General features: G+C 70.9%; 41 protein-coding genes. 22 read left to right on the top strand and 19 right to left on the bottom strand.

Annotated elements, in window-relative coordinates; all coding sequences use genetic code 11:
- Positions 1–214 precede the first annotated feature (214 nt).
- The 3 genes from ygfZ to argF form a co-directional block, all read right to left on the bottom strand.
- Positions 215–1,177 carry a CAF17-like 4Fe-4S cluster assembly/insertion protein YgfZ gene (ygfZ, locus tag G555_RS0110565; RefSeq protein ID WP_051209145.1) on the bottom strand — a complete coding sequence of 321 codons (963 nt, stop codon included), beginning with the start codon at positions 1,175–1,177 and terminating at the stop codon, positions 215–217.
- Complete coding sequence (locus tag G555_RS0110560) at positions 1,174–1,617, bottom strand: heme-binding beta-barrel domain-containing protein (protein ID WP_051209142.1); 444 nt, start codon at positions 1,615–1,617, stop codon at positions 1,174–1,176. Before G555_RS0110560 ends, ygfZ begins: the two co-directional genes overlap by 4 nt.
- 190 nt (positions 1,618–1,807) lie before the next feature.
- Positions 1,808–2,803 carry an ornithine carbamoyltransferase gene (gene argF / locus G555_RS0110555; RefSeq protein ID WP_028708853.1) on the bottom strand — a complete coding sequence of 332 codons (996 nt, stop codon included), beginning with the start codon at positions 2,801–2,803 and terminating at the stop codon, positions 1,808–1,810.
- A 187-nt stretch (positions 2,804–2,990) separates the two neighbouring features.
- Here argF and dtd point away from each other — a divergent pair, with 187 nt between their 5' ends.
- Positions 2,991–3,416 carry a D-aminoacyl-tRNA deacylase gene (dtd, locus tag G555_RS0110550; protein ID WP_028708852.1) on the top strand — a complete coding sequence of 142 codons (426 nt, stop codon included), beginning with the start codon at positions 2,991–2,993 and terminating at the stop codon, positions 3,414–3,416.
- A gap of 60 nt (positions 3,417–3,476) precedes the next feature.
- Here dtd and G555_RS19290 read toward each other — a convergent pair whose 3' ends face one another.
- From G555_RS19290 to G555_RS19280, 4 genes are all read right to left on the bottom strand, one after another.
- Positions 3,477–4,445, bottom strand: a complete 969-nt coding sequence (locus G555_RS19290; protein WP_051208803.1) for a class C sortase — start codon at positions 4,443–4,445, stop codon at positions 3,477–3,479.
- A complete protein-coding gene (locus G555_RS19285) occupies positions 4,442–5,428 on the bottom strand; it encodes a class C sortase (RefSeq protein WP_051208800.1) in 987 nt (328 codons plus the stop codon). The genes G555_RS19290 and G555_RS19285 overlap by 4 nt, the downstream gene beginning before the upstream one ends.
- A 148-nt stretch (positions 5,429–5,576) precedes the next feature.
- Complete coding sequence (locus G555_RS0110535; protein ID WP_028708851.1) at positions 5,577–7,331, bottom strand: SpaH/EbpB family LPXTG-anchored major pilin; 1,755 nt, start codon at positions 7,329–7,331, stop codon at positions 5,577–5,579.
- Positions 7,332–7,407: 76 nt separating this feature from the next.
- Positions 7,408–10,905, bottom strand: coding sequence for a SpaA isopeptide-forming pilin-related protein (locus G555_RS19280; protein WP_051208798.1), 3,498 nt, complete (start codon positions 10,903–10,905; stop codon positions 7,408–7,410).
- A gap of 610 nt (positions 10,906–11,515) precedes the next feature.
- On the opposite strand from G555_RS19280, the gene G555_RS0110525 reads away from it, so the two are divergent.
- Complete coding sequence (locus G555_RS0110525; RefSeq protein ID WP_169337899.1) at positions 11,516–12,850, top strand: helix-turn-helix transcriptional regulator; 1,335 nt, start codon at positions 11,516–11,518, stop codon at positions 12,848–12,850.
- A gap of 22 nt (positions 12,851–12,872) precedes the next feature.
- Positions 12,873–14,336, top strand: a complete 1,464-nt coding sequence (locus G555_RS19275) for a helix-turn-helix transcriptional regulator (protein ID WP_036922425.1) — start codon at positions 12,873–12,875, stop codon at positions 14,334–14,336.
- A 42-nt stretch (positions 14,337–14,378) separates the two neighbouring features.
- Here the strand turns inward: G555_RS19275 and G555_RS21280 are convergent, their stop codons facing one another.
- Entirely contained in the window at positions 14,379–16,091 is a 1,713-nt protein-coding gene (locus tag G555_RS21280) for a L,D-transpeptidase family protein (RefSeq protein WP_156887514.1), read from the bottom strand.
- Positions 16,092–16,387: 296 nt separating this feature from the next.
- Here G555_RS21280 and G555_RS0110505 point away from each other — a divergent pair, with 296 nt between their 5' ends.
- The 13 genes from G555_RS0110505 to pstB all read left to right on the top strand — a co-directional run bounded on the left by G555_RS0110505 (position 16,388) and on the right by pstB (position 32,507).
- Complete coding sequence (locus tag G555_RS0110505; RefSeq protein ID WP_051208795.1) at positions 16,388–16,966, top strand: winged helix-turn-helix domain-containing protein; 579 nt, start codon at positions 16,388–16,390, stop codon at positions 16,964–16,966.
- The gene (locus G555_RS19265) at positions 16,963–18,258 is read left to right on the top strand and encodes an MFS transporter (RefSeq protein WP_051208793.1); all 1,296 of its coding nucleotides are present in this window, start codon (positions 16,963–16,965) and stop codon (positions 18,256–18,258) included. The genes G555_RS0110505 and G555_RS19265 overlap by 4 nt, the downstream gene beginning before the upstream one ends.
- A gap of 158 nt (positions 18,259–18,416) precedes the next feature.
- Entirely contained in the window at positions 18,417–19,079 is a 663-nt protein-coding gene (locus tag G555_RS19260) for a winged helix-turn-helix transcriptional regulator (protein WP_036922422.1), read from the top strand.
- A 49-nt stretch (positions 19,080–19,128) separates the two neighbouring features.
- Positions 19,129–19,647, top strand: a complete 519-nt coding sequence (locus tag G555_RS21880) for an NINE protein (RefSeq protein ID WP_084635179.1) — start codon at positions 19,129–19,131, stop codon at positions 19,645–19,647.
- 158 nt (positions 19,648–19,805) lie between these two features.
- On the top strand, positions 19,806–20,669 hold the full coding sequence (gene mshD / locus G555_RS19250; RefSeq protein ID WP_051208791.1) for a mycothiol synthase: 864 nt from the start codon (positions 19,806–19,808) through the stop codon (positions 20,667–20,669).
- Positions 20,666–22,759, top strand: a complete 2,094-nt coding sequence (locus G555_RS0110480) for an RNA degradosome polyphosphate kinase (protein WP_028708846.1) — start codon at positions 20,666–20,668, stop codon at positions 22,757–22,759. The genes mshD and G555_RS0110480 overlap by 4 nt, the downstream gene beginning before the upstream one ends.
- A complete protein-coding gene (locus G555_RS0110475) occupies positions 22,756–23,637 on the top strand; it encodes an NUDIX hydrolase (protein ID WP_028708845.1) in 882 nt (293 codons plus the stop codon). Before G555_RS0110480 ends, G555_RS0110475 begins: the two co-directional genes overlap by 4 nt.
- 263 nt (positions 23,638–23,900) lie before the next feature.
- Entirely contained in the window at positions 23,901–26,216 is a 2,316-nt protein-coding gene (locus G555_RS0110470; RefSeq protein ID WP_084635175.1) for a RecQ family ATP-dependent DNA helicase, read from the top strand.
- Positions 26,217–26,537: 321 nt separating this feature from the next.
- On the top strand, positions 26,538–28,181 hold the full coding sequence (locus tag G555_RS19245; protein WP_084635173.1) for an ABC-F family ATP-binding cassette domain-containing protein: 1,644 nt from the start codon (positions 26,538–26,540) through the stop codon (positions 28,179–28,181).
- A 286-nt stretch (positions 28,182–28,467) separates the two neighbouring features.
- Positions 28,468–29,556, top strand: coding sequence for a phosphate ABC transporter substrate-binding protein PstS (gene pstS, locus G555_RS0110460; protein ID WP_245581259.1), 1,089 nt, complete (start codon positions 28,468–28,470; stop codon positions 29,554–29,556).
- A 99-nt stretch (positions 29,557–29,655) separates the two neighbouring features.
- Complete coding sequence (gene pstC, locus G555_RS0110455) at positions 29,656–30,639, top strand: phosphate ABC transporter permease subunit PstC (protein WP_084635169.1); 984 nt, start codon at positions 29,656–29,658, stop codon at positions 30,637–30,639.
- The gene (pstA, locus tag G555_RS0110450) at positions 30,639–31,700 is read left to right on the top strand and encodes a phosphate ABC transporter permease PstA (RefSeq protein ID WP_028708841.1); all 1,062 of its coding nucleotides are present in this window, start codon (positions 30,639–30,641) and stop codon (positions 31,698–31,700) included. The genes pstC and pstA overlap by 1 nt, the downstream gene beginning before the upstream one ends.
- 27 nt (positions 31,701–31,727) lie before the next feature.
- Positions 31,728–32,507: a phosphate ABC transporter ATP-binding protein PstB gene (gene pstB / locus G555_RS0110445; protein ID WP_028708840.1), complete on the top strand. Its 780-nt coding sequence runs from the start codon at positions 31,728–31,730 to the stop codon at positions 32,505–32,507.
- Positions 32,508–32,899: 392 nt separating this feature from the next.
- Here the strand turns inward: pstB and G555_RS0110440 are convergent, their stop codons facing one another.
- Together G555_RS0110440 and G555_RS19240 are read right to left on the bottom strand one after the other, a co-directional pair.
- On the bottom strand, positions 32,900–33,772 hold the full coding sequence (locus G555_RS0110440; protein ID WP_028708839.1) for a MurR/RpiR family transcriptional regulator: 873 nt from the start codon (positions 33,770–33,772) through the stop codon (positions 32,900–32,902).
- Entirely contained in the window at positions 33,769–34,551 is a 783-nt protein-coding gene (locus tag G555_RS19240) for a class II glutamine amidotransferase (protein ID WP_169337898.1), read from the bottom strand. Before G555_RS19240 ends, G555_RS0110440 begins: the two co-directional genes overlap by 4 nt.
- A gap of 196 nt (positions 34,552–34,747) precedes the next feature.
- On the opposite strand from G555_RS19240, the gene G555_RS0110430 reads away from it, so the two are divergent.
- From G555_RS0110430 to G555_RS0110415, 4 genes are read left to right on the top strand one after another with little or no spacing between them, the layout of a single operon-like run.
- On the top strand, positions 34,748–36,085 hold the full coding sequence (locus G555_RS0110430) for a type I glutamate--ammonia ligase (RefSeq protein ID WP_051208787.1): 1,338 nt from the start codon (positions 34,748–34,750) through the stop codon (positions 36,083–36,085).
- 29 nt (positions 36,086–36,114) lie between these two features.
- Positions 36,115–37,545, top strand: coding sequence for an APC family permease (locus G555_RS0110425; protein WP_051208784.1), 1,431 nt, complete (start codon positions 36,115–36,117; stop codon positions 37,543–37,545).
- The gene (locus G555_RS0110420; RefSeq protein ID WP_028708836.1) at positions 37,538–38,839 is read left to right on the top strand and encodes an aspartate aminotransferase family protein; all 1,302 of its coding nucleotides are present in this window, start codon (positions 37,538–37,540) and stop codon (positions 38,837–38,839) included. Before G555_RS0110425 ends, G555_RS0110420 begins: the two co-directional genes overlap by 8 nt.
- Positions 38,840–38,841: 2 nt before the next feature.
- Complete coding sequence (locus G555_RS0110415) at positions 38,842–39,984, top strand: amidohydrolase family protein (protein WP_036922419.1); 1,143 nt, start codon at positions 38,842–38,844, stop codon at positions 39,982–39,984.
- Positions 39,985–40,099: 115 nt separating this feature from the next.
- Here G555_RS0110415 and G555_RS0110410 read toward each other — a convergent pair whose 3' ends face one another.
- Both G555_RS0110410 and G555_RS0110405 read right to left on the bottom strand, forming a co-directional pair.
- Positions 40,100–41,299, bottom strand: a complete 1,200-nt coding sequence (locus G555_RS0110410) for a glycoside hydrolase family 3 N-terminal domain-containing protein (RefSeq protein WP_051208780.1) — start codon at positions 41,297–41,299, stop codon at positions 40,100–40,102.
- Positions 41,300–41,303: 4 nt separating this feature from the next.
- Entirely contained in the window at positions 41,304–42,689 is a 1,386-nt protein-coding gene (locus G555_RS0110405) for a mycothione reductase (protein ID WP_028708833.1), read from the bottom strand.
- A 44-nt stretch (positions 42,690–42,733) separates the two neighbouring features.
- Here G555_RS0110405 and G555_RS0110400 point away from each other — a divergent pair, with 44 nt between their 5' ends.
- Positions 42,734–43,507, top strand: a complete 774-nt coding sequence (locus tag G555_RS0110400; RefSeq protein ID WP_028708832.1) for an SDR family NAD(P)-dependent oxidoreductase — start codon at positions 42,734–42,736, stop codon at positions 43,505–43,507.
- A 148-nt stretch (positions 43,508–43,655) separates the two neighbouring features.
- On the opposite strand, the gene ccsB is transcribed toward G555_RS0110400, so the two are convergent.
- From ccsB to G555_RS21875, 7 genes are all read right to left on the bottom strand, one after another.
- Positions 43,656–44,639 (bottom strand): c-type cytochrome biogenesis protein CcsB, encoded by a 984-nt coding sequence (ccsB, locus tag G555_RS0110395; protein WP_028708831.1) that lies wholly within the window; start codon positions 44,637–44,639, stop codon positions 43,656–43,658.
- Between the two features lie 150 nt (positions 44,640–44,789).
- Positions 44,790–46,421, bottom strand: coding sequence for a cytochrome c biogenesis protein ResB (resB, locus tag G555_RS19235; protein ID WP_156887512.1), 1,632 nt, complete (start codon positions 46,419–46,421; stop codon positions 44,790–44,792).
- On the bottom strand, positions 46,421–47,143 hold the full coding sequence (locus tag G555_RS0110385; protein ID WP_028708830.1) for a cytochrome c biogenesis CcdA family protein: 723 nt from the start codon (positions 47,141–47,143) through the stop codon (positions 46,421–46,423). Before G555_RS0110385 ends, resB begins: the two co-directional genes overlap by 1 nt.
- 50 nt (positions 47,144–47,193) lie before the next feature.
- Positions 47,194–47,769, bottom strand: coding sequence for a TlpA family protein disulfide reductase (locus tag G555_RS0110380; RefSeq protein ID WP_036922416.1), 576 nt, complete (start codon positions 47,767–47,769; stop codon positions 47,194–47,196).
- Positions 47,766–48,392 carry a histidine phosphatase family protein gene (locus G555_RS0110375; protein WP_051208778.1) on the bottom strand — a complete coding sequence of 209 codons (627 nt, stop codon included), beginning with the start codon at positions 48,390–48,392 and terminating at the stop codon, positions 47,766–47,768. The genes G555_RS0110380 and G555_RS0110375 overlap by 4 nt, the downstream gene beginning before the upstream one ends.
- 93 nt (positions 48,393–48,485) lie before the next feature.
- Positions 48,486–48,731: a glutaredoxin family protein gene (locus G555_RS0110370; protein WP_028708827.1), complete on the bottom strand. Its 246-nt coding sequence runs from the start codon at positions 48,729–48,731 to the stop codon at positions 48,486–48,488.
- Between the two features lie 9 nt (positions 48,732–48,740).
- Positions 48,741–48,842 carry a 30S ribosomal protein bS22 gene (locus tag G555_RS21875; RefSeq protein WP_042842924.1) on the bottom strand — a complete coding sequence of 34 codons (102 nt, stop codon included), beginning with the start codon at positions 48,840–48,842 and terminating at the stop codon, positions 48,741–48,743.
- A gap of 161 nt (positions 48,843–49,003) precedes the next feature.
- Between G555_RS21875 and G555_RS0110360 the strand changes: the two genes are divergently transcribed.
- The gene (locus tag G555_RS0110360; RefSeq protein ID WP_028708826.1) at positions 49,004–49,690 is read left to right on the top strand and encodes an LmeA family phospholipid-binding protein; all 687 of its coding nucleotides are present in this window, start codon (positions 49,004–49,006) and stop codon (positions 49,688–49,690) included.
- Positions 49,691–49,864 lie beyond the last annotated feature (174 nt).

Genomic DNA, 49,864 nt, shown 5'->3' with positions numbered 1-49,864 from the left:
TCGACAAGCTCAAGGACCAGATGGGTGCGGATCAAGAACCAGATGGGTGAGCCTGTCGAAACCACCGCACGGAATCACAAAGTCCTTTCGACAAGCTCAAGGACCAGGTCGGCGGTTCAAGGACCAGATGGGTGCGGCTCAAGGACCAGGTCGGCGGCTCAAGAGCCGGATCGGTGATTAGGGGCCCACGGGCCGGCGCGCCGGGAGGACGTCCTCAGCGGAGCTTCGGGCGGATGTGCAGCCCGACGTCGGGGTCGACGAGGACGTCCTGCGCCGCGGCGATGTCGTCGACCAGCACCTCGGCGTCGACGGGGACGCCCCGCTTGACGAGGGCGAACGCGATCGGGCCCTCCTCGTAGTGGCGTGCGGAACTGCCCACGAATCCGACCTCGCGCCCGTCGTGGACGACCGGGGTTCCGGCAGCCGGGAGCGCCTCCGCAGTGCCGTCGAGCTGCAGCCGAACGAGCCGGCGCGGCGGACGCCCGAGGTTCTGCACCTTCGCGACCGTCTCCTGCCCGCGGTAGCACCCCTTCTGCAGGTGGGTGGCGATGCCGAGGCGGTCCCCGTCCGGGACGGCGATCTCGTTGGGGATCGTCCGGGCATCGGTGTCGACGCCGATGCGGGGCACGCCCGCGGCGATCCGCAGTGCCTCGTACGCCCAGGTGCCTGCGCGGACGTCCCCCAGGACGGCGTCGAGGCGCTCCCGCGGCACGAGCGCCTCCCACCCCCCGAACGTGTCGGGGCCCCGGCGCACGACCGGCACGTCGGGCGGCATGTCGGCTCCCCAGACGAGGGCGAGGTCGGCGGTGCGATCGGCGACCTCGACCCGCATCATGAAGCGCATCCGGTCGAGCCAGTCCACGAGCGCGGGCAGGGTGTCCGCCGCGGTATGCGCCCAGAAGGTCTCGCCGTCGTCGTAGCCGGCGAGGGCGTGCTCGATGTGCCCGTGCGGGTCCAGCACGAATGTGGCCGTCGACGTCCGGGCGGGCAGGGCCTCCAGGTGCTGCGAGGTCAGCGAGTGCAGCCAGGTCAGCCGGTCGGGCCCGGTCACGGTGAGGACGCCGCGGTTCGACAGGTCGACGCGCCCGCGGCCGGCCACCAGTTCCCGCTGCTCGCGGAACGGATCGCCGTAGTGCCAGGGCAGGCCCGCGTCGAGGCCGGAGTCGGCGACGATCATGCCCGCACCAGCGTCGCCCACATCCACGACTGCAGCTCGTGCTGGGTCGTGGCACGGTCGAACGACCACAACAGCTTGCCGTCGACGTTGCCGTACAGACGCCGCCCGCCGGTGTACTCGACGGCGGCCTGCGGGGGTCGCACCACGGCGTCGGTCACCACCTCGATGCGTCCGGGCTGAACCTTTCCGTACAGCAGTTCGGCAACCCCGTCCTCGGTCGACAGGGACACCTCGATCACGCCGTCGGCGAGGGGACGCCAGAAGCCGCCCTCCATCCACAGCGGCTCGGCGGGTCGCAACTCGGCGTCGACGGTGAAGGTCTGGCACAGGTAGTGCAGGAACGGCCCGCCGTTGTCGTTGAACTCGACCTGGCAGAAGAACTCGCTCTTGTCCTGGCCCGGCCACTGGCGGTAGCCGGTGCCCTCCCAGCGCCCGCGCATCCAGGAGATCCCCGCGAGGGCGGGGTTGAGGTCGGCGGGAAGTTCGAACACGGCAGCCTCCACTCGGTGTGCCGCCCCAGCCTACCCGCCCGTCTCCGGCGCGATCCCGGTGGCTCCTGGCACAGTGTGGAGGGTTGATGTTGGTAGTCCAACATCAACCCTCCACACTGTGCCCCTTGTCCTTATGGCCTCACGTCAGCGTCGCGATGAGCAGGGCCTTGATCGAGTGCATCCGGTTCTCGGCCTGGTCGAACACGATCGACGCCGGCGATTCGAAGACCTCCTCGGTCACTTCCAGCTCCTCCAGCCCGAACCGCTGGTAGATCGCCTCCCCGACGGTCGTCTCGCGGTTGTGGTACGCGGGCAGGCAGTGCATGAACTTCACCTCGGGCACGCCGGTGCGCTCGAGGAGCGCCGTGTTCACCTGGTACCCCTGCAGCAGCAGGATGCGCTCGGTCCACACGCTCTCGGACTCGCCCATCGACACCCAGATGTCGGTGTGGATGAACCGGCATCCCTTGACCGCGTCGAGATCGTCGGTGAGCGTGATCCGCGCACCGGTGGCAGCGGCGATCTCCCGCGCCGTCCGCACGACGGAGTCGGGCGGGAGGAGCTTCCCGGGCGCGACGATCCGGACGTCCATGCCCAGCAGCGCACCGCCGATCAGCAGCGAACACCCGACGTTGAAGCGGGCGTCGCCGACGTAGGCGAACGCGATGTCGTGGTCGTCGAGCCCGCTCGACTCGCGCATCGTGAACATGTCGCACAGGCTCTGCGTGGGGTGCCACTCGTCGGTGAGTCCGTTCCACACGGGCACGGACGAATAGTGCGCGATCTTCTCGACGGTCGACTGGTGCGTGCCGCGGTACTCGATGCCGTCGAACAGCCGCGACAGCACGCGAGCCGTGTCGGCGGGCGACTCCTTGTGACCGAGCTGGGACGAGTTGCCGTCCATCTGGGTGACGTGCGCGCCTTGCTGGTGGGCCGCGACCTCGAATGCGCTGCGGGTTCGGGTGGACGTCTTCTCGAAGATCAGCGCCAGGTTCAGGCCGCCCAGCATCTGCTGCTCCCGGCCTGCCGCGCGAGCCGACTTCAACTCGCCCGTGAGCGCGAGCAGGTCACGCCACTCGGCGGGCGTGAAGTCCTGCTCCTTGAGGAAATGACGACCCTTCAGCGAACCGGCCACCACGTTGTTCCTTTCACCTTCGATGCGCCCGCCTGCGGCGGGGCACGGCCACCCCGGCACCTCGTCGGCCCGGTGGCGCCGTCGCCACGGCCCGCGGGACCCGTGCCCGACATCCTATGGTCACGGCGCGATGCGCCGTCGGGTTTCCCACCGTGCCGGATCAGCGGGCCGCACTAGTCTGCGTCCCATGCGGTTGGTGGTGCAGCGGACGAGCAGAGCAGAGGTCGCCGTCGACGGCGAGGTCGTCGGACGGCTGGAGAGGCCGGGACTGACCGTCCTGATCGGGATCACCCACACCGACTCCGTGGAGACCGCGCGCACGCTGGCAGCGAAGCTGTGGACGTTGCGGATCCTGCCCGGCGAGGTGTCCTGCGCCGACCTGGACGCGCCCATCCTGGTGGTGAGCCAGTTCACCCTCTACGGCGACGTCCGCAAGGGACGCCGTCCGTCGTGGAGCGGAGCGGCGCCCGGCGAGGTGTCCGAGCCGCTCGTCGACGAGTTCGTCGCCTCCCTGCGCGGGCTGGGCGCGACCGTGGCGACCGGGCGGTTCGGGGCGACGATGGACGTGTCGCTGACGAACTCGGGACCGTTCACCGTTCTTCTGGAGGGCTGAGCCGGCGGCGCTCCTTCGACCAGGCCGTGTCCCGCCGCCCGGGGTCGCCGAGGACGCGCCTCACGAAGGTCCCGGCCGATCAGCGGAGCCGTCCTCGAGAGGTTCCGCGGACGCGCGTGCGGCCGCCCGCCGAGGCAGGGACTGGGACCGCCTGCGGCGCTCCCGGCCGACGATGACGACAACCGCGAGGAGACCGGCGACCGCCCCGCCGATCAGCAGCCACATCCACGACTCGATCCCGGGCGCCGCCGGCTCCCGGGCCGCGCCGGCCATCTCCGGCGTGTAGGGAACGCGTTCCCCGCGCACCAGGAGCCGGTGGCTGTTGACCGCATAGGGCGTGCAGGTGAAGAGGGTGAGGTAGTCATGACCGGGCTCGGCGTCCAGGTCGCCGATCTCCGACGGCAGCACCACCTTGATCTGATCGACCTTGTACGCGAGCGTCTCGCCCATCACCTCGACGATCATCAGGTCACCCTCGGCGACCGAGGAGAGATGGTCGAAGAGGGTGGCGTTCGACAGGCCGGTGTGGCTGGTCAGCACCGCATGCGTCCCGTCGCCCCCGACAGGCAGAGAGGTTCCGTAGAGGTGTCCTGCTCCCTTGGCGAGCACCTCGTCGGAGGTGCCGTGGTACACGGGAAGGTCGATGCCCGCGCTCGGCACACGAATCCGCGCCATCGCGTCGAACCGGCTGAGCTGCGACTGATAGGTCTTGAACGCGTCCGACCCGGGGTCTGCCCCTGCCTTCTGCAGCCAGGGGTCGAGGATCGGGACGCCGCTCAGGGAGTCGTTGTACGTCTCGGCGTCCTTCAGGTCGCCGGCGAGGTCGTTCGGGGCGGCCTGCCCGACGGCGCTGTTGTACTTCTCCGCGAAGGCACGCTGCCGAGCGTTGTTGTACTGGGTGGCCGCCACGGGATAGAGCAGGACGGCGACACCCGCCAGCACGATCAGCAGCGGAACGAGGCGGCGCAGGAGCCCGCCGCGGGACCGGTCGACGTGGCGCGAGGCGGGACGGGCTGTGGTGGTGGTCATGAGGTGATCGTCCTTGTCGGGGCCCGGGCGCCGGTGAGCGTCGAGGATCGGGTGGGGTCGTTGTCGGCCGCGGAATCCGCCGCTGGTCTGCGTGCGCGGCGGCGGTCGCCGGCGATCCAGGCGACGATCATCGCCGTGAGGATTCCCAGCGCCGCGACGACCCCCGCGATGCGCGCCCACATCCAGTCCTGGACGCCGGCGTCGTAGCCGACCGCGACGCCGGCGCCGCTCACCGCGGCATCGCTCGGCGCGCGGATGCCCCGGACCAGCATGCGTTGGGTGTGCTCGCCGGGCGGGGTGTAACAGGTGACCAGCGTGACGTAGTCGCCGCCGGGAATCCGCTGCACGTCCTCCAGCTCCCACGGCTCGACGATCACGATCTGATCGATCCGGTACGTCAGGACCTCGCCGGCGACGGCGATCTCGAAGGAATGCCCGAGGCGCAGCTCGGGGAGCCGGTCGAACAGCGTGCGTCCCCTGTAGTCGGTGTGCCCCGCGAGCACCGCGTGGGTGCCGGGACCTCCGACGGGCAGCGACGAGCCGTACATATGGCCGACCCCGGCGGCCAGCGACGCCGCGCCGGCGTCGTGGAAGACGGGCAGGTCGACGTCGATCCGGGGGATGCGCAGCCGCGCGATCGCCGTGGCGAGGGAGAGCGTCCCGAGGTAGCGGGCGTGCTCGGCGTCGGCCTCACCGGAGTCGTCGCCCCACGGGTCGTTCAGCGCCTCGGTGGGCAGGTGCGCGTTGTAGGCGCCTGCGGCCCGCAGTTCCTCGCTGAGCGCCCGCGGGCTGCTGGACTCGATCGACGTGACGTACTCGGTGGTGAGCTCCGCGCCCCGCCGATTGTTGTCGAGGGTCTCGACGACCGGCCATCCGGTCACGACGACACCGACGAGGAGCAGCACGGTCACGACGAGCCGGTGCGGCCAGGCGCGACGCCGCGCCTGCGGCAGTGCGACGGAAGAAGGCGAGTGTCTCGGCATGTCCTGATCCCGGGTGCTGGTCGGAGCGGGGTCTCCTCGGGGAGGGGTCTGGGTGACAGGAAAGGGGAGCCCTGTCACCCAGACCGCGGGGGGATCCGGGTGGCACGAGGAGAGGTCCCGCCAGCCGGACGTGGGAGGGTCGGTCAGGTCACTGCTCGACCGTGGACTCGGCCTTGCGACGCCTGCGCGACGTGGCGGCGTAGTAGACCACGCCGCCGCCGACGAGCACCAGCCCTGCGACGCTCAGCGCGGCGACGCCGTCACCACCCGTGAGCGGCAGGTTGTTGCCGAGGTTGGACTTCTCGTTGTTCACCAGTTCGGTCGCCAGGGCCGGAGCGGTCGTGGAGCCGGTCTCCCAGTCGACCGTGATGTAGTGCGGCGTCGCGTCGAGGTTGTAGCCGGTCGGAGCCTTGGTCTCCACGAGGCAGTAGGACAGCCAGTCCGCCTCGTCGGCGACGTCCGCGCCGTCGTACCAGTTCGACGCCTGCAGACCGGCGAAGGTCAGCGTGTTGCCGGCGCCGATCGTGCCGGTGTCGATCGGAGTGCCGGTCACGTCGCCGGCCGAGCAGTTCCCGTCGCCCGGGGTCGGATCGGCGTAGATCGCGAACTCGGCTCCGCTCATGTCGGCGCCCGTGTCCGTCGGGTCCTGCTTGTTCACCACGAGGTTGCCGTACTTCGATTCGACCGGGTTGGTCGGGATGCCCGGCTCCCACGGATCGGTCGGATCGGACGGATCGCCAGGAGGCGTGGTCGGATCCTCCGGGTCCACCCCGGGCTTGCCGTTCTGGTCCCACCACGACTCGTTCGGGATGAACACGGCCTCGTTCTCGATCACGCCGTCCTCGTCCTGGACGCCCAGGATGGTGTTCAGCGTCGTGACCACGCTCTCGCTCCGGTTGGCCTCCAGGATCTCCAGACCGGCATCGGTGAACACGATGGTCACCAGCGGGCCGCCCGCGACCTCCCCGGAGCTGTACAGCGTGCCGGCCGTCTCCCAGTCGGCGGCGGTGTACACGTTGTAGTGGGTGCCGGCCGTGAACGTCGTCCCGTTCGACAGCGCCAGCGAGGCGCCGGCGAAGGTGAGCGACGGGTGCAGGTCGTCGTAGATCACATACAGGCCGAGCGGGTCGCTGCCGTCGGTGATCGAGGTCGTGATCGTGTAGTCGATCCCGTGCTCGCCCACGTTGCCGTTGTCGCTGGTGACGGTTCCCTTGTCCTCGACGCTCTTGGTCGCAGAATCGGTCTGGTTCTTCGGGTACACGTCGACGTCGTAGATCCACCGCGAGGTGTCGTCGGGGTTGGTCATCGGCAGCGTGACGAAGAACGGCGCGGCCGACGTGATCGACGCCTTGGCGACCTCGCTGTTCGAGGTGACGTTCGTGATCGTCCCGGAGCCGGCGAGGTTCTCGTTCACCAGGTAGAGGCCGACGCCGTCGGCCTGGGTGAACGTGGCTGTCCCTTCGCCGTCGGTGACGGGCGAGGACACCAGGGTCAGCGCGTAGCTGGTCCCGCCCACGGTGATCGATCCGCCGGCGATGTCCGCCGCCGTGATCTGGTATCCGCTGAGCGCGGTCGCGGCCGCCCAGCCCTGGTTCGTGGTCAGGTCGACACCGCCGACCCGGTACACGTCGAACCGCACGCCCTGCAGCGCATCGCGATCCGTGATGGTCTGCTCGGTGCCGTCACCGGCGCCCGTCGGGGCGCCGAGGTACTTGTGGATCTCCAACTGCACGTCGGCGCTGGGATTGATGAGCGCCGTGTTGCCGGGGTTCTCCTGGCTGGTGCCGTTGACCCGGTAGGGATCGCCGGGATCGGCGAACGCCGCAGGGGCGCCGGTGCACAACGTCGCCACGGCCAATGCGGACACTGCAGCCGCGGCAAGGCGGAACTGCCTGCGTGACATCAGATTGCTCCTTCGAAAAGGTGAACATGGACATGCGGTTTCGGGAGTTCGCGGCTGCGAGCCCCGTTCCTGGCTGTCAGGACGTCCTCGTACGAGAACGCCTGGAGCCAGAAGTCAGGTGGTGAATCAGGGCGGCCAGCCCGAACAGCAGCAGCCCGCCGGCGAGAGCCGGCCAGGGACCATCCCCGCCGGCCGTGGGCAACGGCGCCGCCGTGGCATCCAGCACCCGCACCGTGAAGGCGGAGCCGTCCACGACGGACACCAGCGGATCGGCCGGATCGGCCAGCACGATCCCCGACGCGGTCAGCGTGAACGGGACCGGCGTCGCCAGCAACGAGAAGCCGCTCGGTGCCCGCGTCTCGACCAGCCAGTAGGTGCCCGGGCTCAGACCGACCGAGGTGAACAGCGATCCGTCCGCCGCATCGGCGCTGATCCCGTTCTCGATCGGCTCCGCCCCGGCCTGCGACGGATCCGTGTCGTACAGGGCGAACTGCGCGCCCGCCAGAGCACATGTCGGCCGCCCGACATCGCAATTCCGACCCAGCTTCTCCACCCGGATCGGGAAGGTCTCGGTCACGACCACGTTCGCTTCGTCGGAGGGATCGGGCAGCTCGGACTGCGACGAATCGGGGGGAAGGGCCGCGTGGGCGGACGCCACGTTGCGGATCGGGCTGGTCACTGCGGACAGATCCGCCGTGAAGAGGAACTCGTGGGACTCGCCCGAGGCGAGGGCTGCGATGGTGTGGTTGCCCGCCGGGAACCGCGCATCCGTGACGGTGATGTCGTTCAGCGCGCCCTGACCGGTGTTCGTCACGACGATCCTGTAGTTCACCGCCGCGACGTCCCCGTCGGAGAACACCGGCCAGTCGGCCTCATTGGTGTCCTGCGCGTCGTGCCACTCACCGTCCGAGCCCTGCACGTACTTCTTCAGGTCATAGGCGTAGTACTGCGATATCGCGGTCGGCGCGGACGTTCGCGTCACGAGCTCGGTGTGGGACGCGCGCGCCTGGGCGCGGTTCACGTAGACGTCCCCGCCTCGTGCCCCGTCGGAGGTGATCACGACCTGGAACGACCTCGTGGCGGACGCCGCGAGCGGTCCGGCGATCACGCGGATGGCGGTGATCTGGGAGGCGTCGGGCTTGGTCGTGGTCCAGCCCGCGGAGTTGCCCGTCGGATCGCCGGCCGTCCCGTTCCTCGGGTCGGCGGGATCGTCGGACAACGCGGCGGGGTCGGTGGTCGTGTAGTAGACGGTCCCCCCGTCCGCGATCACGTCGGTGACCGCGTAGTCGCCGCTGAAGCTGGTACCCCGCTCGTCGCCGTTGTACGGGAGGATGTCGATCACATCGGTGAACTCCTGCCCGGACGGGTCGTTCGCGCGCAGCGAGATCGTCCACGAGCCCGTGCCGTCGCCGTCGCCGTCGAGGTTCGGGATCAGGTCCTGGTCCGCCGACTTGCCGATGACCGTCACCCCGGAGGTCGACACGGTGACCGATGCCTGCGCCGGGGACGAGGTCAGGCCGCCGACCTTCGTCACGACGCTGTTCTTCATGACCACGCCCGCCACCGTGCTGTCGTCGGTGGTCACCCGGTAGGTCAACGTGTTCGCGGTGTTGGTGGCGACTCCGTCCAGCGACCAGGTCAGGACCTGCTGCCCGTCGGCGTTTGTCGTGACCGCCGGAGCGGGCGTGGCCGACCCCTCGACGTAACTCAGGCCTCCGGGGAGAGTGTCGACGATCTGGTATCCGTCGACCACCGGCTCGATGTAGCTGCCGCCGTTGGCCGAATAGGTGAGCGTGAACGTGACCTCGTCGCCGAGTCGGATCGGACTCCTGCTGACGCTCTTGCCGACCGCGGGCGTCACCGCGACGACGCGCAGGATGTCCCGCGACTTCGTCGTGTACGGGTACCGCGCGTTGGGTGTGTCGGTCACGCGCCGCGTTGCCGCCGTCCCCGCGGGCGAGTACAGCGAGGTCCAGGTCGACCCTCGCTTGAGGGAGTGCCATACCCAGATGTCCTGGCCGGCGGGGACGTCCGGCTTGATCGTCGCCTCGACCACGAGCTTGATGCGCTCCGCCTGCTGCATGTCCTGGGCGTTGAAGTCGACGCGGACCGCCTTGACGGTGCTCAGGTCGGCGGGAGCCGTGGTGGTCCATCCGCCCGCGTCCAGAACGCCGCAGTTGCCGATGCTGTTGGGGTCGTAGAAGGGCGAGCCGGGGTCCAGGTAGGCGTTGCTGCCCGTGTAGTAGTACACCGTGTAGGGGCCCATGTCCGCGGCCTCCCCGACGGTCGGTGCCACGGTGACCCTGTTCGCGAACGTGACGTACTTGCTGTCCAGGATGGTGCACTGGCTGATCGCGGTGTTCGACCGCGGCAGGCCGGAGTCCATGTAGGTGCTCACGGTGGCGCCGGCGGACTTGCGCAGGGCGTCGTCCCACGATGTCGTGCCCGTGCCTCCGCGACCCCAGATGCCCGACCACCCGGACCAGTAGGTGATGACCTTCTGGACCGAGTTGTTGCTGGGGTCGTCCGTCGCCGACAGCCCCCCGACGGCGTACGCCGGTGCGGTCGCCGTCAGCTTCATCGTCACCGTGTCGATGCCGTCGGTGGGATTGATCTGGAAGTAGACCCGGCCGCTGGCGACCACCTTGCGGTCGGCCGGGAGAAGGTTGCCCGCGGAGTCTCGGCCGGGCGCGTTCAGGACGCTCCAGTCGATGCCGTTCAGCGTCAGGGTGTAGGTGTTGCCGCTGACCTGACTCAGCGTGCAGCTCGTGACGAAGCTGGCCATCTGGTCGGCGGGGTGGGTGCCACCCGACCAGGGGTGGCCGCTCGCGCCGAAGTCGCTGCGCGTGAAACGGTCGCATCCGGTCGTTCCCGTCGTGGTGCGCAGCGCGCCGCCGGTCACGGCGGCCGTGAACGTGTAGCTCAGGCTGCTGGGGCCTGCCACGCTCCCATCGCCCAGATAGAGGCTCCACGGGAACTCGATCCACTCGTAGTCGCTCACTCCCGTCGGCTGATGCCAGGCATCGGATTCGCTGAGTTTGAAGTCGATGTCCAGCCCCGCGACGACAGGGATCGGTGTGGTCTCCGCGGCGGACCCGGAGAAGTCGCCGACGAGACGGACCTCGTCGCCCACGTCTCCCGTGGCGACGACCGGGATCTGAACCGCGACGGCCGTGCCCTGGGTCTGGGCTCCGAGGTTGCAGGTCACGGTGGTGCCGTCGGCCGAGATGGCCGAGACCGGATCCACGCCGCTCACCAGGCAGGCGTCGGGGACACTCGTGAAGGTGCCGTTGACGGCGGTGATCGTCGCGAAGACGTTCTCGACCAGTTCATTGGCCGGCGCTTCCGCGGGGTCGTTGAGACTGAACCGCCACTCGGAGGTCAGCACCTCGCGCTGGCGAACCTCGCCGGCAGTGCCGCTCGCCCAGCTCGCGGTTGCCTCATAGGTCGTGTCGGCCATCGCCGCCGGAGGCGCCACGGCGACCAGGCTCAGGAGCGCGGCCAGAACGGTGGTCAGCGGTCTCCGCGGCGAGCCGCGGCGACGGCGACGGTCATCGGCGTTCCTCGAGAGCATCGAAGCCCCTCCCCACAGCGCCACAGACGACGCCCTTTGAAACGATTGATCAGCTCTTCCGACCCGGCACGGCGGCAGGTGCGGTCGCAGGGAGGGATCGGATGCCCGCGGCACTCTGACGCGGGGACCGCCCTCAGGCGGCGGTTTCACCCGCTGCTTCACCCTGCGACCCCATTGAGCCGCTGGGATTCCGGGCGCTTCGGGGTCTGCCCGCCGGCCCGGGGCCTCGTCGGCCGGTTCGTGCCCGCACGGCCGCGGTCGGGGCTACGCTCGGGTGGGAGGGTCCGGCGCTCGGGAGGCGGCACCCGCAGGCCGGCTCCGGCAGGATTCACCCACTCTTTCGCCCCGGACGCGTCATGAAGAGTGTCTGCATCAGTCTTTGGAGCAAAGGGGACACACCGCCACCGCGCACGCGGGAGACGCTGCCTGCCGCCGGTGAGGGGGATCGACGATGGGACAGGGGCGAACCAGGGACGATGCCCACGCCTCTGGGGACGATGCGGGCGCGAGACACCGGACGAAACTGGGAGATGCGACCGCTGCCTATCTGGGCTGGACCTTGCCGGGTGGCCGTCGCACGTCCCTTCGCACAGTAGAGACGCTTCTTGCTGTGAAGCCGGCGCATATCGCGGCGTTGCCTCACAACGAGCGACGGCTGACGTCAGCCGCGATGATCCTGGCCCGGACCAGGCACGGTCTCGCCGCCGAGGCGGCCGGGTTCGCCGAGGCCGAAGCCGGCTGGCAGCCGGAGCGGGACGCGAATCTCCCCGCCACAACGCTCGCGCTCTTCTCGGCGAACGTCTCCGAGGCGTACGCCACCGTCGGCTTCGCACGCCACGGCACACACGCCGCACGCCGTACCCACGAATACGCGGTCGAGGCCGGCAGCGACCCCCTGTTGTACCGTGCCTACGGCCTGCTCGCGGGCAACCGCGCCCTCGCCGGGGAGTTCGTCCTCGCCGAGGAGGCGATCGATCACGCGACCGCACTGGAGGAGGCCCACGGGTGGCAACAGTCCCCGGCCGCGTACATGCTCCTGGTTGGCCAGGTGCTGCTCGCATCGGCCCGGATGGACTCCGTCGCCCTGGCCCGCCACGCACGCGACCTGCGCGAGACCTTGCCCGGCGAGCCCACCTGGCAGGCGCACGCAGCGCTCGCCGATGCCGTCAGATACGGACTGCTCGGTCGGCACAGCGACGGCATCGCCGCGCTCGTGAGCGTCACCCACGGCGCCGATCAGCACGTGGTCGCCCCGCTGATCCGCAACATGATTCTGAGCTATCACTCGACGCTGCTCATCGGCAGGGGCGAGCCCCAACGGGCGCTCACGCTTCTGGAGGGCCGGGAGTCGTCCGTCGAGCACACCCTGTGCTTCGACCTGCAGCGGGCCTCGGCCCATCTCCAGCTCGGTGACGACCGCAAGGTCCTCACCACGACGGACGGCTGTATCCGGCTCGGTCCCCGGCACAACCTGCGCACCCTGACGCCGATCCTGCTACGCCGCGCTCTCGCCAACGAACGCCTGGGCCACCACACGGCGGCGGACATCTCGTTCTCCGACGCGTTCCACCTGCTGCACCGATCGGGTGCCGCCACACCCCTGCTCACGCTCCCGCGCGCCGAGATCGACGTCCTCCTGGACAGGCTCCACGCCAACCGACCCGACCTCCATGGCACGATCGACGAGCTTCGCCAGCGGGTTCTCACCGTGCCCTCGACCGCGCCTCCCTCGTTCGTGCCGCCGCTGCTGACGGAGCGCGAGGTCCTGATCGCCCGCCGGCTGCGCGAGGGTGCGACCCTCTCCGAGATCGCCACTGCCCTCTACGTCACCCGCAACACCGTGAAGACCCACACGGCGTCCTTGTACCGAAAGCTCGGGGCGTGCTCCCGTGACGAGGCGATCGCTCTGCTGGAGCGCACGGGCTTCTACGACAATCACACCTGACACGCGGACCGGAGCCAGCCTGATGACCGTTGACGACGCAGACAACAGCACGGGATCGAGGTCGCTCGCGCACGCGGTGACGGCCGTCGTGAGGTCGGGGCTGCCCACCCGACCGCGGGCACCGCGGGCGGCGGTGGACGTGGTGCTCGCCGCGGGCATCGACGCCGCCGGGCCGATGGCCCCCCGGGCCCGGGCAGCCTTCATCGCAGCACTGGTCTCCGCGCTGCTCCACTCCGGCCGAGCCCACGGCGCACTCCAGCTCGCCGAGCGCAGGGGGATGCCCGCGCTGACCGGCGCGGCCCCGGATGCCTCGGCCGTCCTTCAGTCCTCCGGGTACGCGGTGATGGCCGAGGCGTTCCTGCTGAACGGCCGCCTGGCCGACGCCGCGTCGTGCGCCGGCTTCGCGATCGACTACGCCGGCGACGACGAGGCGCACCGGTTCCGGGCGTTGTCGCTGCTCGCGGCGAGCCAGGCACTCAACGGGGAGCTCGCATCCGCCGCGGGCGTGATCGGGTCGGCCCGCGAACTCGACAACGGCAGGAGCTGGAGCGACGCCGCCTGGCCCCTGGTGATGGCAGACCTGCAGACCAGGTTTCGACGGAACGACGCCGAGGGCATGGAGCGGCTCCTGGACGGCTTCGGCCGGCTGGCACGACCTGCCGCGGTCGAGCGAGTCGTGGCAAAGGTCGGAACCACCTGGCTGCACATGGTCCACGAGGACTACCAGCGGGCAATAGCAGCGGCCGACGGCGTCGTCCACGGCATCGACGCGAAGATGTGCCCGCCATTCCTGGCAGACCTCGCCGTCAGCATGGAGTCGCTCGCGATGGTCCACCTGGGCGACCCGGGAGCCGCGCTCAAGCTCGTCGAACACCGGACCTCACCGCCGGGGCACACCATCTGCTTCGAACTGCAGCGGGCCAGCATCCACCTCCAGTTGAAACAGCCGCGCAAGGCCCTGGCCGCGACCGAGGCGTGCATAAGCGACTGCCCCGACCACAGCCTGCGAATATTCCCGTCGGTGCTGCTGCGCCGCGCCATCGCCCACGAACTCCTCGGACATGAGGCCCTGGCCGACGCGGCCTTCTCACGATCGACCCACCTGGCCGCCGAGTCCGCCGGGGTGCGCCCGGCGGTCGGCCTGCCCCTCGATGTGCTCGAACGGCTGCTGATGCGCCTCATCGCGAACGAGCCCGCGTTCGCGCCGGCCGTCACCCGGGACATCCCGCTCGACGGCGAGTACCCGGACCGGGAGACGCTCGGCTTCGACCCTGTGCCCCTGACCGAGCGAGAGGGCGTCCTCGCCGGCTGGCTCACCTCCGACCTGACCCTCGGCGCCATCGCCGCCGAGCTGTGCGTGTCCACGAACACTCTCAAGACCCAGGCCAAGTCGCTGTACCGCAAGCTGGGCGTCTCGTCCCGAAAGGACGCCGTGGAGAGGCTGGAACGCACCGGGGTGGTCCGGCCCGTCGGGGGCAACGCCTGACCGCCTCCATGCCCGTCGCCGCGGCGACCGCCCGGCGCCGGCTCAGGCGACGATCGTGATCTTGTCGCCCGGAATGATCTTCTGCACCGTGGTCCGCAGGTTGGTGCGGCCGATCGACACGCACCCGCCCGTGGCCTGCCCGTTCGACTCGTGGAACCGGATCCCGCCGCCTCGTGCACGGTCGACGACGGGCTTGCGGTTGAAGTCGATGACGAGCACGTAGGTGTACCACGAGGGGTAGTCCCACACGCGTTCCGACTTCGTCGCGTTGAACCCGCCCATGCGCTTGTCGCGCAGCGTGTTGAAGTACGCCGACGACTGATCCCACACCCAGTAGTCGTACCCGGACGTGCGCCAGTAGTCCATCGACGTCCCCGGGCTGGCCAACTGGCCGAACGCATCGGTGATGCCGTAGGTGCCGAGCGGAGTGCTGTTGTCGCCCGCCCGCCGCGCCGACGCCGCTTTCGTACCGGCCGAGCCGATCCGGCCCGTCTCCACGTACACGGTCGAGAACGCGCAGGCCTTCGTCCGGTCCCGGAAGTGGTAGCTCACGGTCGCATACGACCCCGATGTCTGATTCACGATGATCCGCGAGTGCTCGGTGCGCCCGATCGACACCTTCACCCCCTGCAACGTGGGGGAACAGGACGTCCACACGGCCGGGACCGACGTCGGGGCGGGCTTCACCCGCTTCAGGGTCCGCGCCGCGCTGCCGTAGTCGACGGTCCCGCGCTTCGTGACGACCCGCCAGGTGTAGCTGCCCGGGGTCGTCCAGCCGTAGGTGAGCGGGATCGAGACCTGGCCTGAGGAGTCCGTCGTCCGCGTCTGCGACCGTGACCAGCGCCCCGACACCCAGAACTCCGTCCATACCGACACACCGGCACCCACCCCGGCCACCCGGGCCGTCACCGAGCCGGTGACGTCGGTCGTGACGCTGCTCGGCGCCGACACGACCACGGGCGGCGCGGACAACCTGGTCAGCGTCTGCGACGCGGTGCTGGACGTCACGCCGTAGGCGTTGGTGGACGTCACCCGCCACGTGTAGGTGCCCGGCGTCGTCCAGCCGTAGGTGAGCGGGATCTCCGCCGCGCCGTCGGCGTCGGTGGTCCGCACCTGCGAACGGGACCAGCGTCCGGACAGCCAGAACTCCGTCCACACCGACACGCCGGCTCCCGTGTTCGCCACCGTCACCTGCGCGGCCCCCGTCGTGGACGTGTACACGCTGGTCGGCGCGGAGGTCAGCACGGGAGCCGTCGACAGTCGCGTCACGGTGAACGCGTCCGACCAGATCGTCCCGGCCGAGGTGACGACCCGCAGCCGCCAGGTCAGCGTGCCGGCGCTGGTCCGGCCGTAGGTCACCGGCAGGGAGAACTCGCCGCCCACGATGCTGGTCGTGAGTTGCGACCGGCTCCAGTGATCGGTGAGGTAGACCTCGGTCGCGGCCTCGATCACGTCCGTGGCGGTCGTCCTGCCCGACACCGTCAGCGGCGCCCCGACGACCGCCGTCAGCGGCGTCGCCGTCACGACGGCGACCGTCGCAGCAGCAGCCGCCTGCACCTGGGCCACCGGAGACGGCGTGCCGGTCGCGATGACCGCCGGCGACGCCGTGGTGCTCGTCGTCGGCGACGCCGTGGTGCTCGTCGGCGACGCAGAGGTGCTCGTCGGCGACGAGGACGACGGATCGGGCGACTCGGCCGGATCCGCCGACGCCAGGGGGGACACGACCCAACCCGTGACCAGCACCACCGCGAGCACCGGAGCGATCCTCCGCACACCCGGTCCCGTCCGGCCCGCGACGCGCTCGCCGAACCGGTGTCGCGTCGCCGTGGCGCGAGCAGTTCCGGCACGGTCACGACCGGGCCGGTGACGCGGCGTACCGAGGGGAGATCGCATGGTGATCACCAATCACACAAGGGGTGTGGAGCACCCGGGGGGGAAACGTCTGGTGTACATAGTGGACCACGTGGACCACCCCTGGGGCGATTCCCGCGCCCTGTGAGATTCACAAAGATAACTTTGCAAATAGATCTTTGCGATCTAGGCTGAGGGCTATGGAGCAGTCGATCACCGTCACCGGCGAGAACCTCAAGGCGCTCACGCACCCCCTGCGCGTCCGCATCCTCGGGATGCTCCGCACCCACGGGCCCGCGACCGCGACGATGCTCGCCGAACAGCTCGGCCTCACCAGCGGCGCCCTCTCCTACCACCTGCGCCGGCTGGAGCGATACGGGTTCATCGTCGAGGACGAAGCCCGCGGCAACGACCGGGACCGGTGGTGGCGGGCGGCGCACCGCCTCACCTTCTTCGACCCGCTCTCCCTCGACCCCGCCACAGCCGAGGCGGGCGAGACCTTCGAACGCAACATCGCGGCGTGGCTCGAGGCCCGCCTCGTGCGTGCCCTGGATGAGCGGCGGGACTGGCCCGAGGAGTGGCGTCCCGCGCTGACCGCGTCCGACGTCCTCCTCGATCTCACCGCCGACCAGGCGCGCGCCCTCGAGAACGAGATCCTGGCAGTGCTCGAGAGATACCCCACGCACGATCCCGCCGCGGCGCAGCCCGCCGGCACCCGGTGCGTCGGCGCCGCCTTCCAGATCGTCCCCATCACACCTGCCGCCGACCGGACGCCATGAGCCCGCGCCCGAAGGCGGCGCTCGGCGGAACCATCCTCACGGTCGGCATCGCGACGCTGGGAGTCCGGGTGGCGGCGGTCGCGGTCCCCTGGTTCGTCCTCGTCACCACGGGTTCGGCGGCCCAGACCGGCCTCGTCGTGGCCGCCGAGCTCGCGCCGTACGTCGTCTGCAAAGCACTCGCCGGGCCGCTCGTCGACCGGCTGGGACAGTACCGGGTGAGCATCGCGGCCGACATGGTGGTCGCCGTTCTGTTCGCCCTCGTCCCGATCCTGCACGCCGCGGGCGCGCTCGGCCTGCCGGCCCTGCTCGCCCTCGTCGCCGTGGCCGGCGCGTTCCGCGGCCCGGCGGACACCGCCAAGCACACCCTCGTGCCCCTTCTCGCGACCGCGACCGGCACCCCCCTCAGCCGCGCGACCGGCCTGCTCGGCGCCGGCGAGCGGACGGCAGGGCTCGTCGGCCCCGCCCTCGCGGCGGCCCTCACCGCCGTCGCGGGACCCACCGCAGCCGTCGCCGTCACGGCCGGGACCGCCGCGGCCTCCGCCGCAGTGCTGGCCATCACCCGGACTCCCCTCGCCGTCCACGACACGACGTCTCCGGCGTCCTCCTACCTCGCCGACCTGCGCGACGGCTGGACGTTCATCGGTCACGACCCGCTGCTGCGCGGCCTGGGAGTCATGATCCTGTTCACAAACCTGCTGGACGTGTCCTACTCGTCCGTCCTGCTCCCGCTGTGGGCCACGACGGGCGGTCACGGCGTCGAGGCCGTCGGGCTGCTGCTCACCTGCATGGCCGGCGCCTCGGTGCTCAGCTCGGCACTGGCGTCGGTGATCGGCGACCGACTGCCGCGCCGGACGACGTACTTCGTCGGCTTCCTCCTCGCCGGCCCGCTGCGCATCGCCGTCCTCGCCCTCGACCCGTCGGTTCCGGTGATCGTGGGCGTGATGGTCCTGTCCGGGCTCGGGTCGGGCGTCCTCAACCCCGTGCTCGGCGCGATCGTCTACGAACGCATTCCTGCCGCGAAGCTCGGCAGGGTGGCGGCGCCGCTCGACGCGCTGGCATGGGCCGGGATGCCGGTCGGCGGCATCTTCGCCGCCGCGCTCGTCGGACTGCTCGGACTGGGCTCCACGCTGCTGGGCGTGGCGGGGCTGTACCTGCTCGCCGTGATCGTCCCCGCCGCCACGTCACGGGCGACGTTCGACCCGGTCCGTGGGACGCCGGACCTCATGCCGGGTGAGGGAGCGCCGGCACCCATCCCGCGAGAACCCGCGCGCCGTCGGCCGCTCGGGGGCTAGCCTGAGGACACCGTTCGTTCCGGATGATCCGGTATTCTCCGCCCCCTCGGGTCGTCGGTCGAAACACAAGAAGATTCCGCAATGATGGCGAACGGGCGGGTGGGACGGCAAAATATGTGGACGTCCGGGTGTCCGACGACTGACGAGAGGGGTTGCCGATGGCGCACGTCCTTGTCGTGACATTCGGTTCCCTACCCCCCGAGGACGCGATGGCGAGTCTGCCCGCCCTCGGACTGCTCAGCCACGAGCTCGCCGCCGTGGCCGCCGACACCGAGGTGCTCACCGAGTCCGTCAGTGCCGACACGGTCGTCATCGACGCCCGCGAGGATCTGTCGGGCGCGCGGACGATGTGCCGGCTCTTCGCGGCGTCCGGCGTGACGATCCCCGTCCTCCTCGTCGTGGGCGAGACGGCGCTGGCGGTCGTCAACCACGAGTGGGGCATCAGCGATGTCATCCTCGAATCGGCGGGCCCGTCCGAGTGGGACTGCCGGATCCGCCTCCTCACGTCGAGCCGCACCCCGAACGGGCTCATCGTCGGTGGCGGGATCACGATCGACGAAGGCGCGTACTCGGCGGTTCTGATGGACCGGCATCTCGACCTCACGTACACCGAGTTCGAGCTTCTCAAGTACCTGGTCCAGCACCCGGGGCGCGTCTTCAGCCGTGAGCATCTGCTGGCCGAGGTCTGGGGCTACGACTACTTCGGAGGCACGCGCACGGTGGATGTCCACATCCGGCGCCTGCGCGCCAAGCTCGGACCCGAGTACGAGTCCCTCATCGGCACCGTCCGCAACGTGGGGTACCGCTTCAGCGCGGCCTGAGCGTCGCCCCCCGGTGGGCAGATTCCCGGCGATACGGCACGATGGGCGCATGAGCCAGGACGACATCCCGCAGTGGCGGAATCCCCAGCCTGCGCCGCGCGACCCGACCCTGCCGTACCCCACCGCGGGGCAGCCCCCGCTGCCCGCGCAGCACGACGGCTACCACTACGAGAACTACACGGCGCCCGCGAACCCGAGCGTCGGCTGGGCTCCGCCCGCACCGCTGCAGCCCCCGCCGCCGGTCGCCGTCCCCGTGCCGCTGGTCGCCGTCCCCGTGCCGCTGGTCGGACCGCCGTACGCCCCGACGTACGTCGCCGCCCCCTACGGCGTCGACCCCGCCACCGGACTGCCCTACTCGTCCAAGTCCAAGATCGCGGCCGGTCTGCTCGGCATCTTCCTCGGCGGGCTGGGCATCGGACGCTTCTACACCGGCCACGTCGGCCTGGGGATCGCCCAACTGCTGCTGACCGTGTTCGGCTTCGGCGCCGGGAGCATCTGGGGCTTCATCGACGGCATCGTCATGCTCGCGGGCAGCCCCCGCGACTCGAACGGCCTGCCGCTGCACTGACGGGCGCCGGTGCGTCCCGTCCTCGCTCACGACACCTCACCCTCCCGACCCCTCCTGGCGGATCGCCCCGGGACGGGTCGCGGCCACGCCGCATCCGGGAACGACGCGACCCTCGACACTCCCCACGCCGCACGCACCGGTTCGGGTAATCTGCGCAGATGCTGACCACGAGGGAACCCTCGCCCGATTTCGAGGCCTCGGTCCTCGAACTGGCACGCGCCGTCGCCGACCACGACGACATCGACCCCCTGAACGAGGCGGCACGTCTCGCCCTCCGCACCCCCGGCGCGGCCGTCCACTGGCTGGTCGAGGACGGAGCGAGCCCGGCCGGCTACGCGCAGTGGCACGTCGGCGACACGACCGGCCTGGTGGCCGTCCACCCCGCGCACCGACGGCAGGGGGTCGGGCGCACGCTGCTGGACCGGCTTGCCGCCCACGCGGGGACGGAACTGGCGGTGTGGGCGTTCGGCGACCTTCCCGCCGCCAGGGCGCTCGCCGCCGCAGCGGGCCTGACACCCGTCCGGGGGCTGCACCAGATGTCGCGGCCGCTGGCCGACCTGGAGACGCCTCGGTTCGCCGACGGCATCGTGGTGCGCTCCTACGACCCAGCCGACCTGGTCACCCTGCACGCCATGAACGCCGAGGCGTTCGCCGGGCACCCCGAGCAGGGGCGCCTCACCATCGGCGACCTGCGGCAGCGGATGGCCGAGCCCTGGTTCGACCCCGCCGGCCTCCTGCTCGCCTTCGCGGGCGACGAACCGCTCGGCTTCCACTGGACGAAACGCGAGACGGCCACCGTCGGCGAGGTGTACGTCCTGGGGGTCGTACCGGCCGCCGCCGGGCGCGGCCTCGGCACCGCCCTCCTGTGGGCCGGCCTGCACCGGCTGCGCGACGCCGGATGCCACGACGTCGAGCTCTTCGTGGACGCGGACAACGTCCCGGCGGTACAACTCTATGAGGGGACGGACTTCGCCATCGTGCGCACCGACACCTTGTACCGACCCCAGGGGAGAACCGCATGAGCGCCGAACCGGCCGTGGAGGAGCCGCTTCCCACCAACCGGTACCTGGATCGCGAGCTGTCGTGGCTCGACTTCAACAATCGGGTCCTCGACCTCGCGAAGGACTCGCAGCGCATTCCGCTGCTCGAACGGGCCCGCTTCCTGGCGATCTTCTCCTCGAACCTCGACGAGTTCTTCATGGTCCGGGTCGCCGGGCTGAAGCGGCGCATCGCCGCCGGGGTGGCCTCGCCGGGATCGAGCGGACTGCTGCCCCGCGATCTGCAGGAGGTCATGCTGCGGCGGGCGCGCGAGATGATGGCCGACCAGGCGCAGGCGTTCACGACCGACGTCCGGCCCGCGCTGGCGGCGTACGGCATCCACATCCTCTCCTGGGACCAGCTCGCCCCCGCCGAGGCCGAGGCGATGGGCACGCTGTTCACCGAGCGGATCTTCCCCATCCTCACGCCGCTGGCGGTCGACCCGTCGCATCCGTTCCCGTACATCTCGGGCCTGTCGGTGAACCTCGCCGTCCTGCTCAAGCATCCGCAGACCGGCTCGCGGCAGTTCGCCCGCGTCAAGGTGCCGACGATCCTGAGCCGGTTCGTGAAGGTCGGCGAAGGACGGTTCCTGCCGCTGGAGGACATCATCGCCCACCACCTCGACCGGCTGTTCACCGGCATGCAGGTCCTGCAGTACACGACCTTCCGCGTGACCCGCAACGAGGACGTCGAGGTCGAGGAGGACGACGCCGAGAACCTCCTGTTCGCCCTCGAGAAGGAGTTGCTGCGCCGCAAGGTCGGGCAGGCCCCGGTGCGCCTCGAGGTCGAGGAGGGCATCGACGAGACGATGCTCGGCCTCCTCATGCGCGAGCTCGACATCTCCGAGAAGGAGGTGTTCCAGCTTCCCGCCCCGCTCGACCTGCGCGGCCTGTTCTCGATCGCCGACGTCGACAGGGAGGAGCTGCAGTACCCGTCGTTCCTGCCCAAGACGCACCCCGACCTCGCCGAGCGCGAGAGCGCGCGCCCCGCCGACATGTTCGCCGCGCTGCGCCGCCACGAGGTCCTGCTGCAGCATCCCTACGACTCGTTCGCGACGTCCGTGCAGCGCTTCATCGAACAGGCCGCCGCCGACCCGCAGGTGCTGGCGATCAAGCAGACCCTGTACCGGACGTCCGGCGACTCCCCGATCATCGACGCACTCATCGAGGCGGCGCAGGCGGGCAAGCAGGTGCTCGCGCTGGTCGAGATCAAGGCCCGGTTCGACGAGCAGGCCAACATCGCCTGGGCACGGAAACTGGAGCGCAACGGCGTGCACGTCGTGTACGGGATGCTCGGGCTGAAGACGCACTGCAAGCTGGCTCTCGTGGTGCGTGACGAGCCGAACGGGCTGCGTCGCTACTGCCACATCGGCACGGGCAACTACAACCCGAAGACGGCCCGGCAGTACGAGGACATGGGCCTGCTCACGGCCAACCCGGTCGTCACCGAGGACGTCGCCCGGCTGTTCAACCACCTGTCGGGCATGACCCAGGAGACCTCCTACCGGCGGCTCCTCGTCGCACCCCACTCGATCCGCGCCGGACTGATCGACTTCATCCAGCACGAGATCGAGAACCACCGCGCCGGGTTGCCCGCGCGGATCCGCATCAAGGTGAACTCCCTCGTCGACGAAGCGATCAGCGATGCCCTGTACCGGGCGTCCCAGGCGGGGGTGCCCGTCGATCTGTGGATCCGCGGTATCTGCACGATCCGCGCGCAGGTCCCGGGCCTGTCGGAGAACATCCGGGTCCGCAGCATCCTCGGCCGGTTCCTCGAGCACAGCCGCATCTTCTGGTTCGAGAACGGCGGCGAGACGCCGCGTGTCGGCATCGGCTCGGCCGACCTCATGCACCGCAACCTCGACCGGCGCGTCGAGGCCCTCGTCGTGCTCACCAAACCCGATCACATCGCGCAGATCGACAGCCTGTTCGAGCTGGCGTTCAGTCCCGAGACGGCCTCGTGGTGGCTCGACGACGAGAGAGGGTGGACCATGCGCACCGCCGACGAGGACGGCCGGCCGCTGCGCGACATCCAGGACTTCCTCATCTCGAACGTGTCCACTCGTCGGAAGTGAGTGTCGTGCGCGCGACTCGTTCCATCGAGGCGGCCGGGGCCGTCACCTTCCGCCCCGACGGGAACGTCCTGCTCGTGCACCGGCCCACCTACGACGACTGGTCGCTGCCCAAGGGGAAGATGGAGCACGACGAGTACACGGCAGGCACCGCCGTGCGCGAGGTGGCCGAGGAGACGGCGGTGCGCGTCCGCCTCGGTGTGCCGCTCCGCACGATCGGGTACATGACCGACCGGGGTGCCAAGCGCGTTCACTTCTGGCGCGGGCGCGTGCTGCGGGAGGACGAGTTCACCGTCAACTCCGAGATCGACGAGATCGCCTGGCTGCCTCCGGCCGCCGCGCTGAGGCAGTTGTCGTACGCCGACGAGCGGCACGTGCTGGAGGAGGCGATCGGTGCTCCGGAGACGACCCCGTTCGTCATCGCCCGCCACGGAAAGGCGATGGAGCGCAAGAACTGGACGGGCAAGGACGCAGCGAGGCCGCTCACCTCGCGTGGCCGGAAGCAGTCCGCCGACCTCACCACGCTGCTGGAGGCCTTCGACGCGCAGTCGATCGTCAGCTCGTCGTCGGTGCGGTGCGTTCAGACGCTGCGCCCCTACGCGCGCCTGTTGCGCACCGAGGTCGAGACCTGGTCGGTGCTCAGCGAGGAACACGGCGTCGAGCACCCGAAGGACGTCCGCAAGCTCGTGCACCGGCTCGCGGCCGCGGCGGTGCGGCACGACCGGCCGGTCGTGGTGTGCGGGCATCGTCCCGTCCTGCCCTCCATGTTCGAGGCGCTCGGCGTCGAACCGCAGCACATCGTCCCGGGGGCAGTGGCCATCGCGCACCTCGACGGCGACGGGGCCCTGCGCGCCACGGAGTGGTACCGGCCGCTGCGCTGACGCGTCCGGCGCCGGGGATGGTCGTCACGGCTGCATGCGGATTTCTTCACCTTCAGGACGCCGGATCGGCGGCGGCGGTCGCTCAACGCGACTTTCTGTACCGAAAGAGCGGGCGTCGGCAGCGTATTCGGTTCAGAAACCCGCGGTCACGCTCCGCCTGAGGATGGCGGCCCACCATAAGGTACGAAAAGTGGCTCTTCGCAATCCGTCGACGCGTCCCGGCGCCGCCACGGTGTGTCGGACCGGCGTGAGAGCCTGGGCCCATGAACGCGGAACCCCCGTACTGGCAGGAGGAGCCTCCTCCCGACCCCGACGAGCTGCCGCCCGATCCCGCCGACGAGCTCGGGCGCGACCCGTCCGCAGGCTCTGCGCCCCGCCGGCCTGCAGGTTCGGCGCGTGCACCCCGGGACCCGTCCCCACCCGCGCGCGCTGTCCAGCGCGACGCGACCGGCCTGGCGGACGAGGCCCTGGTCGTCCTGCGTGCCCTGACGGGCAACCCGGCGGCCGGCTTCCACCCCGGGCAGCTCGAGGCGATCGAGGCCCTCGTCGCGCACCACCGCCGGGCGCTCGTGGTGCAGCGAACGGGCTGGGGGAAGTCGGCCGTCTATTTCATCGCCGCGCTGCTGCAGCGCCGCGCCGGATCCGGGCCGGCGCTCATCGTGTCGCCCCTGCTGGCCCTCATGCGCGACCAGGTGTCCGCGGCGGAGCGCGCAGGCGTCCGGGCCGCCGCGATCAACTCCGCCAACGTCACCGAGTGGCGCGACATCGAGCGCCTCCTGGACGACGACCGGCTCGATGTGCTGTTCGTCTCGCCCGAGCGCCTGGTCAATCCGCGCTTCCGGGCCGAGCAACTCCCCCGGCTGGTCCGTTCGGCGGGCCTGCTCGTCATCGACGAGGCGCATTGCATCAGCGACTGGGGCCACGACTTCCGACCCGACTACCGGCGCATCCGCGACCTGATCGCCGAGCTTCCGTCCGGCATCCCGGTGCTCGCCACCACCGCCACCGCGAACAGCCGTGTCGTCGCCGACGTGACCGAGCAGATGGCCGCCGGTGGCCACGAGGTCTTCGTCCTCCGTGGAGCCCTCGCCCGTGACTCGCTGCGCCTGGGCGTCCTGGATCTCGGGACGCCCTGGCGGCGGCTCGCCTGGCTGGCCGAGCACCTCGACGCACTCCCGGGCAGCGGCATCGTCTACGGTCTCACGGTCGCCGCCGCCGAGGACACGGCCGCTCTGCTGACCAAGGCCGGCCACCGTGTCCTGCCGTACACCGGTCGCACGGACCCCGCCGAACGACTCGTCGCCGAGGAGGCGCTCAAACGCAACGAGGTGAAGGCGCTGGTGGCCACGTCCGCGCTCGGCATGGGCTTCGACAAGCCCGACCTCGGTTTCGTCGTCCACCTCGGCGCGCCGAGCTCACCCGTCGCGTACTACCAGCAGGTGGGCCGCGCCGGTCGCGCCACCGACAACGCCGACGTGCTGCTGCTGCCCGGCGTCGAGGACCGCGCCATCTGGCACTACTTCGCGACCAACGCGATGCCCACCCAGCCCAAGGCGGATGCCGTCCTGGCCGCGCTCTCCGGGGAGTCCGGCGCGCTGTCGGTCGGCGCGCTGGAAGCCCGAGTCGACATCAGGCGTAGCCAACTGGAGCTTCTCCTCAAGGTGCTGGCGGTCGACGGCGCCGTCGAGGCGGTCCGGGGCGGGTGGGCGAGCACCGGGCGGCCGTGGGTCTACGACGCCGACCGCTACGAGCGGATCGCCCGGGCGCGGGCCGACGAGCAGGAGGCGATGCTCGCCTACGAGCGTCTCGGCACCTGCCGCATGGCCTACCTCACCGCACAGCTCGACGACCCGCACGCCGTCCCGTGCGGGCGCTGCGACGCCTGCGCGGGAGCGTGGTATCCCACCGAGGTCACGGTCGCGACCGGGGAACTCACGCGTGCGTCGCTCGACCGGGTGGGTGTCCCGATCGCGGCTCGGTCCCTGTGGCCGACAGGGCTCGACCGGCTCGGCGTGCGCGCCGACCAGCAGCCGGTCAAGGGGCGCATCGCCCCCGACGAGCAACTCGCCGAAGGACGCGTCGTGGCCCGGCTCAGCGACCTCGGCTGGGGCGGTCTGCTGCGTCGGCTGTTCGCGACGGACGGCGACGGCGTTCCGGCGGACGCCGACGTGCCCGCCGAGCTGGGGCGCGCGTGTCTGCGGGTGCTGAAGGAGTGGGACTGGGCCGAACGGCCCGTCGCCGTGGTGTGGATTCCCAGCCTGCGGCGTCCGCGGCTCGTGGAGTCGCTCGCCGCCGGCCTCGCCGGAGCCGGGCGGCTGGAACTGCTCGGGCCGCTCCGGCTCGCCCCCGACGCGTCGCCGCTGCCGGGTTCGACGAACAGCGCCTACCGCGTGCGCGATCTGTGGGAGCGCATGATCGTGCCGTCCGAGCTCGCCTCGCGCCTCGACGAGGTGGACGGGCCCGTGCTGCTCGTCGACGACCTGATCGACTCGCGCTGGACCATGACCGTCGCCGGAAGGCTGCTGAGACGCGCAGGCGCGGGGACGGTTCTCCCGTTCGCCCTGGCGTCCGTGGGCTGACGACCGCAACGGCGCGTAAGCAGTGGGGCCGGGCGAGGCGGCCCGCCCTCTTCGGATCGCTGTCGTCGCGCCCCGGGCCTCACGGCGCGGTGTGCCACGGGGACCGTCGCGGACGCGGGGCCTGACGCGGCCGGACCACGTGCATGAGCCCTGGGAGCAGGTGGAACTGGCCTCCGACCTGCCCCTCCCCGCGCCTCACGGCGCGGTCGGCCACGAAGACCGCCGCGGACGCGGGATTTGACGCGGCCGGGCCACGTGGGTGAGCCTGGGGGCATGTGGAACTGACCTCCGTCCTGTCCCTTCGACGCGTGAGGTCTCCCCATGTCCACCACCTTGTTCCTGTCCGGCATCGCCGCATCCGTCGGGCCGCGACCGCTGTTCTCCGATCTCGACCTGACGCTCGCCCCGGGCGATGTCGTCGGACTCGTCGGCCCCAATGGCGCCGGGAAGACCACGCTGCTGCGCATCATCGCCGGTGAGCACCCCGCCGATGCCGGGAGCATCCGCCTGGCGCCGCCGGAGGCGACCATCGGCTACCTCCGGCAGTCGCCCCCCGCGCCCGCGGAGTCGATCGCGGCCTACGCGGCCCGCCGCACGGGCGTGGGCCCGGCGTATGCGGCCTTCCAGGACGCCACCATCGCGATGCCCGACGGGCGTCCGGGCGCCGACGACGTCTATGCCGCGGCCCTGGAACGATGGCTCGCGCTCGGCGGCGCCGATCTCGACGTCCGGCTCGCGGAGGTCATCGCGCACCTCGGCCTGGACGCCGACCTGGACCGCCCCCTCGGGCATCTCTCCGGTGGACAGGCGGCTCGCGCCGCCCTGGCGACGATCCTCGTCACCCGCACCGACGTCACCCTGCTGGACGAGCCGACCAACAACCTGGACGGTCCGGGCGTGGACGCGCTCACGGCGTACGTCCGCAGCCGCACCTCCCCGGTGCTGATCGCGTCCCACGACCGGGCCTTCCTCGACGATGTGGCCACCGGCATCCTCGAACTGGATCCGGTGCAGCAGACCGTGGCGCGGTACGCGGGTGGCTGGTCGGCCTACCGGGAGGCGAAGGCGATCGACCGCGGCCACGCCGCCGAGGCCCACGAGGCGTACCTCGCGCAGAGGGACGCCCTCGTGGCTCGCGCGCGACGCCAGTCCGACTGGGCGGCGACGGGCCGGGCGAAGGCGGCACGCCTCGGCCCTCACCAGCAACTCGCCAAGAAGTTCAAGGGCGACAAGGCCCGCCGCATGGATCAGCGCGCCGCCCGGGCCCGCGCCGCCGCCGAGCGGATCGAGGAGGTGCCCGCGCTCCGCTCGGAGTGGGAACTGCGTTACACCATCGCCTCCGCGCCGCCGTCGGCCGAGGTCGTCCTCACCCTGGACGGCATCGTGGCCGGAGCCGGCGAGTTCACGGTCGGCCCGGTCTCGGCGCAGGTGGCACGCGGGGACAGGATCGCACTCGCCGGCCCCAACGGGACGGGCAAGACGACCCTGCTGGACGTTCTCCTGGGCCGGCGCCCGCCCGTGGCCGGGCGCGTGTCGTGGGGGACGCGCGTGTCGATCGGGGTCGTGGACCAGGCCCGGACGGTCGTGGCCGGGCCCGCCGCCCTGTCGGACACCGTCATGGCCCTGCTCGGCACGACCGACCCCGCGCAGACCCGCACGCTGCTGGCGAAGTTCGGACTGGGCGCTGAGCATGTCGCGCGCCCGTGCGACACCCTCAGCGAGGGGGAACGCACCCGCGCGGCCCTCGCCGTCCTCCAGGGCCGCGCCGTGAACGTCCTCCTGCTCGACGAGCCCACCAACCACCTCGACGCCCCCGCGATCGGGCAACTGGAGGCCGCGCTGGGCGCCTTCCCCGGCACGGTCCTCCTCGTCACCCACGACAGGGCCCTCGCGGATGCCCTCTCCCCGACGGCGACCTGGGTCTTCACCCGCGCGGGGACGACGGCGCAGGTCTCCGTGTCCTAGGCGATCCGGGCCGATCGGCTCCGCAGCGGACGCCGGTGGCGACCGTGCCGATGCCCACCCGACGCGTCGGCTTCGGCACCGTGGAACCGCCCGCCCGGCACCGGCTCGGCCCGGCGAGCGCAAGCCTCCGTGCCGAGCTCGCACCCGTCGTTCATCCCGTGTTCACCTTCGCACACCGAATCGGTTACGCGCGCTGCCTAGCGTGCCGATCGAGAGTGCAGCTCTCACCGCAGTCAACCGCCCTTCGGACGTGAGTTGGGAGAAGGGCGAACACGCGAAGGGAAACATGTTGAAGATCTCGAAGATCGGGGCCCCGGTGGCCCTGCTGCTCGCCGGGTCGATGGCCCTGGCGGGCTGTGCCGCGAACGAGCAGACCGGCGGCAGCACGACATCGGGCTCCAGCCTGTCCGGGACGCTCACAGGCAAGGGCGCGTCCTCGATGAAGGCCGCTCAGGAGAAGTGGACCGCCGACTTCCAGACCGCCAACACCGGCGTGACCGTCAACTACTCGCCGGACGGCTCGGGCGCCGGCCGCGAGGCTTTCGTGAGCGGTGCCGCGAACTTCGCCGGCTCCGACCGCGCCCTGAAGGACAGCGAGATGGGCGCGGGCAAGTTCGCCGGCTGCGCCGCGTCGTCCTCCGCGCTGAACCTGCCGGTCTACATCTCGCCGATCGCCGTCGTCTTCAAGGTGGACGGCGTCACCGACCTGAAGCTGGACGCCGACACGCTGGCCGGCATCTTCGCCGGCACGATCACGAAGTGGGACGACGCGAAGATCAAGGCGCTCAACCCCGACGCCGGCCTCCCGAGCGCGAACATCACCGCGGTGCACCGCTCCGACGACTCGGGCACGACGCAGAACTTCACCGAGTACCTGAGCGCCGTCGCGCCGTCCGTCTGGACGAAGGATCCCGACGGACAGTGGCCGTTCCCCGGTGGCGAGGCCGCGAAGGGCACCTCGGGCGTCATCGACGCCGTCACCAACGGCACGAACACGATCGGCTACGCCGACGAGTCCGCCGCGCAGAACCTGAGCAAGGCACAGATCAAGGTCGGCGACGAGTTCCTCTCCCCGACCGCCGAGGCCGCCGCGAAGATCGTCGACCAGTCCAGCCGCGTCGACGGCCGCGCCGACAACGACTGGGCGCTGAACCTCGACCGGAAGGCCGCGGGCGTCTACCCGATCGTGCTCGTCTCGTACGCCATCGTGTGCGAGGAGTACAAGGACGCCTCGGTCGCGACCCTGGTCAAGGCGTACGTCGGCTACATCGTCTCCGCCGACGGTCAGGCCGCCGGGCAGTCCGCCGCAGGCTCGGCCCCGCTGTCGGCCGACATGCAGTCGAAGCTGAAGACCGCGGTCGACTCGATCAAGTGACGCTCTTCCCCTGCGGGTGTCCCTCTCCGTCGAGGGAGGGGCACCCGCCCACCCATCTTCGACACCATGGCGCATGCCGCGCCGATGAGGCGGAAACCGATGTCGACTGACACGTTGCCCGAATCCCCCGCAGATGTCGCGCCCCAGCCCCCGTCGTCCCTCATCCCGGCCAAGAAGCGGATCGGCGACTCGGTCTTCAAGACCCTGTCCACGGGCGCGGGCACGACCATTCTGGTGATCCTCGCGCTCGTCGCGGCGTTCCTGCTGGTGCAGGCGATCCCCGCTCTCACGACGCCCCAGGACCAGCAACTCGCCAACGGCTACGGCTACTTCCCGACCTGGATCGTCCCGTTCGCCTTCGGCACGGTGTGGGCGGCGGCCTGGGCGCTCCTGCTCGCCGTTCCCGTGGCCCTCGGCATCGCGCTGTTCATCTCCCACTACGCTCCCCGGCGACTCGCCCAGGGGCTCGGGTACCTGATCGACCTGCTCGCCGCCGTGCCCTCGGTCGTCTTCGGCCTGTGGGGCATCATCGTGCTGGCACCGGCCATGATGCCCGTCTACACCTGGCTGAACGCCTACCTCGGGTGGATCCCGCTGTTCGGCGGGCAGGTGTCCGGTACCGGCCGCACCCTGCTGACCGCAGCCGTCGTCCTCGCGGTCATGATCCTGCCGATCATCACGTCGCTGACCCGCGAGGTGTTCCTGCAGACGCCCAAGCTCCACGAGGAGGCGGCGCTCGCGCTGGGCGCCACCCGGTGGGAGATGGTGAAGATGTCGGTCCTGCCGTTCGGCCGGGCAGGGATCGTCTCGGCCTGCATGCTCGGCCTCGGCCGCGCGCTCGGCGAGACCATGGCCGTCGCCATGGTGCTGTCGGGCAGCGACGTCATCACGATCGAGATCCTCACCTCGACGAACACCAACACGATCGCTGCGACCATCGCGCAGAACTTCCCCGAGGCGTTCGCGCTGAAGCAGAACCAGCTCATCGCAGGCGGCCTCGTCCTGTTCGTCATCACCCTCGCGGTGAACATGATCGCCCGCTGGATCGTCGCCCGGCGGGCCCAGTATTCGGGGGCAAACTGATGAGCACGACCGTCGCGCAGAAGAGCATCCCGTCCCTCACGGCCGGCAAGCTGCCCCGTGGCACGACGCCGGGGGTCCTGGTCGCCTCCGTCGTGGTGACGGGCGCCGTCACCGCCCTGTTCGGCGGGTTCAACCTCGCCGGGACCGTGGTGGGCGGGATCGTCGTCTTCCTCGTCGCCATGTACGCCGCGTCCTGGGCCGTCGAAGGGCGCCGCAAGGCCTCCGATCGGCTCGCGACGCATCTGGTGTTCGGTGCGTTCGCGCTCGCGCTCATCCCCCTGGCGTCGGTGACCTGGGAGGCCGTCTCCAACGGCGTGGCCCGGTTCGACGTGCAGTTCTTCACCTACTCGATGCGCAACGTCGTCGGCGCCGGGGGCGGTGCCGCGCACGCCCTCGTGGGGACGCTGTGGGTCACCGGCCTGGCCACGCTCATCTCCGTGCCGATCGGCCTGATGACCGCCGTGTACCTGTCCGAGTACGGGCGTGGCACGCTGGCCCGGTCCATCACCTTCTTCGTGGACGTCATGACCGGCATCCCGTCGATCGTCGCCGGCCTGTTCGCCTTCGCCGTGATGTCGATCCTCGTCGGCCCGGGGACGGTCAGCGGCCTGTCGGGCGCCATCGCGTTGTCGGTGCTGATGATCCCCGTGGTCGTGCGCTCCACCGAGGAGTTGCTGCGCATCGTCCCGAACGAGCTTCGCGAGGCGTCCTACGCGCTGGGGGTGCCCAAGTGGCGCACCATCCTGCGGGTCGTGATGCCCACGGCCCTGTCGGGGATCGTGGCCGGCGTCATCCTGGCCATCGCCCGCGTCATCGGCGAGACCGCGCCCCTGATGATCGCCGCCGGGTTCACGCAGTCGATGAACGCGAACCCCCTGTCGAATGCCATGATGACCATGCCCGTGTTCGTGTACGACAGCTACGCGCACCCCGGCGTGGACGTCCTCCCGTACACGGAACGCTCGTGGGCGGGTGCCCTCGCCCTGATCGCCATCGTCATGATCCTGAACCTGGTCGGCCGTTTCATCGCGGCCCGCTTCGCGCCCAGGACCGGACGCTGACCACCCGAACCGGAGAGAAAGAACCCAATGTCCAAACGCATCGTGGTCAACAACCTCAACGTCTACTACGGCAAGTTCAAGGCCGTCGAGGACGTCGACATGGTGATCGAGCCCCGGTCCGTCACCGCCTTCATCGGTCCGTCGGGCTGCGGGAAGTCGACCTTTCTGCGCACGCTGAACCGGATGCACGAGGTGATCCCGGGGGCCCGGGTCGAGGGCGATGTGCTGGTCGACGGCGAGAACCTGTACGGCCCCGGGGTCGACCCGGTCGAGGTCCGCCGCCTGATCGGCATGGTGTTCCAGCGGCCGAACCCGTTCCCGACGATGTCGATCAAGGAGAACGTCCTCGCCGGGGTCACGCTCAACGCGAAGCACCTCTCGTCGTCCCGCAAGGACGAGATCGTCGAGAAGTCGCTGAGCGGCGCGAACCTGTGGGAGGAGGTCAAGAACCGGCTCGAACTACCCGGTTCGGGGCTCTCCGGAGGCCAGCAGCAGCGGCTGTGCATCGCGCGGGCCATCGCGATGAGCCCCGAGGTCCTGCTCATGGACGAACCGTGCTCGGCCCTCGACCCGATCTCGACGCTGGCGATCGAGGACCTGATCCAGGAGCTCAAGGAGACCTACACGATCGTCATCGTCACCCACAACATGCAGCAGGCCGCTCGTGTCTCCGACTCGACCGCGTTCTTCAACATCGCGGGGACGGGAGCGCCGGGCAAGCTCATCGAGATGGGCCCGACGGAGAAGATCTTCTCGACCCCCGACAACCAGCAGACCGAGGAGTACATCACCGGCCGCTTCGGGTGAGCCGGCGCGCCGGGGCCGTCGGCTCCGGGTTGTGGTCCGGGGGCGGGCCCTGTTCGAACCCACCCCTGCGGCCGGGCCGCCGATGAGCCGACCTGAGCTGACCGCCAGGTTGTGCGGCATACCCGCCCTGGTGCCACGACCGGCCTCAGGTGACCGCCACTTTGTGAGGCATACGCCGCGGGATCCGGATCTCATACCCCGTGCAACCTGGCGGTCAGCCCACGCCGGTCGAGCGACTGGCCCTCGCATGCCGCACAACCTGGCGGTCTCCCCGCTCCGGCCGGCCCAGCCCGATCACCAGGGACGGGCCCGCGGGTCGGTCCCGCATGGGTGACCTGCCCGGACCGCCGAACCGGGAGTCGCCTCGACCCGGGGTCGTCCGGGACGAGCCGTCAGACGGTGTCGGGAGGCGCCTGCCATGCCTCCACCTCGTCGGCGCGCACCTCGTCCCAGCGCCGGATCCGCTCCAGGGCGGAGTCGCCGACCAGGTCCAGGACGGCGCCGACCAGCAGCTCGGTGAGCACGAAGGCCGCCGCCGACGAGTCGAACGGCGTCGCCGAGGCGACCGACGTCGGCAGGACGACCTCGGACACCTTCGCCACCGGCGACAGCCACGGGTCGGTGATGCAGATGAGGGACGCGCCCGCGGCGGCCAGTGCCTCGGCCTGCCGGATCGTCGAGGTCTGGTACCTGCGGAAGTCGTAGACGACGAACACGTCCCGCTTGTCGGTGTCGAGGAACTCCGAGCCGGGCAGCGCCTGGCCCGGGGCCTGCGGCCGCACCCCGGGCCGCACCTGCTGCAGGTGAAGGGTCAGGTAGTGGGCGATGAGCCCCGAGTACCGGCCTCCGAACGCCGTCACCCGCAGCCGGGGGTCGGCCAGCAGTCCGGCGGCGCGGTCGAGTTCCGAGACGGGGATGCCGCCGAGGGCGCGCAGGCATTCCTGCTGCGCGGGCAGGCCCCGGGCCAGCCAGTGCTCGGGACTCGTGTCGTTGCGCTGCAGTTGCTCCGCCAGCATCGCGAACGGCGACAGCGTCCGCTGGGTGAGCTCCTCGCGAAGCTGGGTCTGCAGATCGGCGAACCCCCCGAATCCCAGAGCCCGGGCGAAGCGGACCACCGTCGGGGCGCTCACACCGGCGGCCTTGGCCAGGTCGGCCGCGCTCCCGAGGCCCGCCCCGGGGTACTCCGCGATGAGGGCCCACGCCACCTTCCGCTCCCGCGGCGTGAGCGCGGACAGGTCACCCCGGAGGGTCTCGGCGAGAGTCATCGCAGATACTCGAACCTTCCGTCGGCACGGCCGATGCGAACCACCGAGTCGGGGCGTACCGGCGTCCAGCCCGCGGCGGGCAGGCCGCTCGACACGACCGCCCACCCTGATCCCTGGTGACGGTACGACATCCGGAAGTACCCGTCCAGATGGTCGCGCGGGATCGGCTCGCCCTGCGCCGACATCGTCCGGAAGTCGTCCTCCGGCGGCACCGCCAGGCTGCTGACGTGGACGACGTAGAGGGCGGACGCGCTCAGCACCATCGCGTTCAGGCTCGCCAGGGGGAACTCGGTCGCGAGGGTGTCGATCGCGTCGACCACCCCGGCCGCCTCGTCGGCGCGCGCCCGGATACGGTCGCGCACGAACTGGAAATAGCGCTCCGAGTCGGTGTCTCCCCGCAGGGCCGCGCGCCCCTCGGGCGAGAGCAGGCCCTCCAGCCGGTCCAGCGGCGCGATGGATCCGTTGTGGGCGAGCGCGATCTCGCCGTCGCTGAACGGGTGGCTGTTCTGCGGCGCCACCGCGAGCCCGTCGGTGGCCCACCGCAGGTGGACGAAGCCGGCGGACGTCCGCAGCGTCCCGGTGGATTCGCCGTACTCGCGGTCGGTGTCGGCGGGCAGGGCCGAGGAGCGGGTGACGAGACCGACGCCGTTGACGCCGGCCACGCCCCAGCCGTCGCAGTGGACACGACTCAGCGACGTGAACTCGGCGAAGTCCCGCTCACCGAGCACCTCCCGAGCCGTGTGGGGCCCGTCGACGACGAACCCGAGCAAGCGGCACACGATGCGATCCTCCATCCACGTGCTGACCCGTCCCGCGGCCGCGCGCCGTGTGTGTCAATGCTGTTAAGACTTCGGCCGATGTCCGAAGACTCGTTGCGCCGCGCGTTCGTGATGCCAAAGAATGTATCCGTTGTTTCAGTCAGGCGCCAGCGCGGCGATATTGAAACGTATGTAACAACTGTGGGACAAGAGGACAATGAGCGATCAGATCAGCGAACAAGCGACCCGGCTCCGTGACTCCGGCGCCCGCACCCTCACCGGAGTGATCAGCGACTCCGGTGGCGTGATGCGGGCCAAGACGGTCCCGGCGGGCCGCATCGAGAGTTTCGCCCGCCACGGCATGGGCGCCTCCTTGACCTGGCCCCAGTTCTGCGTCGACAACGCCGTCCCGCTCACCCCCGAGGTATCCGTCATCGGGGATCTCCGCCTCACCGCCGACCTCGACACCGCACGCGTCCTCGACAACGGCATCGCCTGGGCGGTCGCCGATGTGCGCGATCAGGACGGCGAACGATCCCCCTACTGCTGGCGCGACGTGCTGCGCCGTCAGGTGGACGCCCTCGCCGCACTCGGGATCGACGCGCTCGTCGGACACGAGTTGGAGTTCGCCCTCACCGACTGGGAGGGCCGGCCCCTCGGGGACGAGTTCGGCTGGCCGTGCTACGGCGCCGGCGTGTACTCCGAACTCGCCGTGTTCGGTGCCGAGATCTGTGAGCGGCTGACCGCGGCAGGCGTCGTCCCGGAGCAGATCCACGCCGAGTACGGCCTCGGCCAGTGCGAGATGTCCCTGCCTCCGCGCGATCCGATCACGTCGGCCGACAACGTCCTGCTCGCCCGCTCCATCATCGGGCGGGTGGCCCGCGAACACCGGTTGCGCGCGTCCTTCTCACCGGTGCCGTTCGCCGGCGGCTCGGGCAACGGCGCACATCTGCATCTGTCCATGAGCCGCGCGGGACGACCGCTGTTCAGCGGGGGCGACGCGGCGGAAGGGCTCACCTCCGAGGCCGCGTCCGCCGTCGGAGGCATCCTCGCGGGCCTCCCGTCGGCGATGGCGATCCTCGCCGGAACAGTGGTCTCCGGCGAACGCATCCACGCGGGCGGGTGGTCCGGCGCCTGGGCCTGCTGGGGCACCGAGAACCGGGAGGCGGCGCTGCGCTATCTCGCGCCCACCTACGGCAATCCCCACGGCGCCAACCTCGAGGTGAAGTGCGTGGACGCCGGCGCGAACCCGTATCTGTCGAGCGGACTCGTCCTCGGCCTGGCCCGGAAGGGGATCGAGGACGCGACCCCCGTCCCGGCCCCCGTGGCGGTCGATCCCGCCGACCTCAGCGACGCCGAGCGGTCGGCCGCCGGCGTCGCCCTGCTGCCGTCCACCGCGGCCGACCGGCTCGCCGGCTTCGAGGCGAGCACCGCCGTCCGCGAGATCCTCGGCGCACCCCTGCACGCCGCGGCGCTGGCCATGCGCCGGCACGAGGCGACCATCGACGCAGCGCAGGACCTGCACCGGACCTTCCGGTTCGCGTGGTCCGCCTGAGAGAACGAGAGAATCAAGGAGTATCCGAGATGTCCAAGCCCAAGTTGAAGCTCTGGGGGGCGCTGGCCCTTTCGCTCGGCCTGATGGGACCGACGCTGGCGATGTCCGGCAACGGTCAGGGCATCATCGCCACGGCCGGCAAGGGGGTGCCTCTCGTCTTCCTGCTCGGCTTCGCCGGCGTCGCCCTCGTCGCGTACGGGTTCATCCGGCTCACCTCGCGCTTCAATCACGCCGGCAGCGCGTACGCCCTGGTGGGCGCGACGATGGGTCCCCGCGCCGGGTTCATCGCCGGGTTCTGCCTGCTCGGCACCTACCTGTTCTTCACGATCTGCACCGCCGCGGTGTTCGGCGCGTTCCTCAACGCGCTGCTCGCCCAGTTCGGGCTGGGCGAGTGGGGATTCGGGCTCACCGCCATGATCTGCCTGCTGCTCACGGCATACCTGAACACCCGCGACACGACGACGGTGTCGCGTCTGCTGCTGGTCATCGAAGGCATCGGCATCGCGTCCATGATCATCCTGGTGCTCGTGATCTTCGGCAAGGGCGGGGCGCCCTCCACCGGGATCGACCTCAGCGTGTTCGCCCCGAGCGGCGTCAGCTTCGAGGCGATCGTCGCGTCGGTCGTCGCCGCCTTCCTGTCGTGGGCCGGCTTCGAGGCCTGCGCCGCCCTCGGCGAGGAGACCGACAGTCCCCGGCGCAACATCCCGCGCGCACTGTTCGGCTCCGTGCTCCTGACCGGCGTCCTGTTCGTCCTCGTGATGTTCGCCCAGACGATCGGGTTCGGCACCGACGAGGCGGGCCTGGCCGCGTTCCAGGGATCCGGCAACACCCTCGGCGAGCTCGGCACGAGCTACATCGGCGCCTGGTTCGGCATCGTCGTCATGATCGCGGCCGTGCTCTCGGCGTTCGCGTCCAACCTGTCGTCGGTCGCCACCGCCGCCCGGCTCACGATGGCGCTCGCCCGCCATGGCTTCGGCCCGCGGCAGCTCGCGACCGTGGACGAGGCCCACGGCAGCCCGTGGGTCGCGGTCATCACCATGGCCGCCGTCGGCGTCGTCGTGAACCTCGTCTCCTGGCTGAGCGGCTGGCCCGACATGGGCACGGGCAACATGGCGATCGACTCCTACTTCTTCTTCGCCGTCGCCGGCACCGTGTGCCTGCTGTTCGCCTACCTGCTCACCGAGATCGCGGTGATCGTCGCATGGCGGAAGAAGCTGGTGAAGGCCGCCGCGTGGGAGATGGTCATCCCCGCGCTCGGCGCGCTGTTCATCCTGGTCGTCATCTTCTACAACGTGAAGGACGCAAGCGGCATCTCGCCGGCGACCGTCGCGCTCGCGTGGGTCGTCGTCGGCGCGATCATCGCCCTCGCCGCCAAGCCCCTGGCGGAGCGGATCGGGAACTCGCTGACCGCCGAGCTGGACGAGGCGGACTCGGCCCACGAGATGGCCACGGATGCCTGACGCGGAGGCCGGCTGGATCGCGCGGGACGCGGCGGCCCTCGCCGGCGTCGAGAAGCTGCGCTTCTTCCCGCAGGTGGTCGAGTCGGGAGCGGGCTGCCTGCTCGTGGAACCGGGCGGCCGCGAACTGCTCGACCTGTCGGCGACCTGGACCGCATGCGGCCTCGGACACGGCCATCCCGCCGTCGTGGAGGCGCTCACCCGCGCCGCACAGGCGCCACCCGGCGCCGGGGCCCTGTCGGCCGTCCACCCCTCGGCCGTCGCGTTGGCCGAGGACCTGCTCGCCCTCGTCCCCGGCCGCGGCGAACGGCGGGTCTACCTCGGCCACGCCGGGTCGGACGCCAACGACGTCGCGATCCGCTGCGCGCTCGCCGCCACCGGACGTCCCGTGGTCGTCGCGTTCCACCGCAGCTACCACGGCGGCCTCGGTCTCGCCATGTCCGCCTCGGGCGTTCACGTCGAGGGCGGCAGCGCGGCCCCGTCCGAGGACGTGCGGTTCGTCGACTACCCCGAGCCCTTCCGCGACGGCCACGCCGCCTACGAGGCGCAGCTCGCGGGGATCGCCGCCGCCCTCGCCCCGCGGGACGCCGCCTGCCTGCTGGTGGAGCCGATCCTGTCCGACGGCGGCCTGATCGTTCCTCCCGACGGCTTCCTCGCCGACGTCGCGCGGCTGTGCGCCGACACGGGCACCCTGCTGATCTGCGACGAGGTGAAGGTCGGGCTCGGACGTCCGGGCACACTGCACGCCTTCGCGCACGACGGCATCGTCCCCGACATCGTGACGTTCGGGAAGTCGCTCGGCGCGGGCCTGCCTCTCTCGGCCGCCGTCGGGCCCGCCGCGGTGCTGGACCAGCCCGCCGGGAGCGCCCTGCTCACGACGGCCGGCAACCCGTGGTCCACCGCCGTCGGGCGTGCCGTGCTGCGCACCATCGAGACCGAGGGACTCGCCGAACGGGCCGACGCGATGGGCGGCCGGCTGCGCGCCGGACTGCGCGAGGCGTGCGCCGGCCTGACCGCCGTCGGCGAGGTGCGCGGACGCGGCCTGGCGATCGGGGTGGACCTCGTCACCGACCGCGACTCCCGCGAGCGGGATCCCGGGCTCGCCGCCCGCGTCGTGTACCGCGCGTGGGAACTCGGCGCCGTGGTGTACTACGTGGGCGGCAACGTCCTCGAAGTGACACCGCCGCTGGTGATCGGCGAGTCCGAGGTCGACCGTGCCGTGGAGATCCTGACCGAGGCGATCCGCACCGCGGGGCGGATCACCGATGAGCAACTGGCGGCGTACGCAGGATGGTGACCATGCGCGAGGATCCTCACGACCCGCTGGCGGCGTTCCTCGCCGGGCTGGGCCTGGTCGACCACCACGTCCACGGCGCCCTGCGGCGGCAGGTCCCGCGGGAACGGTTCGAGTCCATGCTCACCGAGGCCCCTTCCGGCCCGTCGGTCGGGACGGTGTTCGACTCCCAGGTGGGGTTCGCCATCCGCACCTGGTGTGCGCCGCTGCTGGACCTGCCCCGCCACGCCACCGCCGACGTGTACTGGGCGCGGCGCTGCGAGCTGGGCGAGGACGAGGTCAACCAGCGGCTGCTGCGCGCCACGGGCACCGCCGTGTACCTGCTGGAGACCGGCTACCTGGGCGACGCCGTCCTGGACCCGCCCGCGCACGCCGCCGCGGCCGCCGCACGGGTGCGGGAGGTCGTCCGGCTGGAGGCCGTGGCCGAGGCGCTGCTGGCCGAGTCCGGCAGCGCCGACCGGTTCGCCTCCGAGTACCCGGCGCGGCTGGCCGAGCGGGCCGCCGGAGCGGTCGGCACCAAGACGATCCTGGCGTACCGGCACGGCTTCGACCTCGCCCCGGAGCGGCCCGGCACGGATGCCGTCACGCGAGCGGCCGGAACCGAGCTGGCACGGGCCGGCGGCGGGACTCCCCGGATCACGGATCCGACCCTGCTGTCGTACCTGCGCTGGTGCGGCGTCGACCTCGGCCTGCCGCTCCAGGTGCACTGCGGCTACGGCGACCCCGACCTGTCCCTGCACCGCGCGAACCCGCTGCTGCTCACCGACTGGCTGCGCCTGGTCGAGCCGACCGGCGTCCCGGTGATGCTGCTGCACAACTATCCCTTCCATCGCGAGGCCGGGTACCTCGCGCAGGTCTTCGACAACGTCTACTTCGATGTCGGCCTCGGCGTGAACTACGCGGGTGCGGCGAGCCGGTCGATCATCGCGGAGTCCCTCGAGCTGGGCCCGTTCCACAAGCAGGTGTTCAGCTCGGACGCCTGGGGCCCGGCCGAGCTGCACCTGCTCGGATCGCTGCTGTGGCGCAGGGGTGTCGCGTCGGTGATCGGGGCATGGGTCGACGCCGACGAGTGGTCGCTCGCCGACGCCCAGCGCGTGCTGCGGCTCATCGCCTCCGAGAACGCCGAGCGGGTGTACCGCCTGTCCTGACCCCGAACGCTCCCCGACCGCCGGAGCGCCCCGACGACGCTACCCTCCGGCCGGGAAGCTACCGGGGGACGGGTAGCATCCTGACCTTCGTGTAGCGTCGTGGCCCGACGCGTAGCTACGTGCAGTCGACCAGCCCGACCCGGGCCTTGAGCTGCAGCACCCGGGTCGCCTTCGCGGTGACCGTCGCGGCGAAGGACGGATCGGACGTCGCCTTCGCGATCGCCGTCGACACCATGGCGCCCGCCGTGGAACCGTCGACGTCCACCACGAGGTCCCCGCCGGCCGCCAGGAAGGTCACCCCTCGCTCCGCGCTGGGCGTCGCCGAGACGGCCGCCGCGCTGCCCAGGTCGTCGGACACGATGACGCCGGAGAACCCGAGCCCGTCGCGCAGCAGCGAGATGACGGCCGGCGAGAACGCCGCCGGACGATCGGCGTCGATCCTCGCGTACACCGCATTGGACACCATGACCGCCTCCGCACCCGCGGCGATGCCGGCCCGGAACGCGTCCAGCGCCGCCGAGCTCGCGCCGGTGACGGTGTCGACGACCCGCACGGTGGTGTCGGTGTTGCCCGTGACCCTGCCCAGGTTCGGAAAGTGCTTGAGAGTCGTCGCCACGCCAGCGTTGCGGTAGCCGGTCACGACGGCGCTCACCTTCTCGCCGACGACCGTCGCATCGGAACCGTAGCCGCGGCGCAGCGCGCCGATCGGCTCGTTCGCCGACCCCACCGACGACGGCACGACATCGGCGACGGGAGCGAGGTTGAACGTCACACCCGCCTGCTGCAGCTCGCCTCCCCACACCGTGGCCTTGCCGACGAGCGTCGCGTCGGACAGCTTCGCCTGCTCGGCCGCCGACGGGATGGTGTCGAACCCCTGGCCCTGGAGCCGCTGCACCTGTCCGCCCTCCTGGTCGGCGGCGACGAGCACCGGCAGACCGGGATCGAGCTCGCCCAGCTCGCGGGTGAGCAGAGCGACGCCGTCCACACCGGCACCACTGTCACCGACGAGGATCACCGAGCCCACCCGTCCGCTGCGGATGAGGCCGGCCACCTCGCTCGGCACGTTCTCGGAGGTGGCCGGGATGCCGGCCATGAACAACTGCCCGACCTGCCGCTCCAGGTCGAGAGACGCCGCCAGCGCCGCACACGAGTCGTCGGGCGTCGCGGAGACCGTCGCGGACGCGCCTCCGGACGTGGCCGAACCGGACTCCACGGCCGGACCGGACTCCACGGCCGGCCCCCGCGCGCACCCGGTGACGGCGATCATCATCGCGACCACCAGGACCGGCAGTCGGTGGACGCGGCGGGTGGCCATGTCCCTAGTCCACGTCCAGGCCGAGAAGCGCGTTCTCCACCACTTCGGAGAGCGATGGGTGGATCCAGTACTGTCCGCGGGCCATCGTGCGAGCGTCCAGCCCGGTGCTCATCGCCTGGATGAGGGGCTGGATGAGCACGGAGGCCTGGGGCCCGAGGATGTGCGCGCCCAGCAGCATCCCGGTTCCGCGGTCCGCGACCAGCTTCACGACATGGCCGTCGTCCTCCATCGCCCACCCGTACGCGACATCGGCGTACCGCTGCGTGAAGGTCGAATACCGCAGTCCCTGCTCGGCCGCCTCGCGCTCGGTCAGCCCGACCGACGCGACGCACGGCCCGGAGAAGACGGCGTGCGGCACGAACCGGTGATCGCTGGCGACCAGGTCGTCGGGGTGCAGCAGGTTGTGCGCCACCGTCCGTCCCTCCAGGTTCGCGACGTGCTTCAGCATCGGTCGCGACGAGACGTCCCCGAACGCCCAGACGCCCGGCGCCGACGTCCGCTGGTACTCGTCGACGACGACGAAACCGTCCTCGTCCACGTCGACGCCGCCGGCAGCGGGGTCGAGATCGGCCGAGTTCGGCGTCCGGCCCAGGGCCAGCAGCACCTGCTCGGCCTCGAACTCGTACTCGATGCCCTGGGCATCGACCGTCCCGACCGACACCCCGCGATGGCCGACCTGCACGTCGCGCAACTGATGCCCGAAGCGCAACGTGCACCGTCTGCCGAGTTCGGCGGTGAACGCCTCGGAGATGTCGTCGTCCTCGTGCCGCAACAGCCGCGACCCGCGGTACAGGATCGTGACCTTCGAGCCGTACGCCGCGAAGATGTGGGCGAACTCCGCGGCGATGAAACCCCCGCCGAGGATGATGATCGACGACGGGAACTCCTCCAGCCGCATGATCGAGTCGGACGTGTGGATGCGCTCGGCGACCCCCGGCTCGTGAATGCCGGGAAGCTCCGGGATGCGGGCCGACGAGCCCGTGGCCAGGACGATGTCGGTGCCGGTGATGACGTCCTCGCCGACCGCCAGCATGTGCGGACCGAGAAACCGCGCCTCCGCGTCGTACAGCGTCACGTTCTCATTGGACTCGCGCCAGGCACGCCCGCCCGTCGAGATCGGATCGATGCGGCCGAAGATGCGGTCCCGGATCGCCGCCCAGTCCGCATGCGCCTCGGGGACGTCCAGGCCGAGCCGCGACGAGCCGGCGGCCGTGGCCATCACATCGGCGGGGTACACGAACATCTTTGTGGGGATGCAGCCGGCGTTCAGGCACGTGCCGCCGAACGTCGCGGACCTTTCGACGAGCGCCACCGACTTGCCGGCGAACCGCTCGTCGATGATCGAGTTCCCCGTTCCCGAACCCACCACGATGAGGTCGAACTGCGCCATTCCACGTCCTCCCGGGCCGATGTGCACCACCCTAAGGTGTCTACATGGACTCTATCCGCCGGACGGCACTCGTCACCGGGGCCTCGTCAGGCCTCGGCCTCACCTTCGCCGACGCATTCGCCGCCCGCGGGTACGATCTCGTGCTCGTCGCCCGGAGCGCGGATCGGCTCGAACAAGGCGCCCACCGGCTGTCGTCGCGGTTCGGGATCGACGCCCGCGCCGTCCCGCTCGACCTGGCAGAACCCGAGTCCTGGAGGCTGCTGGCCGACCAGGTGCCGACGACCGACATCCTCGTCAACAACGCCGGATTCGCGAGCTTCGGCGACGTCGCCGACACCGATCCCGCCCGGCTGACGGCCCAGATCATGCTCAACTGCGGGGCGTTGACCGCCCTCACACGCACGTACCTGCCGGGGATGCTGGAACGCGGCCACGGCGTCATCGTGAACATCGCCAGCACCGCCGCATTCCAGCCGATCCCGACGATGGCCGTGTACGCCGCGACGAAGGCGTACGTGGCGTCGTTCACCACCGCCCTGTGGAGCGAGGTCAAGGACACCGGCGTGCGCGTGCTCGGGGTGTGTCCCGGACCGACGCAGACCGGCTTCTTCACCGCGGGCGGCGACGAGTCGGTGCTGACGTCGCGCCGCAGCCCCGACCAGGTCGTCGCCACCGCGCTCGCCGCGCTCGACGCCGACCGTCCGCTGGCGATCGACGGGACGCTCAACTCGGTGACGGCGTTCGTCGCGCGCCACGCACCGGCGAAGCTCCAGACCGCGGCCGCCCGCTTCGCCGTGCGGCCGTCCCGCTCGTCGTGAGGCGCACATCGCACGGTCGCGGTCCGGGTGCGGTGGTGCCGCGTAGCTACGCTCCGGCCGGGATGCTACCGGGCGCCCGGTAGCATCGCGGCCTTCGCGTAGCTACGCCTGGGCGACCCCGTCCCTCACGCCGAACCGACCGGACCGCTCACACCCCCGCGTACGAGTGGAGCCCGCTGACCAGCAGGTTGATGCCCACGAAGTTGAACCAGAACGTCGCCAGGCCGACGATCGCGATCCAGGCCGCGCGGGCCCCCTTCCAGCCCGCCGTCAGCCGCGCATGCAGATACCCGGCGTACACGACCCAGGTGATGAGGGACCAGGTCTCCTTCGGATCCCAGCCCCAGAAACGGCCCCAGGCATACTGCGCCCAGATCGACCCGGCGGCGATCGTGAACGTCCACACCGGAACCGCGAACGCGTGCATCCGGTAGGCGAAGGTGTCGATCGCGGCGGCCGACGGCAGCTTCGCCAGGTACCCCCTGAGCTCGCCCTTGCGCTCGGCCCTGTCCCGGACGAGGTAGAGGATGGACGCCAGTCCGCCGAGGTTGAACGCCCCGGCCGCGATGACCGCGGCGACGATGTGGATGACGAACCAGACCGAATGCAGCGCCGGCACGAGCGGAGCCACCTCGACGAAGAGGACGGTCACGGCGAAGCCCTGCGCGATCGCGGCGAGAAGCGTGACGACGAGGCCGAGCCAGCGGATGCCCCGCCACAGGACGAGCACGAGGTATGCGCCGACGACCGCGAGCATCGCCGACGTCACGAACTCGTACATGTTGCCCCACGGCAGCCGCTGAGCGGCCAGGCCCCGCAGGACGACACCGGCCAGGTGGCTGACGAACGCGACCATCGTGAGGCCGATCCCGATCCGCCCGAACATGTCCACGCGAATCCTCGCCGCAGTGAGATCCTCCGAGGCCGGCGTCCCGGTGTCGGGCCCGTCGACGTCCGCGGCAGGAGCGGCTCCGGCGGGCACCGCCGCACGCACCCGCGAGCGGCGACGGTCGGCGACCACCCGCTGACTCGGCAGCGCACGGGCCGCCGCCCACTCCGCCGCATACGCCATGAAGGCCAGCAGGTACACGACGGCAGAGGCCACCATCGCCAACTGGGAGTACTCGCTCATCCTCGTCCTCCTGTGTCACCGCCTGCAATCCGGTCGCCGTGTGCGGCACGCTAGCAGGCGGGTCCCCCGCGGCTCCAGGGGTGTCCCACCCGGATTCCTCCGTCTCGCGACCGGCCGCGCCGCGCGCCTGTCCGCGGCGCCGCGAGCGGGTCAGGTCTCTCGTGGGGGAGGATCGGGTCCGTCGTCCGGGGGAGGATCGGGTCCGTCGTCCGGAGGGGGATCGGGCCCGTCGTCGGCGTCGACGCCGGCCGCCGCGAGAAGCTCCGCCACATCCTCGTCGAGCCCCGTGCGGCCGTCGGCCTTGTCCAGCCCGGCCGCGACCACCGTCCCGCCCGCGACGCGCAGCCACAGCCGGCGCGGTCGCACGAACAGCGACACCGACAAGCCCGTCACCGCGAGCGCCACCGCACCCAGCGTGACCCACGTCCCCGGCGTCCGGGACACCTGGATCTTCGCCCAGCGCTTGTACCCCTCGAACGTGATGGACCCGCCCGGCCCCGGAAGGTCGTAGGTGTCGCCGGGGCTCAGCCGCATCGCGACCGGCGCACCGTCCACCGTGTACTGCGTGAGCCCGGTCGTGTCGAGCGTGTACACGTTCTCGGGCGCACCGCTCGCCGCGACCGGCTCGCCGTACCAGGCATTGAGCACCAGTTCGGGCACCAGCGCGTCGGGGAACAGCGAGCGCGGCCCCGCCGTGTCCACCGTGCCTGTCGGAAGGAACAGCCCCTCGAACGCCATGCGATACGGCCGCGCGTCCGGCACCTTGATGACGCCGGACGAGGTGAAGTTGCCGTCCTGGGGCAGGAACACGACCGGACCGGAATAGGCGACATCCCCGTTCGCGTCGCGGACCGTGACGATCGGGGCATACCCGTGGCCGAGCAGGTGCACCTCGGTGCCCCCGATCTCCAGCGGCTCGTTGACCGTCAGGTGCTGCTGCGTCTCGCCGGCGGACGTCCTCACCGTCACGGTGGCGTCGAAGCTGCGCGCCGCGCCGCGCTGCACGGACCCGGTCTCGAACTCGACAGCGAAGTCGTCCAGGGAAAGGGTGAACGGCTCCAGGTCGGCCGGATCGAACGCTCCGCCGGCCGTGAGCTCGTCGTACTGCGTCAGCGTGTTGGTGAACCCGCTCCCGACGACCACGACCGCGGTACCACGGAACCCGAACAGGCTCGTCCAGGCGAGGCCGACCAGCACGACGACGAGACTCAGGTGGAACACGAGGTTGCCCGCCTCGCGCACGTACCCGCGCTCGGCCGAGACGGAGTCGTCGTCGCGCCGGACCCGCCATCTGCGGCGGCGCAGGTGCTCCTCGGCAGCGTCGAGCACCTCCGACGGCCTCCTTCCCGCGAGCGGCCCGCGAACCCACTCGGGCAGGCGGTCGAGACGCCGCGGCGTCGCGGGCGGGCGGGCCCGGACCGCCTTGGCGTACACGGCGATGCGCGGGACGATGCACCCGATCAACGACACGAACAGCAGGAGGTAGACGGCCGCGAACCAGGGCGACCCGTACACGTCGAAAAGCCCGAGGCGGTCGTACCAGACGGCCAGCTCGGGGTTCTGGGCGGCGAAGTCACGGACCTTCAGCGGAGCCGTGGGACGCTGCGGGACGAGTGAGCCGGGAATCGCGGCGAGGGCGAGCAGGAAGAGCAGCAGCAGCGCGGTCCGCATGGACGTGAGCTGGGCCCAGGCGATCCGCAACGCCTCCAGCACGCCGAGCCGCTTCCGACCCCCGCCCGGTGCGGCGGTCGATGCCGTGCGTCCCTCGTCCCGGTCGCGCATCAGATGATCGTCCCGATCCCCGACACCCATTGCCGCAGGGCCGCCATCCACGCGTCCCACACCCCGGTGACCAGGAGGACCCCGACCAGGGACATCGCCAGCCCGGCTGCGACCTGCAGGCCGCGCGCATGCCTCCGGACCCAGTCCAGGCGGCCCGCGACCTGCGCGAACGCGAGGGCGGCCAGCACGAACGGCAGCCCGAGCCCGAAGGAGTAGAACAGGGCGAGCACCCCTCCGCGCACGGCGGAGCCCTCGGTGAGCGCGAGGCTGAGGACGACCGACAGCGCCGGCCCGATGCACGGCGTCCACCCGAGGCCGAACACGATCCCCAGCAGAGGTGCCGTGACGAGGCCGGCGCGGGGCGCCACGGAGAGGCGTACGGTCCGCTGCCCGAACCGCAGCAGCCCGGCGAACACGAGACCGAGGACGATCGTCACCGTCCCGACGACGATGCTGATGAGGCGCTGGTGACGCAGGAGGAGCTGGCCGGTGGCCCCCACGAGAACCCCGGTCGTCAGGAACACGAGCGTGAACCCCGCGACGAACAGCGACGCGCCCGCCAGCATCCGCAGCCGCGCTCCGGGGGCCAGCCGCTCCGCCGTCACCTGGGAGGCGCCCAGGCCCGTCGCGAACGACAGGTACCCGGGCAGGAGGGGGACGACGCACGGCGACGCGAACGACACGAGCCCCGCCAGCACAGCCACCGGGACCGCGACGAGCATCGACCCGCCCATCGCCTGCCGCACCCACTCGGCGAGGTCCAGGGGGACCACTACGCGCCCTCGGCGATCTCGGTCACGAGACCCACGATCGTGGTCTCGGTCACCTCCCCCAGGACGCGCGCCGCGAGCCGTCCTTCGGCATCGACGACGATCGTCGTCGGGATGGCGCTCGGGGACACCTGCGAGCCGAAGTTCAGCAGCAGTTCGCCCTGCGGATCGTAGAAGCTGGGGAACCCGATCCCCTGGGCGCGGACGAACGCCTGCGCCGGCCCGCGATCCAGGTCGCGGGTGTTGATGCCGAGAAACTGCGCCGTGCCGGCCGTCCGCTCCGCCGCGGCCGCGAGGGCGGGCGCCTCCTTGCGGCAGGGCGCGCACCACGAGCCCCACACGTTGTACACGATGACCTTGCCGGTGAACGCGGAGGAGTCGAGCGGCTTCCCGTCCAGGTCGATGCCCGTCAGGATCGGGGCCGCCTGGCGTTGGGACACCGCGATGCGGGTCAGCGAGCCGTCCCCGGAGACGTACCCGCCCTCGGCCGTCGGTGTGCTGCCGCAGCCGGCCAGCAGCACGGCGGCGGCCACCGCGGCCACCGCGCGCCGCAGACGAGTGACGGGCGGCGGCGTCATGCGTGCGGCACTCCGGCGCGCAGCAGGTCACGCGCGGGTTCGGCGTACTCCACCCGCACGATCCGGGGCCCGTCGAGGACGAAGGTCGTCACGGAGGCGAGGCTGCATTCGCGATGACGGGGATCGTGGACGAACGGACGTCCCTCGGCGTCGAGGCGCGCGATCCAGATCGGCAACTGGTGGGACACGATGAGGGACTCCTCGCCCTCGTGTGCCGTGGCGACGTCGGCGATCGCGTCCCGCATCCGCGCGGCGATGGACGTGTACGCCTCACCCCAGGAGGGCCGCCACGGGCGCAGCAGGTGGCGCCAACTTGTCGGATGCGTGAGTTCCCGGCGGACCACCGTGCCCTGGAAGACGTTGGACGTCTCGATCACGCGTTCGTCGTGGGTGACGCCGAGGTCGGGGTGGCGTGCGGCGACCGGCGCGATCGTCTCCTGCGTGCGCTGCAGCGGCGAGCAGGTGAGGGACCGCAGGGGGACGTCGGCGAAGTACTCCCCGAGCCGCTCGGCCATCAGCGTCCCCTGCTCCGACAGGCCGAAGCCCGGGAGGCGTCCGTAGAGGATGCCGCCGGGATTGTGGACCTCGCCATGACGGGCCAGATGGACGCGGGTCAGGGACATGCGCCAACTGTAACGGGAGCGGATGTGCCGGCGAACCCCCCATCGGCCCGACACCGGCGACGCGACGGCGGGCGGGGATCCGGGGTGCTGGGCTCAGCGCGCGAGCGCGGCGGTGAGGGCGTCCGGATCGAGGAACCAGCGTGAAAGGACGTCGCCGTCGACGACGGCGACGGGGACGTGGTCGGAGTGCAGCGCGCGCAGGTGCGGGTCGGAGTCGACGTCGACCAGGAGGTACTCGACGCCGGCCGCGGCGCATACCCGCGCGCACACGTCCTCGGCGTCGGCACACAGATGGCAACCCGCGCGCACGTAGAGAACGACGCGAGGACCGGCCGCCACCGGCGTGGACTACTTACCGGCGCGGCGACGCTGAATTCGGGTGCGCTTCAGCAGCTTGCGATGCTTCTTCTTCGCCATCCGCTTCCGGCGCTTCTTGATGACCGAACCCACTGTTGATCCTCCGCGAGGTGTCGATTGGAAGGCGGAGTGATCCGCCAAGAAACAGATCTTACCGGCTCGTACCCGCGCCCGGCCAATCCCCGTCGGCTCGGACGGTGCCCTCGTGGGACGCAGGGACAGGCCTCGCACCTCCGCCTTCCTACACTGGTGGGGTGAAGAAGGCTCGGGGGCTCCTCATCGGCACGATCGTCGTCGTCCTGCTCGGGGGAGGATTGGCGGGCGCCGACCTCGTTGCCCGCCGCCTCGGCGAGCAGGCGTTCGCCCGCCAGGCGCAGACCGAACTGGGGCTGTCCAACGAGCCACGGGTGTCCCTGGGAGGCTGGCCGTTCCTCGTGCACGCCGCCACCCGGTCGTTCCCGAGCGCGAGCATCGCGATCGACTCGCTCGCGCTGACGCCCGGATCGACCGGGAGTCTCACCGTGACCGGTGTCGAGGCGACCGCGTCCGATATCACTCCGCAGGGCGACGGGTTCGTCGTGGGCCATGCCGAGGGCTCCGGCGTCGTGACGTACGCGTCGTTGTCCGAGGTTTCCGGCCGGACGATCACGTCGGCCGGCGGCGGAAGGATCTCGATCGCCGTCGAGGTCAGCGGAGTCGAGGCCACGGTCACCGGAACGCCCTCCCTGGATGCGGAGGCGGCCTCGGTCACCCTCTCCGACACCACGATCGGCTTCGCCGGCGTCACGGTCCCCGGTGCGCTGTCCCAACAGATCCTCAACATGTTCGTCGAGCCGGTCTCCGTCGCCCACGATCAGTTCACCGTGACGTCCGTGCAGGCCGGCGACGACGGCGTGGGTTTCACGGCCACAGCCGACAACGTGCAACTCCCCGCGTCCTGACCGAGCGACGGTCCTTGAGCTTGCCGAAAGGATCTCGGCCTACGTCACGGTCCTTGAGCTCGCCGAAAAGACCTCGGCCCACGGTGGTTTCGACAAGCTCAACCACCCGGATGGCCATCCTTGAGCAACCACCGAGCGACGGTCCTTGAGCTTGTCGAAAGGACCTCGGCCCAC

Source organism: Propionicicella superfundia DSM 22317, assembly GCF_000423465.1.
GTDB classification, from domain to species: Bacteria; Actinomycetota; Actinomycetes; order Propionibacteriales; family Propionibacteriaceae; genus Propionicicella; species Propionicicella superfundia.
The sequence above is the reverse complement of the archived record's forward strand: the minus strand, read 5'-3'. Positions and strand labels throughout refer to the sequence as shown.

What these genes read in the sequence shown, in the direction of transcription:
- G555_RS0110440 (WP_028708839.1), bottom strand. Translation starts at nt 33,772, where the DNA reads ATGACTCTCGCCGAGACCCTCCGGGGTGACCTGTCCGCGCTCACGCCG.
- G555_RS0110430 (WP_051208787.1), top strand. Translation starts at nt 34,748, where the DNA reads ATGAGCGATCAGATCAGCGAACAAGCGACCCGGCTCCGTGACTCCGGC.
- G555_RS19280 (WP_051208798.1), bottom strand. Translation starts at nt 10,905, where the DNA reads ATGCTCTCGAGGAACGCCGATGACCGTCGCCGTCGCCGCGGCTCGCCG.
- G555_RS19265 (WP_051208793.1), top strand. Translation starts at nt 16,963, where the DNA reads ATGAGCCCGCGCCCGAAGGCGGCGCTCGGCGGAACCATCCTCACGGTC.
- pstB (WP_028708840.1), top strand. Translation starts at nt 31,728, where the DNA reads ATGTCCAAACGCATCGTGGTCAACAACCTCAACGTCTACTACGGCAAG.
- G555_RS19245 (WP_084635173.1), top strand. Translation starts at nt 26,538, where the DNA reads ATGTCCACCACCTTGTTCCTGTCCGGCATCGCCGCATCCGTCGGGCCG.
- G555_RS19275 (WP_036922425.1), top strand. Translation starts at nt 12,873, where the DNA reads ATGACCGTTGACGACGCAGACAACAGCACGGGATCGAGGTCGCTCGCG.
- G555_RS0110480 (WP_028708846.1), top strand. Translation starts at nt 20,666, where the DNA reads ATGAGCGCCGAACCGGCCGTGGAGGAGCCGCTTCCCACCAACCGGTAC.
- G555_RS0110560 (WP_051209142.1), bottom strand. Translation starts at nt 1,617, where the DNA reads ATGCGCGGGCGCTGGGAGGGCACCGGCTACCGCCAGTGGCCGGGCCAG.
- G555_RS0110425 (WP_051208784.1), top strand. Translation starts at nt 36,115, where the DNA reads ATGTCCAAGCCCAAGTTGAAGCTCTGGGGGGCGCTGGCCCTTTCGCTC.
- pstS (WP_245581259.1), top strand. Translation starts at nt 28,468, where the DNA reads ATGTTGAAGATCTCGAAGATCGGGGCCCCGGTGGCCCTGCTGCTCGCC.
- G555_RS0110415 (WP_036922419.1), top strand. Translation starts at nt 38,842, where the DNA reads ATGCGCGAGGATCCTCACGACCCGCTGGCGGCGTTCCTCGCCGGGCTG.
- dtd (WP_028708852.1), top strand. Translation starts at nt 2,991, where the DNA reads ATGCGGTTGGTGGTGCAGCGGACGAGCAGAGCAGAGGTCGCCGTCGAC.
- G555_RS21880 (WP_084635179.1), top strand. Translation starts at nt 19,129, where the DNA reads ATGAGCCAGGACGACATCCCGCAGTGGCGGAATCCCCAGCCTGCGCCG.
- G555_RS0110505 (WP_051208795.1), top strand. Translation starts at nt 16,388, where the DNA reads ATGGAGCAGTCGATCACCGTCACCGGCGAGAACCTCAAGGCGCTCACG.
- G555_RS0110405 (WP_028708833.1), bottom strand. Translation starts at nt 42,689, where the DNA reads ATGGCGCAGTTCGACCTCATCGTGGTGGGTTCGGGAACGGGGAACTCG.
- pstC (WP_084635169.1), top strand. Translation starts at nt 29,656, where the DNA reads ATGTCGACTGACACGTTGCCCGAATCCCCCGCAGATGTCGCGCCCCAG.
- G555_RS0110400 (WP_028708832.1), top strand. Translation starts at nt 42,734, where the DNA reads ATGGACTCTATCCGCCGGACGGCACTCGTCACCGGGGCCTCGTCAGGC.
- G555_RS0110385 (WP_028708830.1), bottom strand. Translation starts at nt 47,143, where the DNA reads ATGCTCGTCGCGGTCCCGGTGGCTGTGCTGGCGGGGCTCGTGTCGTTC.
- G555_RS0110535 (WP_028708851.1), bottom strand. Translation starts at nt 7,331, where the DNA reads ATGTCACGCAGGCAGTTCCGCCTTGCCGCGGCTGCAGTGTCCGCATTG.
- mshD (WP_051208791.1), top strand. Translation starts at nt 19,806, where the DNA reads ATGCTGACCACGAGGGAACCCTCGCCCGATTTCGAGGCCTCGGTCCTC.
- ygfZ (WP_051209145.1), bottom strand. Translation starts at nt 1,177, where the DNA reads ATGATCGTCGCCGACTCCGGCCTCGACGCGGGCCTGCCCTGGCACTAC.
- resB (WP_156887512.1), bottom strand. Translation starts at nt 46,421, where the DNA reads ATGCGCGACCGGGACGAGGGACGCACGGCATCGACCGCCGCACCGGGC.
- G555_RS0110420 (WP_028708836.1), top strand. Translation starts at nt 37,538, where the DNA reads ATGCCTGACGCGGAGGCCGGCTGGATCGCGCGGGACGCGGCGGCCCTC.
- G555_RS19285 (WP_051208800.1), bottom strand. Translation starts at nt 5,428, where the DNA reads ATGCCGAGACACTCGCCTTCTTCCGTCGCACTGCCGCAGGCGCGGCGT.
- ccsB (WP_028708831.1), bottom strand. Translation starts at nt 44,639, where the DNA reads ATGAGCGAGTACTCCCAGTTGGCGATGGTGGCCTCTGCCGTCGTGTAC.
- G555_RS0110470 (WP_084635175.1), top strand. Translation starts at nt 23,901, where the DNA reads ATGAACGCGGAACCCCCGTACTGGCAGGAGGAGCCTCCTCCCGACCCC.
- G555_RS0110375 (WP_051208778.1), bottom strand. Translation starts at nt 48,392, where the DNA reads ATGTCCCTGACCCGCGTCCATCTGGCCCGTCATGGCGAGGTCCACAAT.
- G555_RS19290 (WP_051208803.1), bottom strand. Translation starts at nt 4,445, where the DNA reads ATGACCACCACCACAGCCCGTCCCGCCTCGCGCCACGTCGACCGGTCC.
- G555_RS19260 (WP_036922422.1), top strand. Translation starts at nt 18,417, where the DNA reads ATGGCGCACGTCCTTGTCGTGACATTCGGTTCCCTACCCCCCGAGGAC.
- G555_RS0110410 (WP_051208780.1), bottom strand. Translation starts at nt 41,299, where the DNA reads ATGGCCACCCGCCGCGTCCACCGACTGCCGGTCCTGGTGGTCGCGATG.
- G555_RS0110380 (WP_036922416.1), bottom strand. Translation starts at nt 47,769, where the DNA reads ATGACGCCGCCGCCCGTCACTCGTCTGCGGCGCGCGGTGGCCGCGGTG.
- pstA (WP_028708841.1), top strand. Translation starts at nt 30,639, where the DNA reads ATGAGCACGACCGTCGCGCAGAAGAGCATCCCGTCCCTCACGGCCGGC.